At 57.8% G+C, this 57,671-nt stretch carries 55 protein-coding genes and 3 pseudogenes (2 of these 58 cut by a window edge); 42 read left to right on the forward strand and 16 right to left on the reverse strand.

Annotated elements, in window-relative coordinates; all coding sequences use genetic code 11:
- The 25 genes and pseudogenes from XH80_RS19905 to XH80_RS20025 form a co-directional block, all read left to right on the forward strand.
- On the forward strand, positions 1-201 hold the 3' portion of the coding sequence (locus tag XH80_RS19905; protein WP_271600020.1) for a nickel-dependent hydrogenase large subunit. 1,590 nt of this gene lie to the left of the window's left edge; only the last 201 of its 1,791 coding nucleotides appear in the window; its start codon lies off the left edge, out of view; it ends in the stop codon at positions 199-201.
- Positions 202-205: 4 nt separating this feature from the next.
- A complete protein-coding gene (cybH, locus tag XH80_RS19910) occupies positions 206-898 on the forward strand; it encodes a Ni/Fe-hydrogenase, b-type cytochrome subunit (RefSeq protein WP_271600021.1) in 693 nt (230 codons plus the stop codon).
- A 34-nt stretch (positions 899-932) separates the two neighbouring features.
- On the forward strand, positions 933-1,517 hold the full coding sequence (locus XH80_RS19915) for a HyaD/HybD family hydrogenase maturation endopeptidase (RefSeq protein ID WP_271600022.1): 585 nt from the start codon (positions 933-935) through the stop codon (positions 1,515-1,517).
- Positions 1,518-1,533: 16 nt separating this feature from the next.
- Positions 1,534-1,824, forward strand: coding sequence for a HypC/HybG/HupF family hydrogenase formation chaperone (locus XH80_RS19920; protein WP_271600023.1), 291 nt, complete (start codon positions 1,534-1,536; stop codon positions 1,822-1,824).
- Positions 1,825-2,429: 605 nt separating this feature from the next.
- Positions 2,430-3,287, forward strand: a complete 858-nt coding sequence (locus XH80_RS19925) for a hydrogenase expression/formation protein (protein WP_442869164.1) — start codon at positions 2,430-2,432, stop codon at positions 3,285-3,287.
- 91 nt (positions 3,288-3,378) lie between these two features.
- Positions 3,379-4,473: a hypothetical protein gene (locus XH80_RS19930; RefSeq protein ID WP_271600025.1), complete on the forward strand. Its 1,095-nt coding sequence runs from the start codon at positions 3,379-3,381 to the stop codon at positions 4,471-4,473.
- Entirely contained in the window at positions 4,466-4,807 is a 342-nt protein-coding gene (gene hypA / locus XH80_RS19935; RefSeq protein WP_271600026.1) for a hydrogenase maturation nickel metallochaperone HypA, read from the forward strand. The genes XH80_RS19930 and hypA overlap by 8 nt, the downstream gene beginning before the upstream one ends.
- Positions 4,807-5,748, forward strand: a complete 942-nt coding sequence (gene hypB, locus XH80_RS19940; RefSeq protein WP_271600027.1) for a hydrogenase nickel incorporation protein HypB — start codon at positions 4,807-4,809, stop codon at positions 5,746-5,748. Before hypA ends, hypB begins: the two co-directional genes overlap by 1 nt.
- Entirely contained in the window at positions 5,745-8,000 is a 2,256-nt protein-coding gene (gene hypF / locus XH80_RS19945) for a carbamoyltransferase HypF (protein ID WP_271600028.1), read from the forward strand. Before hypB ends, hypF begins: the two co-directional genes overlap by 4 nt.
- Before the next feature lies 1 nt (position 8,001).
- Positions 8,002-8,238: a HypC/HybG/HupF family hydrogenase formation chaperone gene (locus XH80_RS19950; RefSeq protein ID WP_271600029.1), complete on the forward strand. Its 237-nt coding sequence runs from the start codon at positions 8,002-8,004 to the stop codon at positions 8,236-8,238.
- The gene (hypD, locus tag XH80_RS19955) at positions 8,235-9,377 is read left to right on the forward strand and encodes a hydrogenase formation protein HypD (RefSeq protein ID WP_271600030.1); all 1,143 of its coding nucleotides are present in this window, start codon (positions 8,235-8,237) and stop codon (positions 9,375-9,377) included. The genes XH80_RS19950 and hypD overlap by 4 nt, the downstream gene beginning before the upstream one ends.
- A complete protein-coding gene (gene hypE, locus XH80_RS19960) occupies positions 9,374-10,420 on the forward strand; it encodes a hydrogenase expression/formation protein HypE (RefSeq protein WP_271600031.1) in 1,047 nt (348 codons plus the stop codon). Before hypD ends, hypE begins: the two co-directional genes overlap by 4 nt.
- Before the next feature lie 384 nt (positions 10,421-10,804).
- Positions 10,805-11,917 carry an alanine dehydrogenase gene (gene ald / locus XH80_RS19965; RefSeq protein WP_271600032.1) on the forward strand — a complete coding sequence of 371 codons (1,113 nt, stop codon included), beginning with the start codon at positions 10,805-10,807 and terminating at the stop codon, positions 11,915-11,917.
- Between the two features lie 524 nt (positions 11,918-12,441).
- Entirely contained in the window at positions 12,442-12,645 is a 204-nt protein-coding gene (locus XH80_RS19970; RefSeq protein WP_271600033.1) for a 4Fe-4S binding protein, read from the forward strand.
- Between the two features lie 413 nt (positions 12,646-13,058).
- A pseudogene (locus XH80_RS19975) lies at positions 13,059-13,519 on the forward strand (aminotransferase class V-fold PLP-dependent enzyme).
- 631 nt (positions 13,520-14,150) lie between these two features.
- On the forward strand, positions 14,151-15,653 hold the full coding sequence (gene nifD / locus XH80_RS19980; protein WP_271600034.1) for a nitrogenase molybdenum-iron protein alpha chain: 1,503 nt from the start codon (positions 14,151-14,153) through the stop codon (positions 15,651-15,653).
- A gap of 64 nt (positions 15,654-15,717) precedes the next feature.
- A complete protein-coding gene (gene nifK, locus XH80_RS19985; RefSeq protein WP_271600035.1) occupies positions 15,718-17,274 on the forward strand; it encodes a nitrogenase molybdenum-iron protein subunit beta in 1,557 nt (518 codons plus the stop codon).
- Between the two features lie 92 nt (positions 17,275-17,366).
- Positions 17,367-19,013, forward strand: coding sequence for a nitrogenase iron-molybdenum cofactor biosynthesis protein NifE (gene nifE / locus XH80_RS19990; RefSeq protein ID WP_271600036.1), 1,647 nt, complete (start codon positions 17,367-17,369; stop codon positions 19,011-19,013).
- 9 nt (positions 19,014-19,022) lie between these two features.
- Positions 19,023-20,432 carry a nitrogenase iron-molybdenum cofactor biosynthesis protein NifN gene (nifN, locus tag XH80_RS19995; RefSeq protein ID WP_271600037.1) on the forward strand — a complete coding sequence of 470 codons (1,410 nt, stop codon included), beginning with the start codon at positions 19,023-19,025 and terminating at the stop codon, positions 20,430-20,432.
- Entirely contained in the window at positions 20,429-20,824 is a 396-nt protein-coding gene (gene nifX / locus XH80_RS20000; protein WP_271600038.1) for a nitrogen fixation protein NifX, read from the forward strand. The genes nifN and nifX overlap by 4 nt, the downstream gene beginning before the upstream one ends.
- A 6-nt stretch (positions 20,825-20,830) precedes the next feature.
- Positions 20,831-21,295: a NifX-associated nitrogen fixation protein gene (locus XH80_RS20005; RefSeq protein WP_271600039.1), complete on the forward strand. Its 465-nt coding sequence runs from the start codon at positions 20,831-20,833 to the stop codon at positions 21,293-21,295.
- 11 nt (positions 21,296-21,306) lie between these two features.
- Positions 21,307-21,507, forward strand: coding sequence for a CCE_0567 family metalloprotein (locus tag XH80_RS20010; protein WP_271600040.1), 201 nt, complete (start codon positions 21,307-21,309; stop codon positions 21,505-21,507).
- Between the two features lie 11 nt (positions 21,508-21,518).
- On the forward strand, positions 21,519-21,809 hold the full coding sequence (gene fdxB / locus XH80_RS20015; RefSeq protein WP_271600041.1) for a ferredoxin III, nif-specific: 291 nt from the start codon (positions 21,519-21,521) through the stop codon (positions 21,807-21,809).
- A gap of 496 nt (positions 21,810-22,305) precedes the next feature.
- Entirely contained in the window at positions 22,306-23,154 is an 849-nt protein-coding gene (locus tag XH80_RS20020; protein WP_271600042.1) for a host specificity protein, read from the forward strand.
- Between the two features lie 395 nt (positions 23,155-23,549).
- On the forward strand, positions 23,550-23,945 hold the full coding sequence (locus tag XH80_RS20025; protein ID WP_271600043.1) for a Rieske (2Fe-2S) protein: 396 nt from the start codon (positions 23,550-23,552) through the stop codon (positions 23,943-23,945).
- Between the two features lie 9 nt (positions 23,946-23,954).
- On the opposite strand, the gene XH80_RS20030 is transcribed toward XH80_RS20025, so the two are convergent.
- A complete protein-coding gene (locus XH80_RS20030; RefSeq protein ID WP_271600044.1) occupies positions 23,955-24,545 on the reverse strand; it encodes a hypothetical protein in 591 nt (196 codons plus the stop codon).
- Positions 24,546-24,797: 252 nt separating this feature from the next.
- Between XH80_RS20030 and XH80_RS20035 the strand changes: the two genes are divergently transcribed.
- From XH80_RS20035 to XH80_RS44045, 9 genes and pseudogenes are all read left to right on the forward strand, one after another.
- Positions 24,798-25,139: a HesB/IscA family protein gene (locus XH80_RS20035; RefSeq protein WP_271600045.1), complete on the forward strand. Its 342-nt coding sequence runs from the start codon at positions 24,798-24,800 to the stop codon at positions 25,137-25,139.
- 300 nt (positions 25,140-25,439) lie between these two features.
- On the forward strand, positions 25,440-26,612 hold the full coding sequence (gene nifS / locus XH80_RS20040; protein WP_271600046.1) for a cysteine desulfurase NifS: 1,173 nt from the start codon (positions 25,440-25,442) through the stop codon (positions 26,610-26,612).
- A gap of 5 nt (positions 26,613-26,617) precedes the next feature.
- On the forward strand, positions 26,618-26,842 hold the full coding sequence (gene nifT / locus XH80_RS20045) for a putative nitrogen fixation protein NifT (protein ID WP_271600047.1): 225 nt from the start codon (positions 26,618-26,620) through the stop codon (positions 26,840-26,842).
- A gap of 700 nt (positions 26,843-27,542) precedes the next feature.
- Positions 27,543-29,102, forward strand: coding sequence for a nitrogenase cofactor biosynthesis protein NifB (nifB, locus tag XH80_RS20050; protein ID WP_271600048.1), 1,560 nt, complete (start codon positions 27,543-27,545; stop codon positions 29,100-29,102).
- Positions 29,103-29,112: 10 nt separating this feature from the next.
- Positions 29,113-29,337: a 4Fe-4S binding protein gene (locus XH80_RS20055; protein ID WP_271600049.1), complete on the forward strand. Its 225-nt coding sequence runs from the start codon at positions 29,113-29,115 to the stop codon at positions 29,335-29,337.
- Between the two features lie 338 nt (positions 29,338-29,675).
- Positions 29,676-29,990 carry a nitrogen fixation protein NifZ gene (locus XH80_RS20060; RefSeq protein ID WP_271600050.1) on the forward strand — a complete coding sequence of 105 codons (315 nt, stop codon included), beginning with the start codon at positions 29,676-29,678 and terminating at the stop codon, positions 29,988-29,990.
- Positions 29,987-30,175, forward strand: coding sequence for a hypothetical protein (locus XH80_RS20065; protein WP_271600051.1), 189 nt, complete (start codon positions 29,987-29,989; stop codon positions 30,173-30,175). Before XH80_RS20060 ends, XH80_RS20065 begins: the two co-directional genes overlap by 4 nt.
- Positions 30,176-30,238: 63 nt before the next feature.
- On the forward strand, positions 30,239-30,598 hold the full coding sequence (locus XH80_RS20070; protein WP_271600052.1) for a DUF3024 domain-containing protein: 360 nt from the start codon (positions 30,239-30,241) through the stop codon (positions 30,596-30,598).
- Positions 30,599-32,158: 1,560 nt separating this feature from the next.
- Positions 32,159-32,515: pseudogene (locus XH80_RS44045) on the forward strand ((2Fe-2S) ferredoxin domain-containing protein).
- Positions 32,516-32,957: 442 nt separating this feature from the next.
- Here XH80_RS44045 and XH80_RS20085 read toward each other — a convergent pair.
- Both XH80_RS20085 and XH80_RS20090 read right to left on the reverse strand, forming a co-directional pair.
- Positions 32,958-33,701 carry an OmpW/AlkL family protein gene (locus tag XH80_RS20085; RefSeq protein WP_442869158.1) on the reverse strand — a complete coding sequence of 248 codons (744 nt, stop codon included), beginning with the start codon at positions 33,699-33,701 and terminating at the stop codon, positions 32,958-32,960.
- A 542-nt stretch (positions 33,702-34,243) separates the two neighbouring features.
- Positions 34,244-34,564: an arsenate reductase family protein gene (locus XH80_RS20090; protein WP_271600056.1), complete on the reverse strand. Its 321-nt coding sequence runs from the start codon at positions 34,562-34,564 to the stop codon at positions 34,244-34,246.
- Positions 34,565-35,136: 572 nt separating this feature from the next.
- Between XH80_RS20090 and nifH the strand changes: the two genes are divergently transcribed.
- The 7 genes from nifH (at position 35,137) to XH80_RS20125 (ending at position 41,826) form a co-directional block, all read left to right on the forward strand.
- Positions 35,137-36,021: a nitrogenase iron protein gene (gene nifH, locus XH80_RS20095; protein ID WP_271600172.1), complete on the forward strand. Its 885-nt coding sequence runs from the start codon at positions 35,137-35,139 to the stop codon at positions 36,019-36,021.
- Between the two features lie 146 nt (positions 36,022-36,167).
- Positions 36,168-36,944 carry a nitrogen fixation protein NifQ gene (locus XH80_RS20100; protein ID WP_271600057.1) on the forward strand — a complete coding sequence of 259 codons (777 nt, stop codon included), beginning with the start codon at positions 36,168-36,170 and terminating at the stop codon, positions 36,942-36,944.
- A gap of 485 nt (positions 36,945-37,429) precedes the next feature.
- Positions 37,430-37,567, forward strand: coding sequence for a hypothetical protein (locus XH80_RS20105; protein WP_271600058.1), 138 nt, complete (start codon positions 37,430-37,432; stop codon positions 37,565-37,567).
- A 252-nt stretch (positions 37,568-37,819) separates the two neighbouring features.
- Positions 37,820-38,161: a nitrogenase stabilizing/protective protein NifW gene (gene nifW, locus XH80_RS20110; protein ID WP_271600059.1), complete on the forward strand. Its 342-nt coding sequence runs from the start codon at positions 37,820-37,822 to the stop codon at positions 38,159-38,161.
- A 901-nt stretch (positions 38,162-39,062) separates the two neighbouring features.
- Positions 39,063-40,172: an electron transfer flavoprotein subunit alpha/FixB family protein gene (locus XH80_RS20115; protein WP_271600060.1), complete on the forward strand. Its 1,110-nt coding sequence runs from the start codon at positions 39,063-39,065 to the stop codon at positions 40,170-40,172.
- 11 nt (positions 40,173-40,183) lie between these two features.
- A complete protein-coding gene (locus tag XH80_RS20120; RefSeq protein ID WP_271600061.1) occupies positions 40,184-41,491 on the forward strand; it encodes an FAD-dependent oxidoreductase in 1,308 nt (435 codons plus the stop codon).
- Positions 41,492-41,529: 38 nt separating this feature from the next.
- Complete coding sequence (locus XH80_RS20125; protein ID WP_271600062.1) at positions 41,530-41,826, forward strand: ferredoxin family protein; 297 nt, start codon at positions 41,530-41,532, stop codon at positions 41,824-41,826.
- A gap of 230 nt (positions 41,827-42,056) precedes the next feature.
- On the opposite strand, the gene XH80_RS20130 is transcribed toward XH80_RS20125, so the two are convergent.
- The 5 genes from XH80_RS20130 to XH80_RS20145 all read right to left on the reverse strand — a co-directional run bounded on the left by XH80_RS20130 (position 42,057) and on the right by XH80_RS20145 (position 47,642).
- A complete protein-coding gene (locus tag XH80_RS20130) occupies positions 42,057-42,605 on the reverse strand; it encodes a carboxymuconolactone decarboxylase family protein (protein WP_271600063.1) in 549 nt (182 codons plus the stop codon).
- A 6-nt stretch (positions 42,606-42,611) separates the two neighbouring features.
- Entirely contained in the window at positions 42,612-43,166 is a 555-nt protein-coding gene (locus tag XH80_RS20135) for a peroxiredoxin (RefSeq protein WP_271600064.1), read from the reverse strand.
- Between the two features lie 564 nt (positions 43,167-43,730).
- The gene (locus XH80_RS44050; protein WP_442868660.1) at positions 43,731-43,982 is read right to left on the reverse strand and encodes a DUF2478 domain-containing protein; all 252 of its coding nucleotides are present in this window, start codon (positions 43,980-43,982) and stop codon (positions 43,731-43,733) included.
- A 269-nt stretch (positions 43,983-44,251) separates the two neighbouring features.
- The gene (gene modC / locus XH80_RS20140; protein WP_271600065.1) at positions 44,252-45,406 is read right to left on the reverse strand and encodes a molybdenum ABC transporter ATP-binding protein; all 1,155 of its coding nucleotides are present in this window, start codon (positions 45,404-45,406) and stop codon (positions 44,252-44,254) included.
- Positions 45,407-47,330: 1,924 nt separating this feature from the next.
- The gene (locus tag XH80_RS20145) at positions 47,331-47,642 is read right to left on the reverse strand and encodes a hypothetical protein (protein WP_271600066.1); all 312 of its coding nucleotides are present in this window, start codon (positions 47,640-47,642) and stop codon (positions 47,331-47,333) included.
- A gap of 1,159 nt (positions 47,643-48,801) precedes the next feature.
- Here XH80_RS20145 and XH80_RS20150 point away from each other — a divergent pair.
- Complete coding sequence (locus tag XH80_RS20150; RefSeq protein ID WP_271600067.1) at positions 48,802-49,959, forward strand: NEL-type E3 ubiquitin ligase domain-containing protein; 1,158 nt, start codon at positions 48,802-48,804, stop codon at positions 49,957-49,959.
- Positions 49,960-49,978: 19 nt separating this feature from the next.
- On the opposite strand, the gene XH80_RS20155 is transcribed toward XH80_RS20150, so the two are convergent.
- From XH80_RS20155 to sctV, 8 genes and pseudogenes are all read right to left on the reverse strand, one after another.
- The gene (locus XH80_RS20155) at positions 49,979-50,149 is read right to left on the reverse strand and encodes a hypothetical protein (RefSeq protein WP_271600068.1); all 171 of its coding nucleotides are present in this window, start codon (positions 50,147-50,149) and stop codon (positions 49,979-49,981) included.
- Between the two features lie 326 nt (positions 50,150-50,475).
- Positions 50,476-51,195 (reverse strand): hypothetical protein, encoded by a 720-nt coding sequence (locus XH80_RS20160; protein ID WP_271600069.1) that lies wholly within the window; start codon positions 51,193-51,195, stop codon positions 50,476-50,478.
- Between the two features lie 54 nt (positions 51,196-51,249).
- Positions 51,250-51,999 (reverse strand): hypothetical protein, encoded by a 750-nt coding sequence (locus XH80_RS20165; protein WP_271600070.1) that lies wholly within the window; start codon positions 51,997-51,999, stop codon positions 51,250-51,252.
- Positions 52,000-52,508: 509 nt separating this feature from the next.
- Positions 52,509-53,891 (reverse strand): annotated as a pseudogene (locus XH80_RS20170) (M16 family metallopeptidase).
- A gap of 59 nt (positions 53,892-53,950) precedes the next feature.
- A complete protein-coding gene (locus XH80_RS20175) occupies positions 53,951-54,382 on the reverse strand; it encodes a hypothetical protein (RefSeq protein ID WP_271600071.1) in 432 nt (143 codons plus the stop codon).
- A 1,096-nt stretch (positions 54,383-55,478) separates the two neighbouring features.
- Positions 55,479-56,345 (reverse strand): Effector protein NopP, encoded by an 867-nt coding sequence (locus XH80_RS20180; RefSeq protein WP_271600072.1) that lies wholly within the window; start codon positions 56,343-56,345, stop codon positions 55,479-55,481.
- Between the two features lie 125 nt (positions 56,346-56,470).
- Positions 56,471-57,058 carry a tetratricopeptide repeat protein gene (locus tag XH80_RS20185; protein WP_442869159.1) on the reverse strand — a complete coding sequence of 196 codons (588 nt, stop codon included), beginning with the start codon at positions 57,056-57,058 and terminating at the stop codon, positions 56,471-56,473.
- Between the two features lie 30 nt (positions 57,059-57,088).
- On the reverse strand, positions 57,089-57,671 hold the final stretch of the coding sequence (gene sctV / locus XH80_RS20190; RefSeq protein WP_271600074.1) for a type III secretion system export apparatus subunit SctV. The gene runs 1,517 nt beyond the window's last position; the window shows 583 of its 2,100 coding nt (coding positions 1,518-2,100); the start codon falls outside the window, past its right edge; its stop codon occupies positions 57,089-57,091.

Here is a 57,671-nt window from a genome sequence, read left to right on the forward strand (position 1 = left end):
ACGACGTGGAACGGATCTCCTCGCGATTCGAAGGGCAATATTGGCGCTTTTGAAGCTTCCCTGATCGGTACCCCGATGGCCGATCCGCAGCGGCCTCTGGAGATCTTGCGCACCATCCATTCCTTTGATCCGTGCTTGGCTTGCTCGACGCACGTGATGAGTGCTGAGGGCCAAGAAATGGCTTCGGTCAAAGTTCGTTAGGTCCATGCAGGACAGGGCTCAGAAGCTTCTTGCCGCCGTCGATGCGGTACCGACTGCTCGAAGGAGGGGCGGTGGCGTCGCCTACATTTGTGCGCCGGTGCGACTCTGGCATTGGGTTAATGCGGCTGCGATTCTCGTACTGAGTTTAACCGGCTATTTTATTGGAACCGGGACACCAGCGATATGGGGAAAGGCAAGCGGCAGTTTCCTGTTCGGCTATCTCCGCTTTGCTCATTTCTCGGCGGGATATGTGCTCAGCGTCGGCTTTCTTCTGCGCATCTACTGGGCTTTGATGGGAAACGCGGATGCCATACAAATCTTTTACGTGCCGCTCTGGCGCCGGTGCTTTTGGCGGGAATTGTACCGGGAGATTCGCAGGTATGCCTTCCTTACGGTTGAGCCTGAGAAGGGCCTCGTGCACAACCGGCTTGCTCAGCTCGCAATGTTCTTCATGTTTACGCAGACGATCACATTCATGGTCGTCACCGGCTTTGCACTTTATGGGCAAGGTGCCGGTACGGACAGCTGGCAGTACAAGGTGTTCGGCTGGGTCTTTTCACTCTGGCCGAATAGCCAGGACGTCCACACCTGGCATCATCTCGGCCTATGGGTGATCGTGATGTTCGCGCTGGTCCACATCTCCGCGGTGCTCCGGGAAGACATCATGTCGCCCCGCAGCTTCCCTTCTATGAAGTAGGTGAGCGCGGGTTAGGCGATTGACTGGGAAGTGGATGCTCAATCCGAAAGACAAAAAGCGGATTCTGGTACTCGGCATTGGCAACATCCTGTGGGCCGATGAGGGATTCGGTGTGCGTGCGGTCGAGGAGTTTCATCGCCGCTACGACGTCGATGATAACGTCACCGTTCTCGATGGCGGCACCCAGGGGCTCTACCTCGTCAGTTTTCTTGAGCGGGCCGATTGCCTGATCGTGTTCGATGCTATCGACTATGGATTGCTGCCCGGGCAGTTGAAGCTTGTACGAGATGACGAAGTGCCAAAATTCACGGGCGCCAAGAAAGTGAGCCTGCATCAGACCGGCTTCCAGGAGGTCTTGAGCGCGGCCGATTTGCTTGGACGCCGCCCGCGAGAGCTCGCTCTTATCGGCTGTCAGCCGTTGGATCTGGAGAATTGGGGCGGTCCGCTGACCGCGCCGGTGCGCTTTCAGATTGCCGCTGCGATTAAACTCGCTTGTGAACTCCTAGAGCAGTGGGACTCGCCGGCAAAACCGCGGAGCGCGCCGCTGCCTGCATCCGAACGGCTTTTGGCGAACAATATTGACCATGCGAATTATGAAATGAGAGCGCAGCCGATCTAGAAGCCTGCGACTGACCATGTGCCTTGGCTTGCCAATGACGATTGTCGAGACTGACGGTATTACCGCGCTGTGCGACTATGGCAATGAACAGCGTCGCATTTCCGTCATGCTGCTCGCTGATGTATCGGTAGGAGCCAAGGTGCTCGTACATATCGACAGCGCAGTGCGGCTCTTAGACGAAAATGAAGCAAGGCTGATATCCGAAGCACTTGACGGACTTGAGGCCAGCCTCAACGGTCAGAACTACGATCGCTTCTTTGCGGACTTGATCGGTCACGAGCCGCAATTGCCGGAGCACCTACGCTAACGGCCCCGCTCCCTTGCGCCGATGGGGGTTCTTCACGGCCCGAATTCCGGTCGCAGGAACATTGGCTTGGATAATGTCAGGCTCTATGCCGTTGGTTCGAACGCGAGCCGCGGCTGAAGGTGATTGGCATGCGCCTTGCTAATCGCCTGCTAGCAGAACCGAACATTATCAGAAAGAAGTGTGATGGAGTTGCCGGCGCAGCATGGTCTGACACGACCCACTCAGTCCGACGTGGAAGGCGTCAGTGCCGATGCGCGCCTGGCCGTGCACGCTCCCGGGAAGGTGAGCGTGATGCCGCCGTCGGCCGCCCATCTCCTACATATGCTCCGGATCATCCAGTTCGCATTCTTCCTCCCTGAAGTTGTTCGGTCAGGCATGCAAGGTGCAGTACCCTCGCGCGGCGCTAGTGGCGCACCAGTCGGCCGGCATAGAGCGTCGACGCCGAGCCTATGCCAGAGGCACGATATACTCCGCCTAATCAGCACGATACCGGCCCGTTTGCTCACGATCAACCGCATCTCCGGACCACTCAATCGGGCACACACCTGCAGCATCGGCGCCGGCAAGGGCAATGCCCGCAAATACAGACAATGGAACATCGCATCGTGAAAACAGCGGTCCCCGTTGTATCCGGCGCCGCCGACCGGGCGGCGAGCGACTTTACGACTAGGCCTGGATGTCTCGATCTACTTTATCGTCCCGCGACGAGTGCGCTCGTCACGCGCGTCTGGCGCGATTGCGACGAACGTGCAAGGAAGTATCCGAATGCCACCTTGCTGTTGTCAAATGCCGCTGCTGCCGTTGGGGGTCAGAGAAGCGGTGCTCCGACACAATTGTACGATCTGGCATATCTCAGCGATGTCGAGCGCAAGCTGATTGACGAATTGCTCGGAGAGGGGGAGGTGACCGGGGTGGTTGCGCTGCCAGATGGCTGTTTGGCGCAAATCCGGGAGTCCGTGCTTGCAGGAATCTGGCGCGTGCGCATCGGGGCCGAGCCGGCAAGCGAATATGTTGAGGTCGGAGGGATTCCGCAGATTGTCCGGCGTGCCGCAACTGACCTGACGTCCGCCGATCTTGTGATTGGCACGCCGCCGCGTGGCGCGATGAACGTTCAACCGGTGCTGGCCGAAATACGCGAGCGGGCGAGCGCCTGGCGATTTGGCATGGCTGCGCATATGATCAATCTCACGTTGCTACCAATGAGCATTGTCGACTTGACATTCCTGCAGCAAAGCTTGGGCAACGGACCGGTCCATCTCATGTTGCGGGGCTACGGCGCCTGCCGAGTGCAGGCGACCGGGACTAGGAATGTGTGGTCCGTGCAGTTCTTCAATTCGACGGACAACATCATCCTTGATACGGTGGAGATTGGGGGCGTGCCGATTGTTGCGTTGGCTGCCGACGAGGATTTCCAGGACTCTGCCGAACGCTTGCAGGAAATCATTAGGGCGTACTTCACATGAAGCGCTCAGGCATTTGGCGTCAGGTAGGATCCCGCAGACAGCGCGTGTGCATGGGCCATAGCTTGCGTGCGATGATGGGGCAGCGTTGCGCATGATGGTCGCTGCCCGCAACAAAATCCATGTCCGCGTATTGCTAGCTGCCGACGTAGTCGCCTCGGTCGAGATCCTGCCGCGAGTCCGGCCGCCGCTGGCGCGGATATTCGCCGGAAAGCCGGCCTCGTCACTGCTCAATGTCGTGCCGCGGCTCTTCGCGTTATGTGCGGCTGCGCAGCAAACCGCATTGTTAACCGCGATCGAAGCCGCGCGCGACGAAGTGATCACCCTCGCAACAAAACAGCATCGTATTGCGCTTATCGTTACCGAGCGCATCGTAGATTTGGTACGGGGGCTGTTTGTCGGACATCTTACGCGAGACGTCGCCAGTGCGGCGGCAATCGGCTCCCTGATGTCGGAATTGTCAGCGCTTGTCCGCTCCGAACAGCCAGCCTGGGGCCCCCCTCAACGGGAAGCAACAGCACGGATTGTCGCTGCGATGGGCGCGCTGGGCGTACCGAATGAGGGGGGCGCGCTCAGGTCCGGTAGCCCACTGGCGCGTCGTGTTGCGGCGTTTAATGGGGGCGGCCTGAAGTCTGCTCCGACGGGACACTCGTTCCTGTCCGCCGCTGACGACCTCAACATCACGAAGCGGTTGCTCGCAGATGACTCGACGTTTTGCGACTGTCCCGATCTCGAAGGACATGTGCCCGAGACGGGTCCATGGGCGCGCCAAATGATCCGGGATCCGCTCTTGCTGAGACCGTTCGGTGCGGCCGAGCGGCTGACGGCCAGAATTGTTGAAATTGTCCGGCTATGTGCCTGGCTCGAGGCCGGCGCTCAGATTGACGCCGCGGAGCATGGGATCATCGAAAGATATAAGCTAGGGCCCGGCCGTGCAGCGGCCGCGGTCGAATGTGCCAGGGGCCGTCTCTATCACGCGGTTGAACTTGATGCTCAAGGCCGGATATCCCGCTTCGAATTCCTTGCGCCAACGGAGTGGAATTTCCACCGGCGCGGACCCCTTGTACGGAACCTGCACGGGGCGGTGCTGACGGCTCGACGACGCTGTGATGAAGTGCGCGCACTGATTGCATCGCTCGATCCGTGCGTCGGGTTCACCCTCAATTTTCGCGAAGTTCGCGATGCATGAAATGGCGATTTGTCTTGGGATCATTCAGATCGTCGAGGAGAGGGTACGGGAGCGATCCTCTACGCGGGTGCGGAGCGTCTGTTTAGAGATGGGAGCGCTGAGTCACGCCGCGCCGGAAGCGATCAGGTTCTGCTTTGCTGTCGCTGCAACGCGAACCGTTGCCGAGGGCGCCGCTCTTAATATCGTCGAACAACCGGGCGTTGCCTGGTGCATGAGCTGTTCGAAAAGTGTCGAAATTTCACGACGCGGTGAGTGCTGTCCTTGCTGCGGCAGCTATCAATTGCAGGTAATTGCCGGCGAACAGATGCGAGTAAAAGAGCTGGAGATCGATTGATGTGTACCGTTTGCGGCTGCACGGAAGGAACGCCGTCGACCAAGCACTTGGAGGCGGATGATGCGGAGAGCCACGCGCGATACGCTGACCATGTACAAGACGATTGCGATGGCCATTCTGTCCTTCCGCCGCCGGGCCAAAGTCCCCCGCTCTCAAGCCACGGTGGCGATAGTTATAACCGTCGTCGGTCGGCCCATCATCAGGCCCTTCCGAGCGGCGGCGCCGGCTCTGCTGGTTTAAGGGTCGTGGGCATGAGCAGAAAGAAGATCATTGAGATCGAGCGCGATATTCTGGGCAAGAATAATGGGATTGCCGCCGTCAACCGCGCGCTCTTCGTTGCCGATGACCTGCTTGTCTTTAATCTTTTGTCCAGTCCCGGAGCAGGCAAAACGACACTGCTGGTCCGCGCTGTGTCCGAGCTGAAACGTAGGCGGCTGGTCGGGGTCATTGAAGGCGACCAGCAGACCTCGAACGATGCCGAACGTATTCGGGCGGCCGGCGTGCCAGCCGTTCAAGTCAATACCGGCAAGAATTGCCATCTCGATGCTGCAATGATTGGCGAGGCTTATCGCCACTTGCCGCCGCTCACAGGCGGTATTCTCTTCATCGAGAACGTCGGTAATCTGATCTGTCCCGCTGCCTTCGATCTTGGCGAGGCTCGAAAGATCGTAGTGTTTTCGATTACGGAAGGTGAAGACAAGCCGCTCAAATATCCTGATATGTTTGCCGCTTCGTCGCTCATGCTGATCAACAAGATTGATCTGGCGCCGCTGCTTGATTTCGATTTGGGAAAGACCGTCGAATACGCCAGACGCGTCAATCCAAAGATCGACGTGCTTGTCGTTTCGGCTCGTACTGGAGAGGGCTTTGGCGCGCTCTACGACTGGATCGATAAGCAGGCGAGCGATCGGAGGCGCATCGTAGAGGACACAAGGCTATGAGCGCCGAAGCCACCTGCGACCGAACACGGTTGCGCGTGCGCGTGAGCGGGGCAGTGCAAGGGGTCGGCTTTCGTCCTTACGTTTATGGACTCGCCATGCGGTACGGATTGGCCGGGTTTGTCATCAATGGCCCCGAGGGTGTTATCATCGAGGTCGAGGGCCGCCGCGCGTCGGAGTTTGTTGCCGCCTTACCGCTCGAGGCGCCCTCATTGGCACGCATCGACCACATCTGCGTTCGGGAGACTGTGGCGCTCGCGGCGAAGGACTTTTCCATCGGCACGAGCGAAGTCGGCAAATTGTCAACGCAGATCGTTGCTGACGCCGCGGTCTGCCCGCAATGCCTCGGCGAGCTATTCGATCCAGAAAATCGGCATTACCTTTACCCGTTTATCAGTTGCTGCCATTGCGGCCCACGCTACACGATCGCCGAACGGCTTCCGTACGATCGTCGCAATACCGTGATGAGCGCTTTTAGCTTGTGCGCCGCCTGCGCGGCCGACTATGCCGATCCGGCGAGCCGCAGGTTTCACGCGGAGGCGATCGCGTGTCCGGCATGCGGTCCTCGGCTCAGCCATGGGATCAGCGCCATTGTCGCGGCAATCGCGGGGGGGCAGATCGTGGCGATAAAGGGGCTGGGCGGATATCAGCTTCTTTGCGATGCGCGTAATCAGGACGCCGTGCAGCGTTTGCGCAGGAGAAAGCTCCGCCTTCAGAAGCCGCTCGCAGTTATGGTCGATTCGATAGAGCGCGTTGGCGAAATCGCGGAGGCGAACGCGGCTGAGCTTACGCTGCTCGAATCCATAGCACGTCCTATCGTCCTCCTGCCATCGCGCAACAATCTGGCGCCCGCCATAGCTCCTGGTTTATCACGGGTGGGTGTCATGCTGCCCGTAGCGCCGCTGCATCATCTCATCTTCCATGCGTTTCGCTCGCCGGAGGCGCGTGCGGGGTCTGGCCCGGTCATCGTCGTGACCAGTGCAAATCTCTGCGGCGAACCCCTCCTGATCGATAACGCGCAGGCGCTGCGGCGGCTCAAGGGGGTCGCCGACCTTGTCGTGACCCATGATCGCGATATCTTGACGCGTGCTGATGATTCGGTGCTTTCGGTGGTGGCCGGCCGGGCCCAATTCATTCGCCGTGCTCGCGGCTATGTTCCCGAACCGATACGGCTTGCAAAGTCCGTCCCGCCCGTGCTGGCCGTCGGCGGGGCACTGAAATCGACCGTCACCGTCACGCGGGACGACCAAGCGTTCGTCTCTCAGCATATTGGCGATCTAAATACGACCGAAGGCATCCGTGCGTTTGAGAAGACGATCCGACACCTCACATCGAGCCTTGACGTGGAGCCCGTCGCCGTCGCCCATGATTTGCATCCCGATATGGCTTCGACCCGGTTTGCGGAAGCAAATGGCCGCGCGCTGGTCGCGGTTCAGCATCACCACGCACACGCTGCCGCAGTGATCGCCGAGCACGGCCATGTGGGGCCTGCGCTTGCCCTCGTGCTCGATGGCCATGGCTTTGGCTCCGAGGGCGGTAACTGGGGTGGCGAACTATTGTTGTGCGAAGGGACGCGGTTCCGACGCATCGGGCACTTAGCGCCCCTGCAGATGCCTGGTGGAGATCGTGCAGCCCGCGAGCCGTGGCGCATGGCGAGCGCAGTATTACACGGGCTCGGCCGGGGTAACGAAATCGGGCAGCGCTTTGCGGCGCATCGGCAAGCCGGGGGTCTGTCGGACTTGCTCGACCAGCCGGGCGGGACCACCACGACCAGTGCGGGACGGTTGTTCGACGCGGCAGCGGCGCTGCTGGGGATTGCGAATTTGCAGAGCTATGACGGCGAAGCAGCGATGAAGCTCGAAGCGCTAGTGCGGCAGACTGCGATTCTGGAAGCCGGCTGGACCATTGATGGCGGCGTGCTGTCGCTTAGTGCACTATTCTCGCGGTTGATTGCTGATGACATTGACGTCGCCGGCGGAGCCGGGCTGTTTCATGGCACGTTCGCCGCCGCCTGCGTCGACTGGGTCACGCGCTCTGCGCGGGCAACCGGCGTTAAGACCGTGGTTCTGAGCGGCGGCTGCTTCCTGAACGCGGTGCTGGCGGACAAAATCCCGCGCGGTTGCAGCAATGCCGGTCTTACCGCGCTGGTGCCGCAGCGGCTGCCGCCCAATGACGGCGGTTTGAGCCTTGGCCAGGCCTGGATTGCCGCTCTACAGATCGCTCAACAGTCGCCCGCCAGGGGAGCAGCTGCCTGATATGTGTCTTTCGGTTCCGGCAAAGATCGTCAAAATTCTGCCCAACGAAATGGCCCTCGTCTCCATCGATGGCATCAGCCTGGAGATATCGATTGCCCTCATCGACGAGCTTGACGTCGGCGATTGCGTCCTAGTCCATGTCGGCTATGCGCTCGCTAAGATCGATCCGACAGAAGCCAAACGCACGTTAGAGCTCCTGCAGGAGCTAGGCAACGCTGCGCAGGAATGCCGATCTTGAAATATTTTGACGAATTTCGCGACAAGACCATCGCGCAGGGACTTGCGCGTGCGATTGACGCTGAGGTCAGTTCACAAAGAGCCTACAGGTTCATGGAATTTTGCGGTGGACACACTCATGCCATCTCCCGCCACGGACTGGAAGATCTGCTGCCCGCGAACGTCCGGATGATCCACGGGCCCGGTTGTCCCGTCTGCGTTCTGCCGGCGAGCCGTATCGACATGGCGATCCGGCTCGCCGAGCGACCAGAGGTCACGCTGTGCGTCTACGGCGACCTGATGCGGGCGCCCGGGTCGCAAGGACAGTCCCTGTTGCGAGCTAAAGCGCTCGGGGCCGACATTCGGATGGTCTACTCGACCCTCGACGCTATCCGGCTCGCCGAACAGACGCCGGGCCGTGAGGTGGTTTTCTTTGCCATCGGATTTGAGACCACGGCACCCCCGTCGGCGGTCATGATCCGCATTGCCGAGAACAAGCGGTTGGAGGGCCTTAGCGTGTTCTGCAATCACGTGCTTACACCCTCTGCGATGCACAGCATTCTCGAGAACCCCAAGATCCGCAACACAGGCGGGGTCCGCATTGACGGCTTCATCGGGCCTGCACATGTCAGCACCATTATCGGTACGCAGCCTTACGAGCCCCTGGCGGAACAGTTCGAGAAGCCGATCGTGGTCGCCGGATTCGAACCCCTCGACGTGCTGCAGGCTATCCTGATGCTGGTGCGGCAGGTGAACCAAAGCCGCTATGAGGTGGAAAACCAATACAGCCGTGCAGTGACACGCGATGGCAATCGGCGCGCCCAGGAGAAGGTATCGCAAGTATTCGAATTGCGTGAGCAGTTTGAATGGCGTGGGCTTGGACTCGTACCCAACAGCGGACTGAAACTTAAGCGGTCTTACGCAAAGTTCGACGCCGAGACGCGTTTTGCGATCCACGACATGCGTGTCGCAGACAATCCGGCCTGTGAGTGCTACGCGATCCTGCGTGGCGCCAAACGGCCGGTCGATTGCACGTTGTTTGGAAATGTCTGCACGCCGGAAACGCCCATAGGGGCCTGCATGGTGTCATCAGAAGGCGCTTGTGCGGCGTATTGGACCTATGGCCGAGTTCGAGATGAGCAGGTGAGGCAGACGTCATGAGCGTGAAAGCCTATCAACGCAACCTCGACCTGGAGAACGGACGCGTTGAACTTTCCCACGGATCGGGAGGCCGTGCCATGGCACAGCTGATCTCCGGCCTTTTCCACCAGGCCTTCGGTAATGAATGGCTCGCCCGTTGCAATGATCAGTCGGCGTTTGAAGTTTCGGCAGGCAGGATGGTGATGACGACGGACGGCTATGTAGTTTCGCCGCTGTTCTTTCCCGGCGGCAATATCGGGTCCTTGGCTGTGCACGGCACGATCAATGATGTCGCGATGTCCGGCGCGCGCCCACTCTATTTGTCAGCCAGCTTCATTATCGAGGAGGGTTTCCGGTTTTCCGATCTCAAGGCGATCGCGGATTCGATGGGCGCGGCGGCGCGAGGGGCCGGCGTTTACATCATAGCCGGGGACACCAAGGTCGTAGAGCGGGGCAAGGCGGATGGTCTGTTCATCTCTACGGCCGGGATCGGGCTGGTGGCCGGAGGGCTCGATCTCTCCGCCGACAAGGCAAGGGTCGGGGATCGTGTGCTGCTGTCAGGTAGCCTCGGCGATCACGGGGTGGCGATCATGTCAAAACGTCAGAACGTCGCTTTTCAAACCGAAATCGTCTCGGACTCAGCAGCGTTGCATAGTCTCGTAGCGGGCATGCTGGCCGCAGGTGGTGGCGGCATCCGGGTGATGCGGGATCCAACGCGCGGTGGGCTCGCTGCTGCTCTCAACGAGATTGCGCATCAGTCCGACCTCGGGTTTCTTCTGCAGGAATCAACCATTCCGGTGAAGCCTGAGGTTGCGGCTAGCTGCGAGCTCTTTGGACTCGATCCGATCCATGTCGCCAACGAAGGCAAGCTCGTTGCGATCGTGGCGCCTGATTTGGCCGATGCCGTTCTTGCAGCCATGAAGGCGCACCCGCTCGGGTCCAATGCGGCTGATATTGGTGAGGCGGTGGCTGACGATCACAAATTTGTTCAGATGACGAACGATTTCGGCGGGCGACGAATCGTCGACTGGCTGTGGGGCGAACAATTGCCTCGGATCTGTTGAGTAGGCTGCGCAACGTTTTTTTTGGCAGAGATTAGTATCAATAGTGATTAGCCATCAGCTCGACAAGCACATCACTTGGTAGGCAATCCTGCCTAGTTGGCAACTTGCCATCTTTGCAGCGTGAGAAGTTCGGCGAGGCTGGATACCGTTGTTAACTTTTCTGCCGGGGCGAGACCGTAATTCGGAACGATTGATCGCTATGGCGCAGTTTTCGACGGTTAGGCTCAGCGAACAGGACTGCACGATCTGCCGGCCCCCCCCCGTGGGTTTGAAATCCTGCGAAGCCTGTAAAATATCGCTGAATTCCTGCGCCATTTTGTCGGCTGCGTCGCGATATCTCTGCACGCTTCCGATAGAAAGAGCGGGTCAGGCAGGGAGTTTTAAATGAAGGTCGGAGTTCCGAAGGAAATCAAGGCGGACGAATATCGCGTCGGCCTGACCCCTGGAGCTGCCCGAGAATACGTGGCAGCCGGCCACCGCGTGATGATCGAGACTGATGCCGGCGCTGGCATTGGCGCAACCGATGACGATTATCGCAATGCTGGCGCAACGATTCTAACTTCCGCGGCTGAGGTATTCGCATCGAGCGAGATGATCGTAAAGGTTAAGGAGCCTCAGCCGGCCGAATGGTCCCAGCTGCGCGAGGATCACATCCTATTCACCTATTTGCATCTGGCCCCGGACCCGGATCAAGCTGCCGGCCTCTTGAAATCTGGATGCACCGCGATCGCCTATGAGACCGTAACTGATGCGCATGGTGGTCTTCCACTGCTGGCGCCGATGAGCGAGGTCGCGGGTCGGCTTGCGATTGAAGCGGCGGGTAGCGCCCTAAAGCGGAGTACAGGCGGGCGAGGGCTGCTGATCGGTGGGGTGCCCGGGGTTCAGCCTGCCCGAATCGTAGTCCTTGGAGGTGGCGTCGTCGGTACGCACGCGGCGCGCATGGCGGTCGGTCTGGGAGCAGAAGTGACCATCATCGATCGTTCGATAATCCGGCTCCGTGAGCTGGACGAGCTATTCAAAGGCCGCGTTCGCACCAGGTTTTCGACCATCGAGTCCGTGGAGGAAGAGGTATTTGCGGCGGACGTGGTGATTGGTGCGGTGCTCGTCCCAGGTGCGAGCGCCCCGAAGTTGGTCCGCCGGAGCATGCTGAGCTCGATGCGCAAGAGGGCGGTGCTCGTGGACGTCGCTATCGATCAGGGCGGCTGCTTTGAGACATCGCACCCAACCACTCACGCTGATCCAACTTACGAAGTGGATGGAGTCATTCATTATTGCGTAGCCAATATGCCCGGTGCCGTACCGCTGACCTCGAGCCAGGCACTCAATAACGCGACCCTGCCGTTCGGTTTGGCTCTGGCCAACAACGGTTTTTCCGCCGTACTCGAAAATGCACATCTGCGCGCAGGTCTCAACGTCCATCGGGGCCGGCTAACTTACAAAGCCGTGGCCGAGAGCCTCGGGCTACCCTTCTCACCGATCGAACAGGCTGCGGCCTGATCCTAGAGGCCCTCATGGGCGTTTCCTCCCTGACTTAGGCCACCCCTTCGGGTGGCCTTTTTTTTGGCTCCATCGATCCACTGAGCGCCGCCGGCATTTATTTCTAGCGCGGGGCGAAGCGGAAGATCACCAGACGAACGCCTGGCTTCAGTCGCCCGCACGATGGGAAGACAATATACTTTCACCCATACGGCGCCTATGATTTCCGGTGTTGCCGGATAATCCAAGGCAATTGAGAATGCGTCCCGCGGGTGCCCGGGGGACGCGCATTTCCGGAGCGACTTTATCTGGAGCGCCGCGCGCTTTCCGACTGGCAGTGAGGCGCGGACCGGCGATGACTCCCGCTATGCGGACGCCACAGTATCGAGATCAAGCTGCTGTCAGGCCCCTTGTACAATCTGCGACACCGTGTCGAGGCAGCGACTTGCGTTATGGAAAATACTCAGACAAACCAAGCTCAAACTGTCTGGCACAAGACTTGATAGTAAGAAACTGTCCCGCACTTTGCTCATGGAATCGCAGTGATGGCCTACAAGATAATCGCATCCCAGTGCACCGTCTGCGGTGCGTGTGAGTTCGAGTGTCCTAACGCCGCGATCAGCCTGAAGAATGACATATATGTGATCAATGCGTCCCAGTGTACCCAATGTGAGGGCCATTTTGACGCGCCGCAATGCGCCGTCGTTTGCCCGGTGCCCGATACATGCGTGCCGTCAAAGGTGGAGTAGCCGATGAGAGGCGCTCCCGCACGAATTTATGGAGATACTCGACAGCCGCCGCGTTTTCGATCCATCTCCTGTTTTACTCAGTCGCAGGCCCGAGTTTGCGGTGGCTTGCGTAACCGCGCGGATTGCCGCCACTTCGATGATCGGTTCGTTCGAGGATGGAGAAGCAATCGTAGATTTCCGCCAGTCCTTAAAGAAGGCAAACGCGAATTGATTGTGGTTCTCCCGCAAACCCACGCTCTGCTCGCTGTCGTCAGCTTGATATTTGTCTGTTAGACGTATGAGTTCTTACACGTCGGCCGATGCTTCCTGGCGCAGTGACAAAATGGGCCCCCAGCGGTCGGTGACGGCAATTTCTGCTCGGTGATTTTGAGCGACTCCTGAGCCCGCGCACGACGATGGTTGCAATCACACAAATGTCGCGTGCTCTTGCGCGATGTTGCCGGTGTAAGACGCGGTGGGGACGCGCATGCCCGCGGTATCCGGTGCTGGTCGACGGCTCGCTAGGATACGTCCATCCGTCCGCCGAAGACTGCGATATCGACTGCGATTTCTACGCCATGACCGGCCACAACTGTCTGGTCCGGCTGATTGGTGTGCTTACGGCAAGTCTGCGCATCCGGCATCGATGCCGCCCTTTAATGGCCGTGGGGACATGATCCGCGAGGTCTCGCGTTGCGGTGCCATTTATGGCGATCCGCCACGCCGGTTCGAAGCGGGTACGCAGCCGATCGCCGAAGCCATCGCTCTAGGCGCGGCTATCGATTGCACTGCAGATCCGCAGGCAATCGCTTACGCGCAGGAGAAGCTGGCGGACACCAATTTCGTGCGCGTCAGCGGGACTCTGGCCGAGGAGGGGCCGATCATTTCGTTTTGATATGGAGGGTTGCATGCGCATGATATTTCCACCATCATGGGCTACGCCGGTGTAGCGGAGCGGGCGTACTGTGCGATGCCGCTGCTCAACAATTTGGCGTGCTGGCAACGTGCCGTGGGTCCATTGGACTTTTCAATGCACGCGGAGAGATCGATGTGCTCGTGCGTGCCCCGGATCAAGCGCGGCTCTCGGCGAGCCTACGACATTCACGCGGCGAGGCCGCTCGCATAGAGCTCTGGAGGACGCGATCGCGCACCTCACCAGCATTGCAGCAGGCGAGCACCCGTAGGTCTCAGTAAGCATAGATAGCAGTGGCAAGCCTGTGTCGGTCGCCGGCCTTGCAGCCGCCTTCAGCCTTCGATCCCAGAGTACTGCAGTGTCGAATACGCTCGAGAGCTGCGTAGGGAATTTGACGCACAGCCCACCTTGTTCCCTTTCGAACAGGCCCGAACCAAGAGTTCTCCGCGCAAAGTGCGATGTCGGATTCGCAACAACACATCTTTTCCCGCACGAGGCGCGCTAAGCAACTTTGATTGTTCGGTTTTTTGTGCTGACGAGACGCTGGCATGCTGGTTGCAAAACTTGGGTCAAGAAGCCGCCCTCGCAACAGCAAACCTTTGAAGGACATCAGATGAGTCTCGCCACGACCCAGAGCATCGCAGAAATCAGGGCTCGCAACAAAGAGCTGATCGAGGAGGTGCTTAAGGTCTATCCGGAAAAAACCGCGAAACGGCGTGCCAAGCACCTCAACGTTCACCAAGCCGGCAAGTCAGACTGCGGGGTGAAGTCCAACATCAAATCCATCCCTGGCGTGATGACGATCAGAGGCTGCGCCTATGCAGGGTCAAAGGGAGTGGTCTGGGGACCAATCAAGGACATGGTTCATATCAGCCATGGCCCGGTCGGCTGCGGTCAGTATTCGTGGGGCTCGCGACGCAACTATTACGTCGGCACGACGGGCATCGATAGCTTCGTCACTCTGCAGTTCACCTCCGACTTCCAGGAAAAGGATATCGTATTCGGCGGAGACAAAAAACTGCACAAAATCCTCGATGAAATTCAAGAGCTGTTTCCACTTAACAACGGCATCACGATCCAATCGGAATGCCCGATAGGGCTGATCGGCGACGATATTGAGGCCGTGTCAAGGGCGAAATCCAAGGAATATGGCGGCAAAACCATCGTGCCGGTCCGCTGTGAGGGCTTCCGGGGCGTGTCGCAGTCACTAGGCCATCACATCGCTAACGATGCGGTGCGCGATTGGATTTTCGGCCACATCGAGGGCGACGGCAAACCAAAGTTTGAGCCGACGCCGTACGATGTTGCGATCATCGGAGACTACAACATCGGTGGCGACGCGTGGTCATCAAGAATTCTGCTGGAGGAGATGGGCCTGCGCGTGATCGCGCAGTGGTCCGGCGACGGCTCGCTGGCAGAGCTCGAAGCAACGCCGAAAGCAAAGCTCAACATCCTGCATTGCTATCGCTCAATGAACTACATCTCCCGCCACATGGAAGAAAAGTTCGGTATCCCCTGGTGCGAGTATAATTTCTTCGGACCTTCAAAGATCGCAGAGTCGCTGCGCAGGATTGCGGGTTATTTCGACGACAAGATCAAGGAAGGCGCCGAACGGGTGATCGAGAAGTACGAGCCGCTCGTGAATGCGGTGATCGCCAAATATCGACCGCGCCTGGAGGGCAAGACGGTGATGCTGTACGTCGGCGGGCTCCGTCCGCGTCATGTTATTGGCGCATATGAGGACCTAGGGATGGAAGTAATTGGCACCGGATACGAATTCGGTCACAACGACGACTATCAGCGCACAGCTCAGCACTACGTGAAGGACAGCACGCTCATCTATGATGACGTCAATGGCTACGAGTTCGAGCGCTTCGTCGAAAAGCTCCAGCCTGACCTTGTCGGCTCGGGCATCAAGGAAAAGTACGTTTTCCAAAAGATGGGTGTGCCATTCCGACAGATGCATTCGTGGGACTATTCGGGCCCCTACCACGGTTATGACGGCTTTGCGATCTTTGCGCGTGACATGGACATGGCCGTCAACTCGCCGGTTTGGAAGAAAACGAAGGCGCCCTGGAAAGAAACTTCGAGCGCCAAGCTCCAGGCTGCAGAATAGAGCAATTCATCTCGCTCTCTGGGAAAGCCGGGGCGATACAAGACGATAGTGAAGGATTTCACCAATGGCGCAAAGTGCCGAGCACGTACTCGATCATGTCGAACTGTTCCGCGATCCAGAATACCAGCAGATGCTGGCCAAGAAGAAGATATTCGAGAATCCTCGCGATCCTGCCGAGGTCGAACGTATCAAGGAATGGACGAAAACCGCCGAATATCGCGAAAAGAACTTTGCGCGGGAGGCGCTAGCGGTAAATCCGGCCAAGGCTTGCCAGCCGCTTGGCGCCGTATTCGCCTCTGTTGGGTTTGAGCGCACGTTGCCCTTCGTCCACGGCTCGCAAGGCTGTGTGGCCTATTACCGCAGTCATCTATCGCGGCACTTCAAGGAGCCTTGCTCCTGTGTCTCTTCATCAATGACGGAAGACGCTGCCGTATTCGGCGGTCTGAACAACATGACCGACGGGCTCGCGAACAGCTACAACATGTACAAGCCCAAGATGATTGCGGTTTCCACAACCTGCATGGCAGAGGTGATCGGCGACGACCTCAACGCCTTCATCAAGACGTCGAAAGAAAAAGGCTCGGTTCCGGCGGACTTCGACGTGCCGTTCGCCCACACGCCGGCGTTCGTCGGCAGCCACGTCACTGGTTATGACAATGCGCTCAAGGGCATTCTGGAGCATTTTTGGGACGGAAAGGCCGGAACAGTCCCGAAGCTGGAGCGCAAACCGAATGGGGCGATCAACATCATTGGTGGATTCGATGGATATACCGTCGGTAACCTTCGCGAGATCAAGCGCATCTTAGAATTGATGGGTATCGACCACACGATTCTCGCCGACAATTCTGAAGTGTTCGATACCCCGACAGACGGCGAATTCCGGATGTATGAAGGTGGTACGACGCTGGAGGATGCGGCGAACGCGATTCACGCCAAGGCGACTATTTCCATGCAGCAGTGGTGCACAGAGAAAACGCTGACATTCGTGGCGGAGCACGGCCAGGACGTTGTATCCTTCAACTATCCGGTGGGCTTATCCGCAACGGATGACTTTATCGTCGCGTTGTCACGCATCAGCGGCAAGGAGATTCCCGAGCAACTGGCGCGAGAACGTGGTCGCCTGGTTGATGCCATCGCCGACTCCAGCGCTCATGTTCACGGCAAGAAGTTCGCGATCTATGGTGACCCGGATCTTTGCTATGGATTGGCTGCGTTTCTGCTCGAACTGGGCGCTGAACCGATTCATGTGCTTTCCACCAACGGCAATAAAGCGTGGCAGGAAAAAATGCAGGCGCTGCTTGCAAGCTCGCCATTTGGGCAGGGCTGCCAAGTCTATCCGGGTCGAGACCTCTGGCACATGCGCTCGCTCTTGTTCACCGAGCCTGTCGATTATCTGATTGGAAACACCTACGGAAAGTACCTCGAGCGTGATACCGGAACGCCACTGATCCGCATCGGCTTTCCGATCTTTGACCGGCATCACCATCACCGCTCACCCGTATGGGGCTATCAGGGCGGTCTGAATGTACTGGTGAAGATCCTGGACAAGATCTTCGACGAGATCGACAAGAAGACCAACGCGCTTGGCAAGACGGACTACAGCTTCGACATCATTCGTTGATGAGCAACTACAGGTGCCATCGCCCAAGCACAGGACGATGGCACGAGCATGTGAAGGTCGAATGCAATTTATTTGCCCTGAGAGGAAGCAGGATGAGGTCACTAGCGGCCACGGTCCAGAATATGTTCGACGAGCCGGGCTGCGCCAAGAATGGCAGTAAGTCGGAGGCTGAGCGTAGGAAGGGCTGCACTAGACAGTTGCAGCCGGGTAGCGCTGCTGGCGGCTGTGCTTTCGATGGCGCGAAGGTTGCACTGCAGCCGTTCACCGATGTCGCTCACTTGGTACATGGTCCGATCGCGTGCGAGGGCAATTCCTGGGACAATCGCGGCGCGGCGTCGTCCGGCTCGGATCTGTGGCGTACCGCATTCACAACCGATCTGAGCGAAACCGATATTGTTTTTGGAGGCGAGAAGCGGCTTTGCAAAGCGATCAAGGAGATCATCGACAAGTACGATCCGCAAGCCATCTTCGTCTATCAAACCTGCATCCCGGCGATGATCGGCGATGACATCAACGCAGTCTGCAAGGCAGCATCTCAAAGATTCGCAAAGCCGGTGATCCCGATCAATTCTCCTGGCTTCGTCGGTTCGAAAAACCTCGGCAACAAGCTCGCCGGCGAGGCCTTGCTCGACTATGTGATCGGGACGCGAGAACCGGACTACACCACGCCGTACGACATCAATCTGATTGGAGAATACAACCTTTCGGGAGAGCTCTGGCAAGTGAAGCCATTGCTAGACGAGCTCGGAGTGCGAATTCTCTGTTGCATATCCGGCGATGGTAAGTATCGAGAGGTAGCTTCATCTCATCGCGCCAGGGCGGCGATGTTGGTGTGCTCAAGGTCCATGATCAACGTGGCACGCAAGATGGAGCAACGTTACGGGATCCCATTCTTCGAGGGGTCGTTCTACGGTATTCAGGATTCAAGCGAATCGCTACGCCAGCTCGCCCGCTTATTAGTTGAACGCGGCGCGCCGACAGATTTGCTCGGGCGCGCCGAAGCGGTGATCGCGCGCGAGGAAGCGCGGGCGTGGGCTGCCATCGAGCCGTACAAGTCACGATTCGGGGGCAAAAAAGTCTTGTTGATGACGGGCGGTGTCAAGTCATGGTCGGTCGTTGCGGCACTCCGGCAAGCCGGGCTGGAGTTGGTCGGAACCAGTGTGAAGAAATCGACCAGGAAAGACAAGGAGCGCATCAAGGAACTCATCGGGCATGATGTCCACATGATCGAAGACATGACCGCGGGCGAAATGTACAAGATGTTGAAGGACGCAAAAGCGGACATCATGCTATCAGGCGGCAAGTCGCAGTTTGTCGCGCTGAAGGCGGCGGTGCCGTGGCTCGATATCAACCAGGAGCGTTGCCACGCCTATATGGGCTATGCCGGAATGGTCAAGTTGGTGGAGGAGATCGATAAGTCGCTCTCCAATCCGATGTGGGAGCAGCTGCGTCGACCAGCTCCATGGGAGGCATCGGCCAAGGCGGGGGAGCAGATGCAATCGCCGATGGCCGCAAGCGCCTGCGATCCGGCGCGCGCCGAAACTGCGCGCAGTGCCAACAAGATCTGCGCGTGTAACAGAGGTGATCTGGACGTGGCTGAGGATGCAATTTACTTGCACGGCCTGAGGAGCGTCGCAGCGGTACGAGAGCATACCAATGTGGGTGGTGGCTGCTGTCAAACGTGCGTCCAAGATATGTTGGTGTCCGAGCCATCTGACATCCGACAGGCGGCAGAGTAGGAACTCGCCATGGCCTTCGTCACGGCGTCAACAAAAGCCTGCGCGGTCAATCCGCTGAAGATGAGCCAGCCGATTGGCGGCGCATACGCCTTCATGGGACTGCGAGGGGCGATGCCGCTTCTGCATGGCTCCCAGGGGTGCACATCCTTCGGGCTCACGCTCTTTGTGCGGCATTTCAAAGAAGCAATACCGCTACAGACCACCGCGATGAGCGAGGTCGCGACCGTGCTCGGCGGCTATGAGAATCTCGAGCAGGCGATACTGAACATCTCTAACCGCGCCAAGCCGAAGATCATCGGGATCTGCTCGACCGGTGTCACCGAGACCAATGGCGACGATGTGGATGCCTACCTCAAGCTAATCCGGAGCAATCATCCGCAACTCGCAAAGTTGCCACTGGTGTATGTCTCGACGCCTGATTTCAAGGGCGCGTTTCAGGATGGCTGGGAGAAGGCCGTTGCACGCCTCGTCGAGGTGCTGGTGGACCGGCCCAGCGCAGATGGCCTGCGGGATCGGTTGAGGGTGAATGTTCTGCCGGGGTGTCACCTGACGCCTGGCGACCTTGATGAACTCCGTGTCTTGCTGGAGGACTTCGGGTTGAGCCCCTCCTTCCTCCCCGACCTGGCGGGATCCCTCGACGGGCATGTCCCCGACGAGTTTACGTCAACGACCATCGGCGGCATTGACGTGGACGAAATCGCGAGCATGGGGCGCGCAGGGTGGACGATTGCAATCGGTGCGCAGATGAGGCGCCCGGCTGAGGTCATGAAGGCGAAGACCGGCGTGCCTTTTCGTGTGTTCGAGCGGCTGTGTGGTCTGTACCCGAACGACGAATTCATGATGTTTTTGAGCGAGATCAGCGGCCGCCCGATACCCTTGAAATATCGACGCCAGCGCAGTCAGCTCGCCGATGCTATGCTGGACGCGCACTTCCATATTGGCGGTCGCAAGCTCGCGATCGGGGCTGAGCCAGACCTTCTGTTCGATTTGTCCTGCATGCTGCACGACATGGGCGCGCAGGTGACCGTCGCCGTGACGACCACTCAGTCGGAAGTGATCGAGCGGATCAGAACCAAGGAGGTTCTCATTGGCGACTTCGAAGATCTGGAAGGACTTGCCAAAAAAAAGCATTGTGACCTGCTGATCACGCATTCGCATGGAAGGCAAGCGGCGGGTCGGCTGAAAGTGCCGTTCTATCGCATAGGTTTTCCGATATTCGATCGACTTGGCGCGGGCCACCAAGTATCCGTGGGCTATCGTGGTACCCGCAATCTGATCTTCCAAATCGCAAATCTCGTGATCGCGCATCGCGAAGAGAACGATCGTCCTACGCCCGATAGGTGGCGGACTACAGCCGGACTGCCACAAAGCTCGGAGTATCGTCGCTCCACCGGCGCTGCTGAAAGGCCAATTGCATGAAGGTCGCTTTTGCCACTCAGGACCTGAAGCACGTCGACGCGCATTTTGGTTGGGCAAAGAACATCGCAATCTACGATGTCGCGCCTGGAGGGCATGTGTTTCTTGAAGCGATCGAGTTTGAGGGCGATCTTAAAGAAGACGGCAGCGATGACAAGCTGGCGCCAAAGATCGAGGCAATCAAGGATTGCGCCATCCTTTACGTCACTGCCATTGGTGGTGCTGCGGCAGCGCGAGTGGTGGCCAACAAAATCCATCCTATCAAGGTGAGCAAACCAGAAAACATTCCGGTGTTGCTAGAAAAGCTCGAGCGGGTGCTGAACGGCACGCCACCTCCCTGGCTGCGCAAGGTCCTTGTAAAGGACCAACGGCGTACGTTTGAGTTCGGCGAATGAGATGACATGACCTCAAAAAGAGAGCAGCAGGGGAGCGTCGTCGACGCACCATTCCTTATCGAACTGGTCAAAATTTGGCGTGCTCAGGATACCAGTGGATCTTGGGAAGGGAAGAGCGATCTTGATCTGCTCGAACCCTATATCCTGAACAAGGACAAGCGGCGTGCTTTGCCGATTATCGGTGATCCCGAGCCCAATACACTGTGGCGGCTTGAGCTGTTCTTCAATGCGGTCGCGCTTTCAGTAGAGAGGGAGACCGGTGTTATGACTCAGCCGATTCTGAAGCTGCATCATGAAGGCTTCGGGCGCATAGTGCTCATCGCAGGGCGGTTGGTCGCTGTAAACAAGCAGCTGCGCGAGGTGCATCGCTTCGGATTCGATAATTGCGTTAGGCTGGCTCAGGAGGGGGATAAATATGTCAGCGAGGGGGTCGGCCTGATTCGGAAATTTCCAGACGTGGCCAACTATTGAGATACTCACTCATGGGCGATCGTGAAGCACTGAAGGCCGAACTAAAGAAAGTGTCCGCCAGGGCGATACAGGCCAAGATGGATCTGCACGACCTTTCGGAGGAATTGCCCATCAATTGGACGTCGATCATGGTGGTGGCGCAGAAGGCGTACGATGTGTACGCGGAACTCGAGCGCAAGACTCGCGAGCTGAAAACGCTGGAAAATACTTGAAGGGGCAATGCATGTCATTTGCGACGCGAGACGGTCGCGACTGGACGCCACAATACCTGACCTCGATCGATGCCAAGAAGTGCATCGGCTGTGGCCGCTGTTTCAAGGTATGCGGCCGAGATGTCATGACGTTGAAAGGAATCAGTGAGGACGGCGAGCTTGTCGACCTCGACGACGATGAGATCGAAAAGAAGATTATGGTTTTGAATGATCAAGGCGCCTGCATTGGCTGCGCTGCATGCGCCAGGGTTTGCCCGGCCGACTGCCAGAGTCACACTCCTGCCGCATCTGAACGGCCGTGAGCGAATACACTCGTCCTGTCGCGGCAGGCGAGATATAGCTGAGGAAAGGCGCAATTGTGATCAGGTAAAGTCATGGTGAGGACGGCGCGCCAGAACGACGTCGGTTGACAATTCGGGCAAGCTGAAGCGCAAGTATTGCCTGGTGATGGTTGGCCGCCGGCTATGTCATGCCGATCATATCCGTTGCTCACCAACCACTCGTCTCCAAGGTCTATGTATTCGTAGAAGGCGAGCTGCGCCTCGCGCAGCACTTTATCCTCAAGCGTCGGTTTCTTCGACTGATCGGCAGCCAGCAATATGACGTGCGATTCCACCCACAAATCGGGGTTCGTCGCGGGAAGTATCTGCAACTCACGAGCAGGCTGCGTGGGGTAGTCACGCGGAAGCGCAGAGTGCGATGGACAGGTTGTGGTCAGCTAGGAATTTTATCCTTATCGGCAGGGCTTGCGCGGCACGAGCTCAATTGGTGCAACTTTGCCGATAGGAGAGCGGTCTGATGTATGGCAGTATTGTTGGCTCATCCAGCCAGTTCACAAGCGGTAACCAAACTGACGATTCGTCAGAAGCGGGAGATAGTCCGCGGTTTGCGCAGGCAGTTGCAGGCATGGGGGCAGCTGGGTCGTCATCGGAACCAGCGGCCTCATACTCTCTCGCCTCCGAACCGCCCATTAGAGAAATCGACCAAGACACCTTCGACCGCGGAGTTGAGAGATTTTTGCGCGACGATATCAGGCAAATCGCCGAGCACCCAGAAGAGTACTCGGAATTCGTCTCCAAGAAGGCAGAGCGCGCAGCAATGGTTGCAGTAGGTTACCTCGGCACCTACTACGATCCAAGTAAGCCAGCACGGTTTTACGCCTATGAGTTGGGAGACGAAATTGTCGGGCTTATGAGAGCCGGAGGCCCGGCTCGGATTAGAGGAGACCAATTTCAGCAACAGTTTGGACGCGACCATATCACGTCCGTAGTAGATCTTAGGGTAACTCATCCGCTGGTCGAGAACGCCGGTGATATCTTGCTAGAACATCAACTGCGAGAGGACGGCGAGCATCCGCTGATCTTGTCGCGGCCCGCCTTAGAAGAGGTGGAACCTCGTCTGGCGGAAATGGGTTTTATTCACATGGGTCGTAACCACTGGGTGCTTGATCCTCACCAACACCCCGATGTGTGGACGAAGAACGAGAACGAACCGTGGCAGCGGGCAGACAAGCCTACGAAGTATCTTTCGAAAGCTGGAGGCAGTGATGTCGGTCCTCAGAGAAGCTACGACACAGATTCGTCGGATGATGATGCCATCGAAACATATTTGTTGGAGCGCACTTTTAGGGGGCTGCACATGGAGTAAATTGGCTGCAATAGGAACGGACCTGAAGTGACGGGTATTTGACCGTCCTATACAGGGCTCAACAGCCTTTCTTCATAGGGGGCGCACGCTCGCTGCGTCGCCCTCGCCGGCTGAAACGACCGTCAACCTATCTCCGAAGGCACTTACGATGCTTTGGTGAGATACGCGACTCGACGGCGGTAACGGCCTGAAGACGTGGCCATCAACGAGCAGCAACGACCAGCAACCGCATGTAGCGATCGGGCAAATGGCGCAGTATGCTTGAAGCCGAAAGCCGCAGCTGCGCAGCCATCATCGAAAGAGCATTTGTGGGTAATTGCGTCGGCAGTTGTACAGCTCTTGCACGTTGATTGCGCAACGACAATGAAAAAATTATTGCGACACACGAGCGATGAATGCAGCCCAATCTCACCTATGCGATTTGCAGCTTTAACGACATTCCGAGCCGCCGGGCCATGGGATTCAATCTTATGGTCGTCAAAGACGACGGCAATCACCGGCCGTGGCCCATCCTTGTGGTGCGCTGGGGCAAAAGAGTGCTTGGCTATGTGAATAATTGCCCGCACAACAACGTCAATTTGGACTGGGAGCGGAACCAATTCCTCGATCCATACGGCATCCGGCTGATGTGCGGCAAGCACGGTTCGACCTTCGACCTCGGCAGCGGGCGGTGCGTCGAAGGTCCATGTCAGGGCAGAGCGCTCACACCGATCCCGTTGGTCGTTCTGGATGGTGACATCTGCGTCGTCGGTGTGCACCTTGTGGAAGAAGATGGATCGGCCAACAACTGATGACCGCGCTCAGACCGGGCGGTTCTCGTTGCGGTTTTTCACAGCCTCCATCCTCGTTAGTCCGTCATCATAAGAGATCTCCTCATAGGATAGATCGAGATCCTTGATGGCCTCGAGGAGGTAATCAAGCTTGCCGCCCGGATCGAGCTTCTTGACGTCGTCCTTGTTCAGCCCGACCAGGTCCATCAGCTCCTTCCAAACGGTGGATTCATCGCACGGTAAAACGTGGAAGTTGATCTCGCCGAGCTTAACTCGGTATTTCGCCAGCAAATCGATGTTGTTGCAGAAAATGAAGTAGCTGCCGGTTGGGCTTAAGGCACCGTCGAGGACGGTCGCGACGTCAGCAAGATACGCGAAGGAATGTAAGTAGCCGGCCAGCACGGGAATAGTGCGTTCTCCGTCCTGCACGATCGTCAGAACCTGCTCGATCGAATAGTCTGGCGGACGTTTCTCGTCGGCGACCTGAGTCTGGAACTTTAGTGCGATGTCGCCCCGAAAGCCGAATCGGCCCGGCTTGGTGGTCGCGCCTTTGAGTACGGCGTTGAGAAGGCGGCCCTCCTTCTCAAGTCTGCCGAGTGCGGTGTTCTCGATTGCAGTCATTAAATTGTCCTCGACTCTACGCCGACCTTTGGTCGGTGTCAGATGAGATGCAAATCGCTTGCCGCCGCATGCGTGGCGGCCTTCAGTGCAGCTTAGAAAGAAAACGAGTCGGTGGCCGGAACCGCCTCAAGTAGCCTTGTCGGGATCGCGACATCGTTCCAAAGCCAACGGCGCGATAGTGAGCATCACTCGGCGTCTGCGCGCTGGCACGTGACTTGCTCTTGGCTGGGTCTAAGCTGATGAGGGGAAAACGTGATCAACCTGACAGAGAGCGCAGTGAATGCAATCAAAAGCGCGGTTTCATCGTCGGCGCACCCAGCCGGTGGTCTACGCGTCACGATTGAAGCAGGCGGCTGCAATGGATTCAAATACAAGATGGATCTCGCCGAGGAGCCAAAGCCTGACGACACCGTGATCGAACGCGATGGGCTGAGGGTGTTCGTCGATAACAAGAGCCGTGAGCATCTGGTCGGCACGACTATTGATTTCGTGCTGGCGCCGGAGAGTTCTGGCTTTACCTTTCACAACCCGAACGCGACCGCGAACTGCTCCTGCGGTAAATCGTTTCGGCTGAGGGAAAACATTGATCAGTGATGAGGAGAAGGCATTGAACCGTGACGGCCGAACCAGAACTCTTGAGGAGATCGTCGTTCACTGCGAAGCGGGAGGGGCGCATTCGCTGCGTGCACGACGAATTCCGGCCCAATCTGCAAGCCGACGCTGGCGACTGTTAGCTGCTCGGCACGATAGCAGCATGCTCATGGCAAGGCCGACCTGTGCTGGCGGGTCGTACAAGCTTCCGAGAAGGTTAGGAGGTATTCAGGCGCGACTGGTAGATACGATCGGAGGATTGGATCGCCTGGTCCTCATTGCTGCTGCAGGCGAGGTGGTGGATTGAGCGAAAATCGAGCGCCGATCTACCTCGATAACAATGCAACGACGCGGACTGATCGGTCCGTCGTGCAAGCCATGTTGCCTTTCTTCACTGAGCAGTTCGGCAATGCCTCGTCAACGCATGCCTTCGGCAGCGAAGTCGCAGTCGCTTTGAGGCAGGCCCGGAGAAACCTGAGCGGCCTGTTAGGTAGTGCATACGATCGCGAAATCGTCTTCACCTCGGGAGGGACCGAAGCCAATAATGCCGCAATCCTCTCTGCGCTTGCGACGCAGGAAGGTCGCGGCGAGGTGGTCACCACTTCGGTCGAGCACCCCGCCGTACTTGCGCTAACGGAGCAATTGGCGGCAAGGGGAGTCAAGACGCGCATTGTACCCGTCGATGCTTGCGGCCGGCTCGACATCGAGGCGTTTCGCTGCGCGATTGGGCCACGAACAGCGATTGCCTCGGTTATGTGGGCCAATAACGAGACCGGAACGATGTTTCCTGTGGAGTTTCTGGCCGGGTTGACCCGTGAGGCGGGTGCGCTGTTTCACACGGATGCGGTCCAGGCGATTGGTAAGGTGCGCTTAAACCTAAAGGACAGCGCGATCGACATGTTGTCGCTCTCCGCGCACAAACTGCACGGCCCCAAGGGGGTCGGCGCGTTATATTTGCGCAAAGGGACAAAATTCCAGCCGCTGATCTGCGGCGGATCACAGGAACGAGGGCGACGCGCCGGGACCGAGAATATTCCCGGAATCGTCGGCCTGGGAAAAGCTGCCGAGCTTGCGGCGGAGCGGCTTGAACCCGAGCGCGTCCGCATTGGCGCGTTACGTGACCGCCTTGAGCAGGGAATTTTACGCAATGGCGAGTGCGCTGTGCTCGGCGACATCAGCAATCGGTTGGCCAACACGACCAATATTGCCTTCGACAATCTCAAGGGCGAAGGCATTGCCCACCGTCTCAACCGGGCGGGCATCGCCGTGTCGCTCGGATCAGCCTGCAGTGCGGGCTCAATGCAGCCATCGCATGTTCTGCGTGCCATGCAGGTGCCTGCGTGGCGGATGCACGGCGCCATTCGCTTTTCTCTTTCGCGTGAAACCACTGTCGCTGAAGTCGATGAAGTCGTGCGCACAATGTCAGATATCGTGGCTCGCATGCGCGCCGTCTCCAGCGTCACTGTCGGGGAGTAGACCTCGTGAAAATCATGATCCGCCGCTCTCCGGACGCGGGCCTGTCGATCTACGTGCCAAAAAAGGATCTCGAAGAGCCAATCGTGGCCTCGGAGTACGAAACACTATGGGGAGGCTGGATCAAAGTAGCTAACGGCTGGGTGCTCGATTTGCCCGAGATGGCGAGCGACACACGGTTACCGATCACAATCGACGCGAAGAAGCGGGATGAGAGCGGCGACGATCCGTGAAAGACACTCACGGATATCGGCTTTCGATGCGGTGGTTGCGAAGATAACTCTCGTGGACCCTGGCGCCCGCCTGGAAACCGGAAGCATTGTCATCTATCTCGTCCCGGTGTGACGGGCTTATCCATATGCGATGTGCTGAGCGCACCCAGAGGCGTCGGTCGACTTCCTTTGCCGGCAGGTTGGCCCTGCCCCGGGGGAATTTGGGAAAAGAATGGCTGTCGGCGCAGCATATCAAGATTAGCAAACATGAGCCCGCCGCGACGGCATGGATAGCGCAGACAACGCTCGGCCAGTTGGGTCGAGGTGATCGCACCATCATTTTTGATCCTCATTGCTGCCCGTCATAGTAGGACGCGTGTCGGCCACTACTAGCCTTATGAGTCCGGACCCCAGTCCGGATCCGCCCAATTGGAAGCGGCAGCGCGTGAAGGCCCGTTTAGATGAAGCCGCATGCGGGCTCGTCCAGCGCGAGAGTGAATGCGCAAGCGATAGAGCTCTGAGTGAGAAAGGCGACGCGTCTGTCGCTTGGCCGACAGGCTTATCATTGCTGTTCTTGAAAGCGCCAACGCTATCGTCGTCATAACTCGTTGGACTACGGTTGCAATCGTACCTCCTCGCCATGGCATGCAAGTTGCTACGCAGCTTCTTGAAGCGCGCTCAAGAATGACCTGGGGCGATGATGCTTGCAGAGAGAATGGGAATGAACGCGGTCGTGGGACGCGGAAAGTATATCAAAGTTGCAGCGAATGGTGAAAACATCATGCAGCCCATCACCGAGCATAACGGCTGCCGCGCTTCGGCCAACACCGGGCGGGCGAGCTGCGGTTCGCAGGACAGCCAAGGCGATCTGCCGATCGGGATATGGGAAAAGGTCAAAAACCACCCCTGCTATAGCGAAGATGCGCACCATCATTACGCTCGCATGCATGTCGCGGTCGCGCCTGCTTGCAACATCCAGTGTAACTACTGCAATCGAAAATACGACTGCGCCAATGAATCGCGTCCCGGTGTGGTGAGCGAGAAACTCACCCCTGAGCAGGCGGCGAGAAAAGTGATCGCGGTGGCGACGGCCATTCCGCAGATGACAGTCCTTGGCATCGCTGGTCCGGGCGATGCCCTGGCCAATCCGGCAAAGACGTTTAAAACGTTCGAGCTGGTCAGCCAGGCTGCTCCCGACATCAAGCTGTGTCTCTCAACCAACGGACTCGCACTGCCGGACTATGTCGATACCATCGTCAAGGCGAAAATTGACCACGTAACCATCACGATCAACATGGTCGATCCGGAAATTGGAGCCAAGATCTATCCGTGGATCTTCTTCAACCACAAGCGATATACCGGCATCGAGGCGGCAAGGATACTCACGCATCGCCAACTGCAAGGCCTCGAGATGCTTAGCGAACGCGGCATTCTGTGCAAGATTAACTCGGTGATGATCCCCAACATCAATGATGGCCACCTGGTCGAGGTTAATAAGGAGGTCACGTCGCGCGGTGCCTTCCTTCACAATATCATGCCGCTGATCTCCGCGCCCGAGCACGGAACGGCATTTGGGCTCAACGGTCAGCGCGGTCCGACGACGCAAGAATTGAAGGCGCTGCAAGACGCATGTGAAGGGCAAATAAACATCATGCGGCATTGCCGCCAGTGCCGCGCTGATGCGGTCGGTCTACTCGGCGAGGATCGCAGCGCAGAGTTCACTAATGATCGGGTGATGAAAATGGACGTCCAATATGACTTAGCCATGCGCAAGGCTTATCAGGAAAAGGTAGAGAATGAGCGCCTTTGCAAAGTCGCCGCCGGCCAAAAGGAGCTTGCGGAACTTTCCGGAGAGATGGGCGCGATCACTCTTCTGGTGGCGGTTGCAACCAAGGGCTCCGGGTTGATCGACGAGCACTTTGGACATGCAAAGGAATTTCAAATGTACGAGCTTTCCACATCCGGCGCCAAGTTCGTCGGTCTACGCCGTGTGGAAGGTTACTGCCAGGGCGGTTACGGCGAGGAAGATAGATTATCCGCGATTTTGCACGACATCCGTGACTGCCATGCGGTCTTCGTGGCTAAGATCGGCGGCTGCCCGAAAAGCAATCTGATCAAGGCGGGAATCGAGCCAGTTGACCAATTCGCTCACGAGTTCATTGAGAAGTCGGCGATCGCTTGGTTCAGAGCCTATCTCGACAAAGTGAAGCGCGGGGAGATCCAGCACGTACAGCGCGGCGAGCCTGCGTGTCGGCTGGGAGATCGGATCTCTGCGGCGTAAGGAGAAATATGTGCCGTTCAAAATCATCGCCTCGCAGTGTACGGGCTGCTCCGCCTGCGAACCTTTATGCCCGAACGTTGCGATCTCAGAGAAGGGGGGAAGCTTTGTCATTGAAGCGGCAAAATGCACCGAATGTGTTGGCCATTTTGACGAGCCGCAATGTGCGGCCGCCTGTCCGGTCGACGGTACCTGCGTGGTTGATACGTCGTTGCCTCGCTACCAAGCGCCAGTCTAAAGCGTGAGCCCTCATGAACGGCATGCCAAGACCTGGTGCTGAATACTTCGCAAGCGCCCCCCCGTTGGATCGCAGGTGCCGACGTTCGCTCTCCCTTATGGACGGCGACTGCTCTGGATTTCCTGCGATAGTGCTATTGCTGGTCGGCCGCATGGCTTGGCGGCATTTCGGCGGTTCGAGGGCGTTTCGTAATGGCGAGAGCGGCCTTCCAGGCGGCGCTCACATCGTGGATGTGAGTGACTGTATCGCGCGCGGGCACCAAGTGATGCGGAATGTCGCCAGGGGGGCCATGCGGACCTCCTGCATCTCTAGAGCAAGCAATGCATGAGGAGCGGTATATGAACAGCATTCTTCGCGACAGCGACGTCGTCGAGCTAAGCGATCCGCCCGTCTTCAGCTTTGGCCAGAAGCTTCGAGCCAATCGCACCATTCGCAATGATGGCACCTATCCCGGTAAAGAGATTGGCGACGTCTTAGTCAAGAAGGGGGAGGTGGGTTACGTTGTCTCGATCGGTACGTTCTTACAGCAATTCTACATCTACGGTGTAGAGTTTTCTGAAAGCGGCCGCCGCGTTGGCATGAAACGTACGGAGCTAGAGCCAGTAGATGCCTGCGAGGAAGTCGACGATTTGCCGTTGCCGGAGGAGTCATGACTAAGCAAAGTGTTACGAAATATCAGCGGGACCAGCGGGGCAAACCCGCAGTCGAGCTCATCAAGGACCGCTCTTCTACCAATGTGGAGCCCGAGGGAGCCTTGCTCGTCCCCAAAGCGACCCTCCAGACCATCATCGATACTCTCAACAACGAAGCTCATGAGCCGATCCTTGTTGTCTGGTGAGGAGCATCTCATCTGCTGGTCTTCAACAAGAAAATCAGAGCGCTTTGAAGGGAGGGTTTCGTCATGAATGCCGCACTGATGAGGAAAGAAAAGACGGGGCTAGTGCCTCACCCCAATGAGCTTGATCGCAAGCGGATCGAGCACGGCTTGAGCGCGCGCAAGCGCTATCTCTACGTCTCGCCGAATGTGACGCCAGTGAGGGGCGGCTACCTCATCGAGAGTCCCTGTTGCTCGCGCAACATCGACAAGGACGGCGATTTGGTCGACGTCGCGCTGATTCTTTATGATTCCGTGAGCGGGATCTGGAAGCTGTTTCACAAGAATCACGCGGGAGGAGTCTGGGAATTTTACAGCCTTTATCACCGCTTGACTCCTGCAATAGACGAGTTGAATGCGGATCCCGAACGCCTGTTTTGGCAATGAGGCGCCGCCGTGTCCGAAGGATAGAGGAGCGACGATTGATCGGTCCATTGCGTGCAGATTACGGCCGAACGAAAGCGAGCGACCTGGATCGTATTGGCCAAGATGAATGTTGGACGGTGAGCTCTGAACCAGCGGAATATGGGGTAGTTCAGCTTTAAGCCTTCCGACGAAATCCCAGAGGGTGCCGAATGGTCGAGCAGTGTTACGCGGCGCATCTGCAATCATGTGAAGGTACCGGGTCGCTTTATGTTGCGCCTGATGTGACAGAGGTAAGCTGATCGCATGCTCCCGGATATGTTGAGGTGCACTTCACGCGATTGGGGCACTGCGCCATGATTGATGATCAGCGCCGCACACGGGTTGAAACGGCGCCGATAATGCCCAATGCGCGCAACGCAACCTATCGCCGGCTATGGTCATGGCCATTTTCTGCTTGCGTATGAGATAGTCAATCGCGTCATGTCGATTCCATTTCACACCGGTTTCGCAAACAAGTAGATCGATGTTATCGTCGAGACGATGAAGCGATAACGCAGGCGCCGGCGCGGCGATTGACTGAGATGATCGTCATCCAAGACAAAGAAGTACGAGACGTTTATTGCGGTGAGTTTAGGTTTTGACAGCGGAAGAGATGAGAAATCAGACCAAGGAAACCTGGTTTGTACGGCGTTGCCGAGCGACATCGTGATCCGCCCAATGCAGGAGGGTGCTGGATGCCGCCGATGACAACGCACCTAGAGGGCCGCATGAGAAATGTTCCACGCGAGTGGGGAGAAGGTATGCTCGATCATTGAAAAGTCTCGGCATGCAAGGCGCGGCTTGAGGCAGGCGCCAAGATGTCCGAAAGCAAGCACATTACAATCGAGTTGGTCGGTATCCAGCTCGTGATCGTTGGTGACCAAAATCGGGAATCAATATGAACTCTCAACAAGTCATCATCCACGTCCGCTTCGCCCCGAACGGGCGGGTGATACAAATCAGCGAGCGTCCAGCAAGGCTCACTCCGAACGAATGGTTTGACGTTCTCAACAGCCGTGCGAGCTCGGCCTATCGACCGCTCGCCCGGGGCCGAGGGGTTTTTCGGCTGAGCCGGATTGCGGTCGATGCCTTCAAGCAGGAATCCGCGGGGAGGGGATCAGCGAACTGATCGTCGGCGCCTTGATGAGCGAGCAGATCGAATCGGTCCGACCGACGCCATCAGTCTGACGGAGGCCACGGGCTTTTGGCCCGTCTCGGATCGTTGCCAGGGGCGAAAAGCGCCGACATTGTTGCGACTGCGCCGAATTGTGAGACGCGCACGTTACACATCTGGTGTGCGACTTGCTTTGGAGAATTTCGATGACAAGTGAGTGGTGAATGAATAATGAGATCGGGATGACGGAAGTAGACGTTGGTATTGATCAGAAAGCGGTTTCGGACGCCAAGGTATCGATCGCTCATCTTCAGCGGCGACAGCGACCATGGCGCCCTCTCATTCCGGCTGCTTTCGCAAGGGGAGTGGGGATCAGTCCTGTCCCATCGCACAATCGAGCGTTCAATCGTTAGACGTTGTGGCCGACCATGTGCTCGCACCTCATCCCTTCAGATGAAGTAATCTCCCTCAGCTCCTATCGGAATCATGTTTTCGGGTGCAACACGCAGCGTCCGCCAAGCATCCCCACGGCAGTTGCGGCGCTTCCGGCGCAGGGTCCCTGGGATCGAATGGGCGAGGCGATCGAAGCGCAAGGTCTCAACGATGTTGGCTTCGCGACAGCGGGCCGCCTTGGCTTTTGCACCTCTGGTCCCTTGCTGGTGGTCTATTCCGGCGCCGTCTGGTATCGGGCGAGTACGCCTGAGGACGGTGACGAGATCGTCAACTCCCACCTCAAGCGGGGCAAACGTGTCGATCGCTTTGTGATGGTGCTCAAGCGAGGCTAGAGGCGTCGCTTGCGGCCACTTGCGCTGGCTGGCAAGGATGAACGGCTTGTTCGTCCATGCCGGCCGTTGGGAAACTCAGATCGTCTGAGGTTAACCGGGCACCTTGCACTCAGGAGTCCGTTGACAGCAGGTCATTGAGCTTGGCGCGGCGTACCGCTTCTATAAAGCCAAAATTGTAAAGTGGCTCCGCTGCACCGCGCGACGAAACAGGCATAGGACCATATGCCGTGTCGATGTTTGTGTACTGTCACTCGCGTGCGGCGCGATCCGTAAGTCGCAGCGGGCACAATGCTGCGAATGAATCCCTCTCTTGCGAGCTGACGCGTCATTGACGCGTCAGCCGGCTTCCTGCCACAGGGCGGTGACAGTAGGAGATGCGCTCGATGGGCTCGCTGCGTCCGAGTTGATCAAACGCAGTCTCCTTTATGACCCCGTTCTTTCGTCAGAACTTGTAAGCGACGCCGCCGCTGACGAGCCATGGATCGATATTTGCGCGGCCGGTGACGGCAATCGCATTGTTTATTGTCGCCGAGTACTCCGGCCGCAGCCACAGCTTCTTCACGTCGAAGTTGAGGCCCCAGTGACGATCAAGCATGTAATCGAAGCCGAATTGGATTGCAGCGCCGAATTTGTTTCTGAGGTGTAGCTCGGTGACGGTAAGGCCGGCGAGCGACGTGTTCGCCACCGATTGGTTGAACAATACAGTGTAGTTGATGCCAACCCCGAGATAGGGCTTAAGCCGCCCAAAATCGGTGAAGTGATATTGCAGGGTCAGTGTAGGCGGCAACAGCCAGGTGTTTCCGATATCAAGCCCAGTGAGCGCGCCATTGCCGCTGATGTGATGTCTGGTCACGCCGAGAATGAGTTCAGCGGCCAAGTTATTTGTGAAGAAATAGGTGATGTCCAGCTCTGGTATGACTTGATCGCTGATCGAAAGCCCAGAACTTGGTGATGAGAGCGATGGCGTCCGGGAAACGTTGACCAAACTGCCTGCGGTATCCGGCAAAACGCCGAGCACGCGCAGGCGGATCATCCATGGGTTGCGGGGTTCAATTGGAGGCGCTGTATAGTAGACCGGCGCCGGAGCCAGATCCGCACTACGTGCCGAGTTGCTGGCCAACGGGGTCGCTAGCGCGAGGACCGATGCTGTCGCCAAAACTGTTCTTGCTCTCATCGAATTCTCCATTCCAAAAAGTCGCACGAGAAGCCGCGCAAGGTCTCTGTCACACATTGCGACTGCCGGTGGATTTGATATCGATCAAAATGAGAGCGGCGGCTTGCGCAATCATCTTGGTAAGTTGCATTAGGATCACGCCCACGAAGCGTGGTGATCTGTTCTGATCTTTAGTCTATCCAAGAGGTCGTCTGAGCCAAGGCTCTTGAAGCAGCTGCCTCTCGGCTTGGTGCTCTGATCCAATCCAAGACGCGGAAGTCATGCGTCACAAAGCAACAACTGCGGAAAACCCTCTCACGTCGCGAAGGCGGAAGGGCGGCATTCAAGCGCAATATTGGCGATGCCTCCGTACGGAGTAGGCACCTGCGCGGGCCGCCTCTGCAAGGGCCCACTCTGTTACTACTCGTGCAAGCCGCCAGTGGAGCACGTCATTATTGGCATAGCAAACGCTCAACGTTTGCTTACGTCTGCCGGCAACGCGTGCGGTTTGTTCCTTGCAAGCATCCATCGAGCTCATCGTGAGTCTTGCGGCCAAGGAACGACAGCATGAGCTCCTAATCGAGCTCGCCACGTCGTGCCGCGTCTACGTCAATCAGCGGTCGTCGTGTCAGGAGCGGATCGCCAGCGATCAGTGCGAGTGCGTTTGCAACATCGACGGAATAGAGGGTGACTTCGCCTGACCTGGTACGCGGCGCGGCTCGGTTGAAGCAGGCGTCGAGGGGCATATTGCGGAAGAAGCTGGGCAATTCGTCGGCATGCCATCGCCCCGTCAGGATGTCCTCGACGACCAGGTCGTTGCCCGCGGATTGAGGCGCTTGAATCTGACGCGCATTTGTGGCGCAACCGGGCTTCCGATAGAAGATGATTGTCGCCACGGCAAACCGATCTACGCGTTGTGAGATGAACGGGTGGCACGGCGCCGCTGCATCCGGCGGCTCATTTGAAATGCCTGCTGATCATCTCCAATATCAGCGCACCAGGCGCCGTACCGTAGTTGCAACCCTCGCTCCGGGTCCGCCAGGTTTCGAGCCCGACCGGCGTGTTCATTCTCCTCAAATCGCCCGTCTCGTCAGAGGAGCGGCAAGTTCCGTTCCACAACTGAGACATCGGAATAGGTGCAGTCAATTCGGTTTTTGGCGCTGATGTTTGGGGTTGTTTGTTCGATGTCCGACAGCTGCGCAGATTCTGTCAGATCCAAAACGGCCAACGATCACGCACCAGCTGATTGGCATTTGGAAACGTAATCAGAAGCTTAAGCCACGCATCAAGCGTTGGCACGGCCGTTGCTAATAAGCGGCAGCAACACTGAGTGAGGGCTGAGTGCAGGCCGACGCGTAAGGCGAGCGATGCGCTCCTTCCCTTCAACCCGTGTGCCCCCGCTTCTGCGAGGGAAACAACCTCGCGCGAGAAGCGCGAGCTTTTGGATAATCGGTTGATGGAGAGCAACATGGCTTCACTAAGACAAATCGCGTTCTACGGGAAGGGCGGTATCGGCAAGTCCACCACTTCGCAGAACACGCTGGCGGCGCTAGCCGAGCTGGGTCAGAAAATCCTGATTGTAGGGTGCGATCCTAAAGCGGACTCGACCCGCCTCATTCTACACGCCAAGGCTCAAGACACGATTTTGAGCCTCGCCGCGAGCGCCGGCAGTGTGGAGGACCTAGAGCTCGAGGACGTAATGAAGGTCGGTTACAAAGACATTCGCTGCGTGGAGTCCGGTGGTCCAGAGCCAGGTGTCGGCTGCGCCGGCCGTGGTGTCATCACGTCGATCAATTTCCTGGAAGAGAACGGCGCCTACGAGAACATTGACTATGTCTCATACGATGTGCTTGGCGATGTCGTTTGCGGTGGCTTCGCGATGCCAATCCGCGAGAACAAGGCGCAGGAGATCTACATCGTGATGTCTGGTGAAATGATGGCGATGTATGCCGCAAACAACATTTCCAAGGGGATCTTGAAATACGCTAACTCTGGTGGGGTGCGGCTCGGCGGTCTGATCTGCAACGAGCGGCAGACCGACAAGGAACTTGAACTGGCGGAAGCCTTGGCCAAGAAGCTAGGGACTCAGCTGATCTACTTCGTGCCCCGCGACAACGTGGTGCAGCATGCAGAGCTACGCCGCATGACGGTGCTTGAGTATGCACCGGATTCCAAGCAGGCCGATCACTATCGGAAGCTCGCGGCCAAGGTTCACAATAATGGCGGCAAAGGCATCATCCCGACCCCGATCTCTATGGATGAGCTCGAGGACATGCTGATGGAGCATGGCATTATGAAGCCCGTGGATGAATCAGTCATCGGCAAGACTGCCGCCGAACTCGCAGCCTCGTAAGGGCCACGAGCCGCGGCCTTGTAAAGGCGCGCGACAGATGCCGGTCTCCCTCACCCTCCCCCGGGAGACCGGCATCCTGACAAAAGACGGTCGCCAAAACCACGGTGCGCCGTGACAAACCTAGCATTGTGAAGACCCACGGAGTTATGTCCGAGCCGCACGTCTTTCCGTTCGTGGCTGCTTGTGCTGTTGACGCTATCAGCCGGTCGCATAGGGGAATTACAACCTACCGTCTGCTCACCGGTAGGCATCCTGCAGATGCCGATATCGCAATAGAAAGAAATCTCGATCGCCATGTTCTGGCGTCTATCCTAGCCGCTGCCACGATGGATGGTGGCTCTCTTCTTGAGAGGGTTGGCCTATCCGGCGCTGAATTGGCGGCCTTGCTGGAGCGGTACTTTCCCTCAACCGAGATCAAGGCCGCGGAGCAGGCCTCGCCTTTCAGGTGGGAAGACGACGAGGAGATCGCAATGCTTCGCGATCTGTTGCTCAATCAACGCTCGACCGAGGGCGATATCGGCCGCTGGCTGGCCGCGATGATCGCGCGCCGCGCCATTGAGCCGGACCATCTCTGGGAAGCTCTGGGTTTGCGCAATCGTGGCGAACTCTCGCTGCTGCTGGGCCGGCATTTCGCGCCGCTCGCCGCGCGCAATGTCAATAATATGCGTTGGAAGCGCTTCTTCTACCGCATGCTTTGCGAGAATGAAGGCCTTGGGATGTGCACGACACCCGTGTGCACTCAATGTGACGACTTCAACATCTGCTTCGGTGAAGAAAGCGGCGAGAGCCGGATGGCCGAACGCCGGCGCGATTTGCTGTTGCAGGCTGCAGCCTGGCCGAATGTAGCCAGCGGCCGGATATTGGAAATGCCAGGAGAGTCCGCGGCCGCACCGTCATCCGAGAAGGCCTTGCCGGATTTGTAGGCCGTCCGGTGGTAGGAGGGCGTGGGTGAAGCCATTTGGATGCGAGCGGATGGCCATGGGTTCAAAGCGGCAGGATCGAGTGCCCCGCTACAATTCTCAGATCCCGGTGCGCCGCAACGAACCCGTCGTAGGGTAGCACGTTCCGTTTCATGGCGCTGTCGCATTTGCGACAATCCATTTGCTGAAGACGATCAAAAAATGGCGTTAGCTTCTTCAATGGGTGGACTGTTACGGCCGGCTGGCATGCTTGTTGCTGGAGTGTCGGCAGTTCAATCTATGAGGAGCTTCCAAGTGGTTGCCGCCAGCACCGTCGCCAAATCGGCTTGGTCCGATACAACCGTGCGCCAATCTACCGCGGTAAACCAGACGCCACTACGCCCTGCCCAGCAGGCACGTGGTGTTGCGTTCGCCGACGAGGAGAAGCTGGCGATTGCGCGGCCGCCGGCGTGGGGCGGAGCAAAAAGACTGCGGCGGAAACACCGTCCATGGGCAACAAAGACATCGCTACATCCACGCCATCATCAAAGCGGATCTTTCGCTCGCCATCACGGGCTGGTGCGCGGACGCCGGAAGCCGGTCCCGACGTGGCGATCGAAGCAAAGGTGGCCACGATCAATACGTGATCCCAACCTACGATATCCATGCCGGCTCCAAGCTGTGTGGTCATCAGGACTTAGGGGGAATGGGCGAATTAAGTACTAGGATATTCCGGAGGGCGAACATGAGCTCGTCGTCAATGATGAGAACTCCCTCCGCGCCATCACCGAGTTCTCATCAGATTGATAGCCCCGCGAAAGCCGCGCGCGCGTCGCTTTAGTATTTCAGACCCGCTCAGTGGGGGCGCTGTTTAGAACTAATCCGAAGGAGAATGTTCGATGACCAACTCATCACCAGGAGCGGATATCTTGAATCAACTTGGAAAGGCCGCATCGGCAGAGGAATTTTTTTTGCTGCTTGGGGTCGAGTACGACCCCAAGATCGTGGATGTCGCGCGCCTTCACATTCTAAAGCGCATGGGACAATACTTCGCCCAGGAGCATTTTGCTGGTGCCGCAGAGCTGGAAATCAGAGCTCGATGCAAAGCCATGTTGGAACAGGCCTATGCAGATTTCGTAGCATCGTCACCGATCCAGGAGCGAGTGTTCAAGGTTTTGAAGGATGCCGTCGCAGACTCTAGGAAACCTGCGGCCTTTGTCCCTTTGAGCGAGTTGAAGTGACTTAGCGTTCCACTGTAAACGGAATCTGCCCGACGGAGCCGCGGCGCTCCGTGAATGCGAGCGTTCTATTCTCCGGGGCAAGTCTCTGCGGCCACCACCCCAGCAACGACTGTCGCATTCCCGGCCATGTCTGAATTGTCTTGTTCGTGACTACGACATCAGCAGCTGTTTGGAGTGTCGCGCAAGCCATTACTTCCCACCGACTTTCAATCGTCTTTGCAACTGGTACGACACTTGCCTGATGTCCTGCTGATCCGATCATCGATGCCGACAGATGGTAGCGTCGGCGATGATTTTGAAGGAGGAGCCATGATGCTGCTGTTACTGCCTGCCGAGCCGCCCTGCGCCGTCGTATCGAGGCGCACGATCCCGGCAGGTCCCTTCCCAACGGTCTCTGAAGCGGTCGCAGTTTCGTAGCGACGGTGAGATGGTGGTCAATGAATAAGTGTCCCCTTCGCGCTGCTCCTGTGGCGGGTATGCACAGCATCCGCATCGAATCGGCTCCCGATTCCGCTCGGATTTGTCTTCATCTCTTCGGAGATAGAAACGACGCCACGAAGAGCGGTAGCATCGGCCCATACGGACTGCTAGCGCAGGAGGCGTGGCGAACGGACTCATCAACCGGGCCTGGGAGCGGCCGGTTGGAATCAGCACGGCGTCCTGGCCAGCCGCGGTGGCGCTCGTCGAACCTGGCGCGCAAGGGGTCAGTTTGCAAGATCTCTCCAAATCCGACCGAACGGGTACGTCTATTGCGACGACACGTGTTGTTGTACGACCGGTGCGAGCACACAAGCGGGCAGACCAGCCAGCCACTTGCTGACCAAAAGTGAACTTCAGTTAACGAGAGCGAAAAAAGCAAACCGTGGCGCGGGTGCGCCTATCGTTGAGAGGAATTTAGACTATGAGCAACGTCAGCAGAAAGGCCATGCCACCCGGGGCCGGGCGCGGTGCAGCCAAAAAAGAACTGCCGGAGCACTTCAAGTCCTACAAGCACGTCTGGGTCTTCGTCGAGCTGGAGCGTGGCCAAGTGCATCCCGTTTCCTGGGAGCTCATGGGGGCGGGGCGCGGCCTTGCTGACAAGCTAAAGGTGAATCTTGCGGCCGTCGTTATCGGTCCGGAGGGGCAGCATACACGTAATGCAGCACTTGAAGCCTTTTGCTATGGCGCCGATCTAGCCTATCTCGTGAGCGACAACGTTTTGTCGGATTACCGCAACGAATCCTATACCAAAGCGCTTACCGAACTCGTCAACACTTACAAGCCCGAGATATTGCTGTTGGGTGCGACGACGCTCGGCCGTGATCTCGCAGGTTCCGTGGCGACGACTCTGTCGACGGGGCTCACTGCCGACTGCACCGCGCTGGACGTGGACGCCGATGGTTCACTTGCGGCGACGCGTCCAACCTTTGGCGGCTCGCTGCTCTGCACAATCTATACTCTGAATTATCGTCCGCAGATGGCCACTGTCCGCCCGCGGGTGATGCCGATGCCCGAACGGGTTGTGCGCGATCCCGCTCGTATCATCGTTCATCCGCTCGGCCTTGTCGAAGACGATATAGTTACAAAAGTATTGTCGTTCCTACCCGACCGCGATGCAGAAACGTCCAATCTTGCCTATGCCGATGTGGTGGTTGCGGGCGGGCTGGGGCTGGGATCGCCTGAGAATTTTCGCTTGGTGCGCGAGCTCGCAACTCTGCTTGGCGCTGAATATGGCTGCTCGCGTCCTCTCGTGCAAAAAGGGTGGGTTACGCCTGACCGGCAAATCGGCCAGACGGGCAAGACCATCCGGCCGAAACTCTATATTGCCGCGGGCATTTCCGGTGCGATCCAGCACCGAGTTGGCGTCGAGGGCGCGGATCTGATCGTGGCCGTCAATACTGATAAGAACGCTCCGATCTTGGACTTCGCCCACCTCGCGATCGTCAGTGATGCCATGCAATTGCTACCGGCGCTGACGGCGGCATTTCGAGCGCGGCTTTTGCCAGATTCGCGCGCCAGGATTGCGGTCTAGAGGAGATACTGATGATTGAAGAAAGATTCGATGCGATTGTGGTCGGAGCCGGTATGGCCGGCAATGCGGCGGCATTGACGATGGCCAAACACGGTATGAAGGTGCTGCAGCTCGAGCGAGGCGAATATCCGGGATCGAAGAATGTGCAGGGGGCCATCCTCTATGCCGACATGGCGGAAAAGCTGGTCCCCCAGTTCCGTGAGGAGGCGCCGCTCGAACGTCACGTGATCGAACAGCGCTTCTGGATGATGGATGATCGTTCCCATGTCGGCATGCACTACCGTTCGGAGGACTTCAACGAGGAGCGGCCGAACCGCTACACGATTATACGTGCCCAGTTCGACAAATGGTTTTCTTCCAAGGTGCGGGAGGCTGGCGCGATCGTGCTGTGCGAGACGACCGTCACAGAGCTCGTGCAGGACGACCGTAAAAGAATCATCGGTGTTCGTACAGATCGCCGAGACGGGGAAATACATGCCGACGTCGTCGTTCTGGCCGAAGGCGTCAATGGCCTGCTCGGCACGCGTGCGGGCCTACGCGCGCGTCCGACACCCGATAGCGTTGCGCTCGCCGTGAAGGAAATGCATTTCTTGCCTCGAGAGACCATTGAAGCGCGCTTCAACCTCGAGGGCGATGAAGGCGTCGTGATCGAGGCTGCCGGTACGATTTCCCGCGGCATGACTGGGATGGGTTTCATCTACGCCAATAAAGAGTGCATTTCGCTCGGCATCGGTTGCCTCGTCGCCGACTTCCAGCGCACGGGCCAAACGCCGTACGGCCTGCTCGATCAATTCAAGAGGCACCCCTCTGTGGCGCCCCTGATAGCAGGGTCGGAAGTAAAGGAATATTCGGCACATCTCATTCCCGAAGGCGGTTACAAATCCATCCCGCAGCTTTATGGGGAAGGCTGGGTCGTAGTGGGCGATGCGGCCCAGCTTAACAATGCCATTCATCGCGAGGGCTCAAATCTCGCGATGACCTCCGGCCGTATCGCCGCCGAAGCGATCGGTCTGATCAAATCGCGCGGTAAGCCGATGACTGCAGAAAATCTGTCAGTCTACAAGAAGATGCTGGACGACTCCTTCGTCATCAAAGATCTGAAGAAGTACAAGGATTTGCCACCCCTCTTGCATACCCACTCCCAAAATTTCTTTCTTACCTATCCGCAGCTTATCTCCAAGGCGATGCATAACTTCGTGCGCGTCGATGGTACGCCCAAGGCTGAGAAGGAGAAGGCGAGCCTGAAATCCTTTGTCAAGGCGCGGTCATGGTCAGGTCTGGTCGGTGATGCTTGTCGTCTTGCCCGGGCCTGGCGCTGACCGCAACAGTGTGAAGCCCAACAAAAAAAGGAAAAAGCATGAATGTCGAACCCTCCGTGCGCGTCGAAGACAAGCTTTATTACAACCGTTATCTTGTCGACGTCGGTCATCCTCACGTCAGGATACGCGCGCATAAGACGCCATCGCCGCAGCTCCTCGCACTTTTGAAGGCCTGCCCCGCGCGATGCTACGAGCTCAACAATGACGGCCAAGTCGAGATAGCAGTTGACGGCTGCATCGAGTGCGGTACCTGCCGCGTGATCGCCGAGCCGACCGGCGACATCCAATGGAGCCATCCGCGTGGCGGATATGGCGTTCTGTTCAAGTTTGGTTGATGAAAGGTCGCCGGGCAGGTGTGGGACCAACGTTAGGCGTCATCTCACCGTATCCGTGGCGCGTTCACCGTCCGTTGGGTGGCGAGGAATATTCGAGCAAGACACGCGTCATGGGAACGCTGCGCAAGGCATGACTTGCAGATATCACACTCGTTCGAAAGCCGCAAAGGGTTGGTTGTGGCGCCACTGAGTAGCGTCACAATGCCCTGGAGCGAATGGCAGAGGAAAGATCAGTCTCCTGCCCGAGGGGAGACAGGCCCAGCGGCCTCGATTGCAATCGCCACTGACTGTATGATCGCAGCAAAGCGCACGGCGGTCTGGATGGCTTCCGAATTGACGCCTGCGGCTTTCAGTGTCTTCTCATGGGCATCGATGCATACACCGCAGCCGTTTATGGAGGAGACAGCAAGCGACCAGAGCTCGAAATCGGCCTTGTCCACGCCGGGATTGGCGATCACGTCTATACGCAGCCGCGGCGGCATCGTCTTGTATTCCGGGTTGGAAGCGAGGTGAGCGAAGCGGTAGTAGACGTTGTTCATTACGACTACAGACGCCGCAGCTTTCGCTGCAGCGATCGCTACAGGTGTCATCACGGTGGAGGCTGCAGATTCGGCCGCGGCAATCAGATCTGAATTGCGGGTGGCAATCGCGCTCGCCACCAGCACCCCGTATTTTCGTTGCGGCGAAAGCGTCTCATCGGTCACCAAGGAGGTCAAGTTAAGCCTGACATCCTCCGCAAAATCGGGAATCCTGTCGTATAATTGTTCGATCGACGACATGCGGCGTCAAGCAACTTTCAATGTTTCGCCGCCGATTTCGCGGTTGCAGGGACAGAGCTCGTCCGTTTGCAGTGCGTCCAGGACGCGGAGTGTGTCCTTAGGACTGCGCCCCACGCTGAGATTCGTCGCATAGACGTGCTGGATCGTGTTTTGGGGGTCAACAATGAAGGTGTAACGATAGGCAACCCCTTCGGGCGAACGCACACCAAGACCATCGACGAGCATTCCCTTTGTGTCGGCAAACTGCCAGATTGGTAGATTGTGCAGGTCGACATGGGCGCGCCGCCAAGCGAGCTTGCAGAACTCGTTGTCGGTCGATCCACCCAGTACAATCGCATCGCGGTCAGCGAATTCCTTGGAAAGGCGGGCAAACTCAGCGATCTCCGTCGGGCAGACGAAGGTAAAGTCCTTGGGATAGAAGAAGATGATCTTCCATTTTTCCGGAAAGCTCATTTCGGTCAGCGTCTCAAATGCACTCTGTCCTTCTTGTTCGTGCGCTTGAAAACCGGGCTTCACGCCTGTGATTTCGAACGGCGGCAACTGACTTCCAATTCCGAGCATGCTGTCCTCACACATTTTGGGTTTTTGGATCGTGACCTCACTGGTGGAGCAAACTATATGCCACCCCTTCTTAGGACGGGAATGGGCGCGACAAGATGAGCCCAGCGGCTTGTTTACAGGCATATTCGCGCGCTTGGTGCCTCGATCCCGCTAAGCCGACGGTCACCTGGAGCATCTGCGCTCGCACAACGCGTTGGGGCCACCCTGAGAAACACTCCCTACGCCTGCAGACGAATGCCTACGATCGCGGTGGCTTTGAGCTCGACACAAGAGCGCAGGCTGGGCGGTTGGCGCGGACACGGCAGCCAGTCCTGAACCGTAGCAATTTCGTTCTCGACCGATGGCACTGCAGAGGCGACTAGGGATTGACGTCGGCTTGGGCCATTTAGCGGACGAAGCCGGTTGAACTGCGACCTTTCGCCATCGAAGGTCCACAATCGGCGCGTTCGCAGGGCATCGAGGTGGCCAGGAGCCAACGCCCGAGCTAAAGGTGGTTGCCGGAGATGGCCAGCGATTCCGATGAATGATTTCCGAGCCGACGTCTCGGCAGCCTCAATGTCACCTTCAAGTGGTCCGGTATCGTTGTGACCAATAATCGCAGCTGCTGCGCGCCGCCGCTTGAGATATGGAACCACTGCTGCTGCAAAAGTGGACGATCACACGACGGCGGCGTGTCAACGTTCGTGGTGAGGCTCGCCAGCCGGCAAGGCATGTTTTCGAAACGTCTGCTAGGACTGGTACGCCTCGGGTTATCGTAACGAATTCGGCGCGAAGGCCCCACCCAGCTGCTTCTCGTTGTTCGGCGAATTTGCCGATCTCGAGGCTCGGCGCCGAGTGGTTGGGAAACCTAGATCTTGTCCCGTCGCAACGTCGATTGCGAGCGCAATGTGTGCGCCATGTTCTCGCCTCGCGTGTCGCTGCGCCTGCGGCCGACGCCTACGCCCTGCTGCGCGACGTCGTGAGCGAATTCGGCCAGTACCTATCGACATCGTCTTTTGGAAGGTAGAGAACTGCCCACGAGGCTATTCGGATCTATTTCATCAAGATTACGGCCAAGATCTTGTTGGTATTTTTCAAGCATCTTGTCATATCTGTCGAAGGTTCTCATTCGGATGCGGCGGGCGTTGCAAGCAACCGCTCGGGAGCCCGAGCGGAACGGCGCGCGCGACCTCCGCGAATACTTCCGCTCCAATGCTGAGCCGTAGCACATCAAAGGAGCGGCGCGTGATGCGTGCCAAGAGCGGCACGCTAGAACGGCCGGTTTCAAGGCTCAGAACCAGGGTGACCTCGGCCTCGCCGTGCGGCAGGGAGGCTGTTATGCGTGCTCGAAATACATTGAGGATAGAGCTTCCGCGCGGGCGTTCGCACGCAATGCTGACGTCGTCGGCAGCAATGCGCAGCCGCAGCTGCGCGCCCGGTCTAAGCGGCACTCCAGGTACCCGAAGGCGCGCAGCCTTGAAGCGGAGCATGATCAGCCCATAGCGGCAGTCATAACCGCCGACCACCGTATCAAGACAGACTGCCGCGTCGCCGCGCCCGGCAAGCGCCGGCTCGCCCTGAACGACATTGAGCGGACCGGCCCCCGTCACGGCGCCATCTTTCATCATGACGAGCTGATCGGCAATACGCTCGATATCGGCCATGTCATGGCTTATGAAGATCATTGGCAGTGGGAGTGTTTGCCGCATGCGCTCGAGAAATGGCAAGATCTCGCATTTGGCGGCGCGGTCGCGCACAAGAAGTGGATCGTCCAGCAAGAGTAACCGAGGCTGGCCTAACAGCGCGCTGCCAAGGGCAAGTCGCTGTCGCTCGATCGCGGAAAGATGTGATGGCGAACGCTCGAGCAGTGGGGCCAAGGAGAGCAATTCGACCACGCCATCAAAATCGATTAGTGTCGGTTCCGATTTTGACGCGTTGTATAAAAGGGTGCGTCGTACAGACAATTGAGAGGAGAGAATCGGTGGCTGGAAGACATATGCGACGCGACGCATATGAGGTGGTCGAAACGTCGTCTCATCCTGCCAAATCTCCCCATCAATCGCACAGAATCCATTTGGTAGACGCTGCACGCCAGCGATGCAGCGCGCGAGTGTAGTTTTACCGCACCCCGGGGGACCAAAAAACGCTGTGACACCTTTGGCGGGTAGGCTGAATTGCGTATCCAGCGGAATGCCTGCGGGAGAGCCGTTGAAGGCAACTTCAATATAGCCCTTTTTAGCTTCTCTGATGAACCTGCGCATGTGCTGTATCGTTTCATCTGTGTCACGACCCCGGTGGCTGCAATGGAGGTGATCGCCAAGTCATCGCCATGCCTCCGACGATCCATTCTATTCCGCTCCAGCACGCTTTTTTCAGCTTGCGTGAGGACCATAAGGTGGGAGAGCGGACCGCAGATCGGTGACAAGACCTCAGTCTTGTTGAGCATCTCCGAGCCGCTAGGCTCGTGGCAATGGGACGCTGTCCGGTGCACTAGCCATCGAGAGGTAAGCGTCTTTCCAGCCGCGCGAGGTTGTCAGTCTCCTTGGCGGGCCGAGAGCTTCTGCTGAATGTTCGAATGGCGCGGCTTGAGACGTGTGCCGGCAAAGATGTCGGATCACGTCAAGGCTGAATACCGGCTTCGGGACGGAAATCGACCTCAAGCATCTCAGATTTTCGCGAGCCGATTTGAAGTTTGCCCAGGTCCCCATAATCGTGGCCTTTGCATTCTCAGGTGCGAGCAGCATCAAAGCCAGATCAATCAGGATGAATCGAATAAGCCTCATTGGAACCCCGGTCCGCCGCCACCGCTTCCTTCGCGGCAACTGGCTGATCCTCGCCCAGCAATCCGTGTGCCGTTTCAACGAATATCTGGCCGACTAGTGGCAGGGCAGGCTTTGTATCGGTGTCCGCCCAGCGTCTTAAATTGCTGCATCTTATTGTAAGACTTTGGACGTTCGCGTCACTAACCGCACATGTAGGAGCTACGAGATGGCACCCGAAGATGATACGATGCCTCTCGCAGACGGCATGATGCTTGCGCGTTTAAAGTGCTTGAATCGACCGTAGCGTCAGGTTGTAGGCATTGCGAAGCAAAACGCCGTATCGGGAGCTAACATCGGCACACATGCGCTAAACGGCCGGTCCCTGTTGCATCCCGGTCTTCGGAATGAGTGTTGCGAACTGCGGGACGATGATTCGGGCCCCCTAATCATTGCGTCGGCCCGGGACAGCGAGCCAGTGGCTGCCGAGGCGCTCCAATCCGGTAAACGTATCCCCTCGCCGGGCAAGAAAAGTAGTGAAGCATATGCGGATTAAGAGAGGTGTGTTGAATCAGGGACGACGAATGGGCTGGACTTGCAACGCGCATCGCTGCGCGGCCGCCCTCGCTGCGATCGCGATCGCAGCGACGTGGTTCACAGCACACGCTCGCGCGCGAGATCGTCGCGCCGAGGACGTCTTGGCGTCGTGCAAACCAGACCTGATCCGCTTCTGTGACCGCTTTACAGGCCGTAGCGATGTTGACGTGGCTTTTTTTTGTCTTAAGGATAATTTCAAAAATTTGCGCCGCGAATGCCGACGCATGGTGCCAACCGCCGCGGACGGAAACGACGGACCGAGAGAATCTCTGAACAGGCGTCCCGTAGGCCTTCATCGAGAGTGAGGGCCGCATTTGCGAACTCGGACGATAGTGAGATGTTCGGACTGACTGGCGCTGGGGTTCGGCCAGCGTGGTGGCTGAAAGGCGATCGGGCTGGGGCATCAACCTGCCGAGGTACAGATCAACTATCTGAGGATTGATCCGTGAATCGCTCGGCCTCGATCAGCGATAGACAGTGCGCCCACTCGTGTTACGAGGTGGTAGTGCGCCCCGAATTTCGATTTCGTCCTGCAGCATTTGTGCTTTATTTAGCGCTGCAGCATTCGGCGACTTCGAGGCATTCGTCAGAAGGCTATCGGTTCGCTGTAAGTGTCCGACGGACACTCTGCGACAGCCGTAGAGATAATGGGCCGGACATATGCAGGAATTCTGTACTACTCGCCAATCTATGGTGTCGTGGCCGGCGACTAGGTTTAGGGAGGCGGCGAAGTCGGTTGTGACAGGTAGAAGATCATAACGGTTTTCTTACATTTCTTAGCTTGGAATTACCTTCGGCTGGACCGCCGGCCTCAGGGCAACAGATTGAGCTAGGAAACTCGTTTGTTTGCCGCTGATCGACTTGCCGAAGGTAACGATTCCATCGCGGCGTTCTTGATGACCGCTTCAGAGGAATCGCTTCGCCCGATCGTGGTGCTATCGACAGAATACACTTTGGACCCCAAGGCCAATGGAAACGCCGTCGACAAGAGCCCTTCAAAGGCAGAAAGCTGTTCAAGTAGACGCTTCTCAACGAGCTTGCGCTCCGCGCCAGGAAGACCAGCATTAAGCAACCGACGGCAGCGCCAGATTTCGTCTCGCAGCCATCTGATCTCACTTAGTGTATCATCAATCGAAGTCATCACAGATGTTCGTCCCTGAAGTATCAAGCATGGCGATCGTCGTCGAGCGGCCGTCCCTCGGCTTTGCATTCCTGCCGATTAGTTGAGTCTAGGACTTGCGACTTCCTGCGCCGTTCTTCCGCGACGCGGCGAGCAGTTCGATGTAGCAACTCTTAGCCAATCAATATCACCCTACACTGCTCGTGTGACGATGAATTGGGGTAGATCCTCGCGTTTTCACGGCGCCGCGATCGTGTGTCCTGCACAATTCCAGCGCTCCACAGGATTGGTGTGGCCGGAGAGTAGTTAAATAGATCCGCGCTGCTACGGGCATTCGTAATTGCCGATGGCATTGCCAAAAACTACAGAATGAACAAAAATCAGAAGGACTAGGTCTTGAGCCAGGCGGAGAGTGACAGTGGGGCTAGCTCGCCCCAAGCCACAGCAAAGCCGGCGTAAGGGCGCCGCTGCCGTCGTGTCTGCACCCGGCACCAGTCGGTCTAGCTCGAGTTTATTCGTCTGCGCAGGGCCGAACTTAACGTTGAGAAATCGATGCAGTCTTTTCGTTGCTCCGGTGTCCGTCAGTTTATCGACAGCTAGCTTCCATATGATGAACATCGCTACTCGCTCGCAGGCTCGGCTCAAAGGGCTCAGATCTCGCAGGCGAGACCGGGGTGGGCTCCGATATCAGCCATCCACGGGCGAGATGTCGCCTGGCTCGCTGCACTGCCTGCAGTTGCTCGGGGGGGCGCGCTTGCAGAAGCGTACTCGCGCCGGTCGTGCGGGACAGCCTGATTGTGGGATCACGCCTCGTTTCGGTCGGCCGGTGGAGTGTCAGCGATAGTGGGGGACTACCAGTTCTAAGATGCGCTGACCCGGCGCGTTCGCTCCATTATGCTAACGAAGAACCATATCGATGAACGCAGAACAGCTCGGCGCAGGTACTCCTTCCGCAACTTCCGATTCCGAAAGCTCCCAACCGGGCTCTCCGACCGCGTCGCAGTGGGGAGAGGCCTTGAGGGACCTGCAGGCGTCCGCTGCTGAGGCGGCTGCCTGGCAGTAGGAGGTGCTGGCCGACTGGGCTGCCGAAGACGGGCAGGGGCAACATGAGGATCGGCAACAGGCGGTAAGTCGAACGAGGGCTTGGCGGGGCACGGGTGATCTCGATGAGCCGCTAGGTTTGTCGTCTCTGTCCCTGACTGCGTTGTCTGCGCCCATTCTAGCTGGCGTGCGCCGCCTGAATGTCGACAACAATCAGCTGGCAAGCCTGCCCGAGCACCTTCCAGCAACGCTTCAGGAGTTGGACGCCAGCGGTAACCGCCTGACCCACCTCCCCCGGCTTCCGGCGGGGCTCGAGTATCTGAACGTCGAGTACAATCAGTTGACGGAGCTGCCCGAGCCTCTTCCGGCCGGGCTCGAATGGCTTAGCGCCAGCCACAACCGCCTGACCAACCTGCCTGCGACCGTCCCGCACCAGCTGTTTTGGCTCGGCGCCAGCAACAATCAGCTGACCAGCGTGCCCGAGACCCTGCTGACGCGCCTAAGCCGAGAGTCGAGCATTAATGCGGAGAATAATCGGCCCGCCGATTGGGTGCAGGTCGGCCTGGACACAGCGATGCACGCCGGACACTATGCCGGCCCTCAGGTTTTCTTCTCCACCACGCATGGAGCGTTGGAGGTTGCGGCGCGGTCCATGCACGAGGTTGCCGGGGACTGGCTCGAGGGCGAGCCCACGGTCGTGGCCGCTTGGCAACACTTCGCCCATGAGCCGGGGGGCGCGGATTATGCACGCTTCCTTGACAGGCTCCGGGGCACCGTGAACTACCGTCACGAGACGTTCCGTCAGGCGGTTGCCGAAGATCTGCGGCAGGCAGCCGTCAGGCCGCGTTTGCGCGAGCAGTATTTCGAGTTGGCTTCGGGAGCGAACGCGAGCTGCGAAGATCGCACTACATTGGTCTGGAACAGCATGCAAACTGCACGCCTGAACGCTGATGTCGAGGACGGCGTCTATGACGGACGACTGGGGGAGTTGCTCCAGAACGGCCGCGTCATGTTTCGCTTGGAAGCGCTTGATGGGATCGCGCGCGAGAGGGTCAACTCGCTACGTCGTGCCGATCCCGGCGCAGACGTCGATGAGATCGAGGTCTACCTTGCCTACCAGACCCAGCTGCGGGACGCGCTGGAGCTGAGGCACATCGCTCCTGACATGCGCTTCATGAACGTCTCTCGTGTGACCCAGGAGGATGTGCCAGGGCCGAGGCATCAGTGCGGGACCAGGAAGCGGCGGAATTTCCGGACTATTTGGCGGCGCGCTGGCAACCATGGGAAAGCGCGGTGAGGCGCATCGCACCCCAAGTCTATGCTGAATGCAGGAGCGGCTCGTCGACGCCATGGGCGTACAGTTTGAAACGCGCTTGGATGAGCGACTGGCTGAGCATGGTCTGACAGGCGATGCCGATGCCGAGCGGGTCCTCGGCGCCCAGATACGAAACGAGATTGCCCGCGAGATCAAAAGCGCGCTCATGCATAAGGTCCTCGGGAGGCTCGGACTCCAGCTATGAGCGCACCTCCGAAGAAAGGCCCGTCGACCCGCCTCGCCGCCCACAAAGTCAGAAATTTGATCGACGCCTTCCGGGACGGACTGCCTGCATGACGGACAGTCTGCATGAGCCATTGTCGAATGAGCTCTGTTAACTGCGCCCGTGCGTCCGTGCGGACGATCACGGTATAGGATGGACATTTAAGAGAAGATTAGCATAACACAATTGATGCGTTCACGTTGCGGGCGCCGTTGAACTCAGCGTTCAACGGCCTCTCATAGGCCAGACAAATAGATGGGGGATCAGACCAATCTCTAAGTCGCCTTTGTGCAACGTAGGCTACCGATGTCCGTCCCCCGCGGCCGATCCCACCTTCGCAGCGTCACACTCGAATCCAGATCGCGAAACATGCTGTAATTCCGCCGGATCCATTGATGCAGCTCGGTGGACCAGTCCTTCTCGTTGCGCAGATACCCAGTGAAGGAAAAGCCAAGCCGATCTATATATCTCTTAAGGAACAGCGGAAGTGCGGAAATTCGAATCACCCGATCGCCGTCCATCGCTTCAGGTAATCCGCCGCGCAGCGCGAATTCATTGTGGATGATGACCAGCGAAGCCGGGGGAATCCGCCGCCGCAGCATCTCGTAACCGCGAAAGGAGATGCGATCTGCGCCCGCGACGAAGAGTACGACAGGGGTGACACAGCAGCGCGCCGTCTCCTTCACGAAGCCAATCTCCTCGCACATCTTGAAGAATTCGTCGAAGGCGTGAAAGCCCAGGTCGATTACTTTGGGTACACGATCGTGAACGATAAGAGGGTCCATCAGCTGCATCTTGCCGTAAGTGTCGATCACATCCGCGGTCTCGGTGATGTTGGGCAGGTAGTCGAGCAATGACGGCTCTTTCAAGTTGACGTCAAACGACAGCGCTATGCCGTCTTTCAGCAGCAAGAACTCGCTCATGGTCCGAGCGATGAGGGTTTTACCGACCTGCGGGCTAGGTGAGCAGATGATGTAGATGGGGGTCGCTAACATAGCCAGCAGATCAATTTCGTTTCGTGCGTGGGCCCGAGCTCGCCGGATATACGGCTACTTCTCGCCGGCCCGGGTGGCGGACTTGGCCCCGGCCAATTCCGTCAAGTTGATGCGATCAAATTCGCTCCAGACATTTGCCAACCAGTGCCGCACATAGCCGCGCAGCACGAAGGAGTTGTTCGCAGGTTCATCATTCCGTCCCTTGTTCGCTACGAAGTCTATGAATGGGACGGACGCGACTTCCACCTGCTCATACGCCATTTCGTTAAGCTTCGGGATAGTCAACTCAGTCGCATGTTTGATGCGATGAAAATAGGAATTATAAGTGGCTTGATCCCACTGGAAGAATTGAGTGTCGTTGATGAAGTTCTTGACCAGGTAGTACTTTGCACCGCTCATGAAAGTCGCGGTTTCCTCGATCTCGTCTAGCGACGCGATGGATGATCCCAGGATGTGGAACACGGCAAATGTGATCTGGCCAGACCGCGCCGAGTCCAGAAAGCCGATGTCGCGCAAGGAAGACAGCGCAGAGGACAGTAGGCCTGCGCGAGCATCGATGACAGTGACGGACAGCCCTGAGTTCAAGGTATCGAAGATCTTCATCTGGTCCGCCGTCGCAGTCATGTCGACGATCTCAGTGATCCCGGGGTAAAAGCGCTTCAGCGTTCCCCGGGGCGACTCTGTGTCGAACGCGCGTGTTTGCACGTTATTGACGCTAAAGTAGTCCAGTAGCGTTCGTGATACGGTCGTCTTGCCGACTCCTCCCTTGTCCGCACCGACCACAATTACCACTGGCTTCACCATAGAAACATCTCCTGAGCTCTTATTGCCACGCGCAAATTGCGCTATCGGCGTGTCTCTGCTTTGGGTGCGAACATGGCGGAAAGAAGGGGCAATGAACCGCCGATGCGAGAGCTCTGCAACTGATAAACGTTTTCAACATCTAGCGAGTAACGTCGCGTGATGATGCAGCTCCGGGAATGGGAGTAATCACTTGTACTGGTGATTTACGTGAGGTTTGTGTGCAGCTGGAATATGCCGGGCAAGAATCAAAGTCTGCCCAGGTGATCGTTGTGCCGTAGGTTAGCTATGGATGCTGTCGCTGCGGCTATCTAATTTTAATGGAAGACCGAGTCTTACGTAGCGTCAGATTGCGAGCTCGATGAAAGCGCGAATCAGCGCGATGCTAGCGGTCCGGCTATGGCTTCGCAGACCTCAAAGGTCTACTGGATCAGATCGCCGTCTTTTTGACATGCTGAGGAATATCTCCACAAGCTAAAGTTGAGTGGCTAAAGGCCCTCTGCGCGCGAGAGCTAAGGACATGGGCTGCTAGAAAATAAATTGGGCGGCGTCGTCGGGCCGGCGTCTAGCTGATCGGCGCCCGGCGGGGGTGTAGTCCCGGACGGCACAATGGCCGCCTGCCCTGCGTCCTTTGGGGCGCGGCCGACGATAATTGTGAGCAGGCCCCGACCCACAGCCGCTGCGCTGCTCTCTTGGCTCCTCCAGCGTCACCGCATCGACGACGGCATTCTGGTTTTCGAGATAGTCGATAGGCAACTTGTCAAGCTGATGCTGCAGCAGCGTTCGCGCCATCTTTATGACGTGTTGAGAGCTACCAGTTGCGAGCCCTTCAGGTAGGACTTTGCGTCCTCAAGCTCCTGCTGAGTCGGTCCTTCCCCGGCGATCTGTCGGACCTGCTTCTCTTCTTCAACCGTTTCGCCGGCCCGATCGGCGCAGGTGCCGCTGGTACCGAGAAACATGGCTGAATGATCCAGCCAGACAAGCTGCTCACCGACTGAATAAGCAAGTCCGCGCATCTCGCGGACTTCGCGGAACAGGCGTGACGTCAGGCCGCTGCCGCCGAGAATGTGGTTGACGAAGGCGGACATGAAATCCCGCTCGCTGCGACGGACGGCTGGACCGCCAAAAGTCACAACTGTTTGCGGCACATCGAGCTGAATAAAGACCCGCTGCGGCGGCTTTGCTGCGATGTCGACCGGCATCGCTTCCGCGTTGCTCGGCAGGCCGCCAAAGGTCTTATCGAGCAGCTTGCAGACGGCCTCTGAATCGGCCCCGCCCGACCACCGCGATTTGAGCGTGTCTTTTGCAATGACGCGCCGGACATAACCCTTGAGATCCTCGGCCTTTATCTTCGGCACGCTTTCCAAGTAGCCATCGACTGGGCGAGCATAGGGATGATCCCCAAAAGCGACTTCGAGGAACTTGCGGCGAGCCAGCGACGAAGGATCGGTTGAGTCGTGCCGAAGGCGCGCAAGCACAGCGGCACGGTTCCGTTCGACGTCGGCCGCCTCAAAACGCGGCGCGGTTAACGCGATCCGTAAAAGCTCGAAGGCCTCCTCCGCGCTGTCCTTGATCGTGCGAAAGGCACCGCGGAAGTGATCATGGGTCACGTGAAAACGCAGCTCAATGGCATCGCGATCCAGCCGCTGATGAAAGGTCTTGAAGTCAAGTTCGCCGGAACCTTCCTTGAGCAGCCCAGAAACCATGTGGGCTACGCCAGGTCTTTGAGCGGGATCCTGAGTCGCGCCGCCGGTGAAGGCATATTCCATCGAGATCAATGGGACAGTGGAGTCCTGCACGAATCAGGCTTCTATGCCGCAAGACGAAATCAAACGCTTGATCCTGGTCCGGTCCCGTGATCGTGGTGCGGGATGCGAATTTGACGAAGCGAGCATCGCCATGGAGAGGGAGGTTCCTCCAAGGAGGATCCCGCGTCGAGTGCAAGCATGGATCACTAGAGCGTCTCCCAGTGTTGCGGGGTAGACTCTTTGACGAGATAGCCGGTAACCTTTCGTCTCTTGTCGAGCCATTTCCGCGTCGCCTCATGCACCTGCGGTGCGCCGACCGCTCGGATGTCGTCCGGCCAGCGTTGTACATCCTCGATGCATAGTCCCGTCGTCAGGGCGCGGCCATACCAGTGAGCGAGCAGTTCCTGACTGTCTTGGGCGTAGGCGACTTGCGCGATTAGCCGCGTCTTCGCCCGCTGGAAATCTTCGGCACTCGCGGGATTATGGGCAATGCCGGCGATTACCTCGTCGATGCAGCGCTCGATCGGGCTGAGGTTGGCGCCAGGCTTTGGTATGACGGAAATCTCGAATAGCGATGGATCGAGCGCGGCAGAGTGGTAGCTCGTCCTGGCGGTGACCGCGAGCTGCATCGTGGCCAAATGTAACGGCCGACATGTCGTGAACACAACCTTGCGCACAACGTCTCAGGAGAACTTGGCGTCTCGTGGAGACTTGGGGGCAAATCAAGCGCGATATATACGCTGGCACAACACTCGGCAGCTTGCCGTCACACATCTCGCTCTGCACGATGGGCGGCTTGACGATATTTCTGCCAGCGAGCAGCTCCTCCGAGTACACTGGGCCGAAGTAGTCCAGGATGAACGTGCGACAACAGCGTAGGTTATCGGCCGCGCCGATCAGGTGGCGCGGGGGGGCGCGATTGAGAAGATGTGCCGCTAAGCCCATCGGTTGTTGACCCGCGAGGTAAACAACTGCTCAGCGATAACTTCGATGAGACAGAGGAAGTCACACTTGCGTGCCGTCGCGGTTTGTGAAGGCAAAGGGAAGCCGAGCAGCACCGCTCACCGTCCTCAAATCACTTGCCAACAAGTCACTCAGATTAAGGCCACCAAGGGCACCCCCAGATCGCGCTCATGTGACTGCGGTTGCCATCCCGAGCCTGCTGGCTCATTTTAACTACTTCGCTATTTCTCCTCTCTTATTCGAACGACAAGATGCCAGAAGGGCGTGGATGTAGCAGTGCCGAGCGGGTTTGATGAGGATGTGTTCCTCCCGGAGGACGTTCATGCCGCCAAGAGCCTGCCAACCAATCATGCCGTCCGCTCCGGCGGCTAAAGGGCTGAAAACTGTTTTCGAGCAAGTTCTTACCCGGGAAGGCTGAGGAGGAGATCCTCACATCGCCGGTCTGGCTGTCATGGAGATCATGCGCCGCCATCGCGCTGTAGCTTCGCAGTGCCTATAGACCGCGTCATTTCGGCTGATCCGAGGAGGCCCTTAGCTGGGCAAGCTGCAGATCAGGAGGAAACACGAGACTGCGGAGTTCGAGAGATAATCGATCTGCTGCCCGTCCGGCTTGATTCCGCCAGACGAGAGGACCCACCGTACAGTTCAATCACCCCTGCGGGTGCGGAAAAGACGTCGGTGCTCAAGAGTACATGCAGCAGGAAACGAGATGAAGCCTGATCTTGCCTCAGCCGATCCGGCCAATTGCTCTTCGTGTGATGCCTGTAGGCTCTACATAAAGTCATATTCATCATCATACGGATCGTTCGCGGGCTTTGCTACACTCTCGGTATACTTGGCATTGCCGCCGTTCTCGTCAGTCGCGGCAAGATACAAAGGCGGTTTACCCGCCCGCTGCCAATTGCCGCCTTCGTTCTTCCATTTGTCATCGTGCTTGGTGGGGTCTAGCACCATCATCGAGTCACTAACCTCAACAAAGCCCAACGCTGCTGCGCGGGCTTTCGCTTCCGGATTGGAAGAGTGGGAGAGAACGAGCGGTTTGTTTCCGTCGATCTGGAGCTGATGTTCAAGCAAGATATCGCCAGCGTTCTCGACGAGCGGATGAGTAACCCGGAAAGCTATCGTTGAGGTGATTTCATCTCGCCCTGGAAATTGATTGCGCCAATCATTGTTGCCCTTGAACAGCTCACTCATGTCGCCTCCAGGTTCCGTTCTCAGAAGCCCGACGCTTTTGTTCCCAAGCTGATAGCTGAAAAACCGCGCTTTCTCCGAAATAGACTTCATGCCGAAGCGAAATGCAGTGTCCGCTGTGCGTTGAGCCTTTTCGGACACCCAGCGCGAGTATCGCTGCGGATTGGCAGCAATATCCTCTATGTCTCCTCCATAAAAATCTGCCAGCTTATTCTCAAACGAAGATTGTGAGATCTCAACCACCGGCCGCTCGTCAACCAGCGAGTATGGCGGGACTGCTGCCAAAGCTGTATCAAAGGAGGAGCTCGATGGCGCCAAATTCAGAGCAGAGAACACATCCGAGAATCTTTGGCTGTCGGTGTAGGAGTCATCATCCGAGCTCGTTCCTATTTCATCGAGCTCGGACGAACGTTCGCTGTTAGATAGAGCTTTAGTGTTTTGAAACATAACACGTCCTGTTTATGTCGGCGGAGGCCGCGCCGATTGGAGTTTCCGCGCTCATAGTAAGCCGAGCTGTCGGCAAGCTGACAGCTAAGCATCGCGCTTCGCTATTCCCGCCCGCTCTTGATTCCCTATCTTGAACGAGCCAATGTTGTCCGGCTGCCCCCCTGCGGTGCTGCGCTGGCATCGCCGGCGTCCATCTTGCCTTGAAGGGCGAGGGACAGTCCAAAATTGTTGCGCAGCATCGGGTTTGCAGGTTCCGCCGCGAGAGCTTGGCGGTATAGCGCTTGGGCTTCCTGGTGCCGGCCCTCGTGATCGAGAACAACTGCTTTGGCATTCAATGCGCGCAGGTCGCCAGGGGCTGCCAATAGCACGCCGTCGAGCACCTCGAGCGCATCATTCGGACGGTTGCGTGCCAGCAGGGCTCGCGCAAGAGGAATAGCCGCATCAATGTTGTTCGGCTGTTGCTTCAATGCGTCGCGCAAAGCCCCTTCATCAGCATCTCGGCCGAGCGCATGCGAAATGCGCTCGCGCGCGGCGGGGTCGATCTCTTTGCTGTCTGCGAGGTCTGATGCGGACGTCTGCTGCGGTGAAAGGCCGTATTTGTCTGCGGTAGCGCAACCAGTGAGCAGCATAACAGTCAGCATCGCAAGCAGAGCCGGCCGCAGCCTTGGACTGGCGGAGCAAAAATAGCGGCAGCTGGTGTGGTTAGATTTCATCGGCTACTCACGAGGTAGTGCTGCGCACTCTTAGCTTGCAGCTGTTAAGTGCCCTCCTGAGGAAGGCGCCTTTGGAAGCTTGACGGATCCGATCGGCTGGACCGTGAAGTCCGCGGCGAGATCTTGATAGGACAGAACAGGCAAGTCGATCCCGTTGCGCGTGAGAAAACCGCGCACGAAACGCCGGATATCCATCGAACCGAGGACGACAGGCTGGCCCTTACTTTGCGCGATGGTCGCATGGATTTGACGAAATTGTGCAAGCAGCTTTTCGCTCTGCCATTCATCCAAGACGAGATATGGGCCTACGGCCGTTTCCCGTACTGCGCCGCGGATGATTTCCTCGCTCTCTCGCTCGATGATAAAGGCAACCACGACGCGATGGGCATTAGCATACCGGAAGCAGATTTGGCGTTTTAGGGTAGCACGAACATATTCGGTGAGCAGGACGGCGTTTTGCTCGCGCTCGCTCCATTCTGCCAGTGCCTCCAATAGCAAGCGGGTATTGCGGATTGGAATGCCCTCGTCGAGCAAGCGACGCAGGACCTCAGCGATCCGAGGGACGGTGGCCGTACGCAGCACCTCTTTCACCAGATCAGGATATTCCTGCTCC

This window comes from Bradyrhizobium sp. CCBAU 45384 (assembly GCF_028128665.1).
Taxonomy (GTDB): domain Bacteria; phylum Pseudomonadota; class Alphaproteobacteria; order Rhizobiales; family Xanthobacteraceae; genus Bradyrhizobium; species Bradyrhizobium manausense.

Coding starts and splice junctions, on each gene's coding strand:
- cybH (WP_271600021.1), top strand. CDS start 206: ATGCAGGACAGGGCTCAGAAGCTTCTTGCCGCCGTCGATGCGGTACCG.
- XH80_RS19915 (WP_271600022.1), top strand. CDS start 933: ATGCTCAATCCGAAAGACAAAAAGCGGATTCTGGTACTCGGCATTGGC.
- XH80_RS19920 (WP_271600023.1), top strand. CDS start 1,534: ATGTGCCTTGGCTTGCCAATGACGATTGTCGAGACTGACGGTATTACC.
- XH80_RS19930 (WP_271600025.1), top strand. CDS start 3,379: ATGATGGTCGCTGCCCGCAACAAAATCCATGTCCGCGTATTGCTAGCT.
- hypA (WP_271600026.1), top strand. CDS start 4,466: ATGCATGAAATGGCGATTTGTCTTGGGATCATTCAGATCGTCGAGGAG.
- hypB (WP_271600027.1), top strand. CDS start 4,807: ATGTGTACCGTTTGCGGCTGCACGGAAGGAACGCCGTCGACCAAGCAC.
- hypF (WP_271600028.1), top strand. CDS start 5,745: ATGAGCGCCGAAGCCACCTGCGACCGAACACGGTTGCGCGTGCGCGTG.
- XH80_RS19950 (WP_271600029.1), top strand. CDS start 8,002: ATGTGTCTTTCGGTTCCGGCAAAGATCGTCAAAATTCTGCCCAACGAA.
- hypE (WP_271600031.1), top strand. CDS start 9,374: ATGAGCGTGAAAGCCTATCAACGCAACCTCGACCTGGAGAACGGACGC.
- ald (WP_271600032.1), top strand. CDS start 10,805: ATGAAGGTCGGAGTTCCGAAGGAAATCAAGGCGGACGAATATCGCGTC.
- XH80_RS19970 (WP_271600033.1), top strand. CDS start 12,442: ATGGCCTACAAGATAATCGCATCCCAGTGCACCGTCTGCGGTGCGTGT.
- nifD (WP_271600034.1), top strand. CDS start 14,151: ATGAGTCTCGCCACGACCCAGAGCATCGCAGAAATCAGGGCTCGCAAC.
- nifK (WP_271600035.1), top strand. CDS start 15,718: ATGGCGCAAAGTGCCGAGCACGTACTCGATCATGTCGAACTGTTCCGC.
- nifE (WP_271600036.1), top strand. CDS start 17,367: ATGAGGTCACTAGCGGCCACGGTCCAGAATATGTTCGACGAGCCGGGC.
- nifN (WP_271600037.1), top strand. CDS start 19,023: ATGGCCTTCGTCACGGCGTCAACAAAAGCCTGCGCGGTCAATCCGCTG.
- nifX (WP_271600038.1), top strand. CDS start 20,429: ATGAAGGTCGCTTTTGCCACTCAGGACCTGAAGCACGTCGACGCGCAT.
- XH80_RS20005 (WP_271600039.1), top strand. CDS start 20,831: ATGACCTCAAAAAGAGAGCAGCAGGGGAGCGTCGTCGACGCACCATTC.
- XH80_RS20010 (WP_271600040.1), top strand. CDS start 21,307: ATGGGCGATCGTGAAGCACTGAAGGCCGAACTAAAGAAAGTGTCCGCC.
- fdxB (WP_271600041.1), top strand. CDS start 21,519: ATGTCATTTGCGACGCGAGACGGTCGCGACTGGACGCCACAATACCTG.
- XH80_RS20020 (WP_271600042.1), top strand. CDS start 22,306: ATGTATGGCAGTATTGTTGGCTCATCCAGCCAGTTCACAAGCGGTAAC.
- XH80_RS20025 (WP_271600043.1), top strand. CDS start 23,550: ATGCAGCCCAATCTCACCTATGCGATTTGCAGCTTTAACGACATTCCG.
- XH80_RS20030 (WP_271600044.1), bottom strand. CDS start 24,545: ATGACTGCAATCGAGAACACCGCACTCGGCAGACTTGAGAAGGAGGGC.
- nifB (WP_271600048.1), top strand. CDS start 27,543: ATGAACGCGGTCGTGGGACGCGGAAAGTATATCAAAGTTGCAGCGAAT.
- XH80_RS20060 (WP_271600050.1), top strand. CDS start 29,676: ATGAACAGCATTCTTCGCGACAGCGACGTCGTCGAGCTAAGCGATCCG.
- XH80_RS20065 (WP_271600051.1), top strand. CDS start 29,987: ATGACTAAGCAAAGTGTTACGAAATATCAGCGGGACCAGCGGGGCAAA.
- XH80_RS20070 (WP_271600052.1), top strand. CDS start 30,239: ATGAATGCCGCACTGATGAGGAAAGAAAAGACGGGGCTAGTGCCTCAC.
- XH80_RS20085 (WP_442869158.1), bottom strand. CDS start 33,701: ATGGAGAATTCGATGAGAGCAAGAACAGTTTTGGCGACAGCATCGGTC.
- nifH (WP_271600172.1), top strand. CDS start 35,137: ATGGCTTCACTAAGACAAATCGCGTTCTACGGGAAGGGCGGTATCGGC.
- XH80_RS20100 (WP_271600057.1), top strand. CDS start 36,168: ATGTCCGAGCCGCACGTCTTTCCGTTCGTGGCTGCTTGTGCTGTTGAC.
- XH80_RS20105 (WP_271600058.1), top strand. CDS start 37,430: ATGGGCAACAAAGACATCGCTACATCCACGCCATCATCAAAGCGGATC.
- nifW (WP_271600059.1), top strand. CDS start 37,820: ATGACCAACTCATCACCAGGAGCGGATATCTTGAATCAACTTGGAAAG.
- XH80_RS20115 (WP_271600060.1), top strand. CDS start 39,063: ATGAGCAACGTCAGCAGAAAGGCCATGCCACCCGGGGCCGGGCGCGGT.
- XH80_RS20120 (WP_271600061.1), top strand. CDS start 40,184: ATGATTGAAGAAAGATTCGATGCGATTGTGGTCGGAGCCGGTATGGCC.
- XH80_RS20125 (WP_271600062.1), top strand. CDS start 41,530: ATGAATGTCGAACCCTCCGTGCGCGTCGAAGACAAGCTTTATTACAAC.
- XH80_RS20130 (WP_271600063.1), bottom strand. CDS start 42,605: ATGTCGTCGATCGAACAATTATACGACAGGATTCCCGATTTTGCGGAG.
- XH80_RS20135 (WP_271600064.1), bottom strand. CDS start 43,166: ATGCTCGGAATTGGAAGTCAGTTGCCGCCGTTCGAAATCACAGGCGTG.
- modC (WP_271600065.1), bottom strand. CDS start 45,406: ATGCGCAGGTTCATCAGAGAAGCTAAAAAGGGCTATATTGAAGTTGCC.
- XH80_RS20145 (WP_271600066.1), bottom strand. CDS start 47,642: ATGACTTCGATTGATGATACACTAAGTGAGATCAGATGGCTGCGAGAC.
- XH80_RS20155 (WP_271600068.1), bottom strand. CDS start 50,149: ATGCATGAGCGCGCTTTTGATCTCGCGGGCAATCTCGTTTCGTATCTG.
- XH80_RS20160 (WP_271600069.1), bottom strand. CDS start 51,195: ATGTTAGCGACCCCCATCTACATCATCTGCTCACCTAGCCCGCAGGTC.
- XH80_RS20165 (WP_271600070.1), bottom strand. CDS start 51,999: ATGGTGAAGCCAGTGGTAATTGTGGTCGGTGCGGACAAGGGAGGAGTC.
- XH80_RS20180 (WP_271600072.1), bottom strand. CDS start 56,345: ATGTTTCAAAACACTAAAGCTCTATCTAACAGCGAACGTTCGTCCGAG.
- XH80_RS20185 (WP_442869159.1), bottom strand. CDS start 57,058: ATGAAATCTAACCACACCAGCTGCCGCTATTTTTGCTCCGCCAGTCCA.